We start from the raw sequence: 44724 nt of genomic DNA, 5'->3' as shown, positions 1-44724 counted from the left end.
AGCAGCACCATGGGCACGATCTGGGTGTAGTTGAAGGGCGCCAGGATCGGCGCCGGCGCCAGGCGGTGCGCCGATATCAACAGCCAGTGCCCGATGCCGCCGAGGGCGCCTAGCAGCAGCATCAGCGCCCAGCCCATCAGGTCCGGCGACTGCCAGACGAAGGGCACGAAGGGGGTGATCACCAGGGTGCCGATCAGCGCGGTGTAGAACTGCGTGACCGCCGCCGGGTCGACCCCCGCCAGCTTGCGCGTGGTGATCTGGTAGAGGGCGGCGGCGGTGGCGCTGGCCAGGGAGAAGGCGGCCGCCCAGTGGATCAGCCCGACATCGGGCCGGATCACGATCATCACCCCGAAGAAGCCGACGAAGATCGCCGTCCAGCGCCGCGGGCCGATTCTCTCGCCCAGAATGGGTACCGAGAAGAGGGCCACGATCAGCGGCGTGGAGAAAAAGATCGCCGCGGTCTCGGCCAGTTGCAGGTAACGCACGGCGATGAAATTGCAGGAGGTGGCGCCGAACAGCAGCAGCGAGCGCAGGATCTGTGTGCCCAGGCTCCGGCTGCGCAGGATACGCGTCCCGTTGCGCGGCCAGAAGATGATCAGCGCGAAGATCATGTGCCCGGCATAGCGCGCCCAGATCACCTGTTCGGTGGGATAGATCTGAACCAGGTACTTGGCGGTGGTGTCGAGGCCGGCGAAGGTGGTGAAGGCGACGATCATCAGCGCAATGCCCTGCAGCGGGGCATTTTCCACCGGTTGGATATGAAGGTCCCTGGATGATGGCATGGGCGCTGCTGAACGGGCTCCGGCATGTTGGGGCCGACCCGGCCCGCGGACCACAGGCACCCAGAGCGGCAGTTTATGCTAGCGGCGCCCCAGGCAGGCCGGTAGCGCCATCTGCGCAGGGCTCCCATGCCGATTTGCCGGGCGGTGTGCCCCAGGCTCGTACTCAGTAGGTTGCGCGGCCGCCGGAGACGTCGAAGACGGCGCCGGTGCTGAAGGAGGCTTCGGCGGAGGCCAGCCAGGTCACCAGGGCGGCCACCTCGTCGACCGTCCCGAAGCGCCCCATGGGGATCTTGGACAGCATGTAGTCGATGTGTTCCTGGGTCATCTGCTTGAAGATGTCGGTTTCCACCGCTGCCGGGGTCACGCAGTTCACGGTGACGCCGCTACCCGCGGTTTCCTTGCCGAGGGACTTGGTGAGGCCGATCACCGCGGCCTTGGCGCTGCTGTAGGCGGCGGCGTTGGGGTTGCCCTCCTTGCCGGCGATGGAGGCGACGTTGACGATGCGTCCGTAGCCGCGCGCCAGCATCCCCGGCAGCACCGCGCGGCAGCAGAGAAACACAGCCGTCAGGTCGACATCGATGAGCCGCTGCCAGTCGGCCAGGCTGTAGTCCCAGGTTTTCTGGTTCGGGCCGGTGATGCCGGCGTTGTTCACCAGGATGTCCGGCGGACCGAGTGCTTCCGTGGTTCGGGCCAGGGCAGCCTCGACCGCCGCTTCCTCGGTGATGTCCAGGGTGCAGGGCAGGGCTGACTGCGGGTCGGCAAAGGCGGCCTGCGCCGCATTCAGGGCCTCGGCATCGAGATCCCAGAGCGCGACCCTGGCCCCCTTTGCGGCGAGACGCTGGGCCACGGCCAGGCCGATACCCCGGGCGGCGCCGGTGACGACGGCACTGCGGCCGGCAAAGTCTGCTTCAGACATACTGTCGGTTTTCCCCCTGCTCGGTTGCTGCGCGCAGCTTAGCCTCGGTTCCCGCTGCCTTGAAAGACAGGCGAGGGTGCCGCAGAGCCCTTTGCGCGGTCCGGCGGCCATCGCCCGAAGGAACTTACGGCGGTAGTCGCACTTCGGCGTTCTTGGTTAAGATGTGGGATCGACGCCCGTGAGGCGCCTCACGCCATTGCTCCGCGGGTTCGCCACGAAGATAATGGACGCGGTTACGTATACGATGTATGGTAACCGCTGATAAATAAGGCAAAGGCACAGACAGCGACCTTTGCGGATGGGGAGGCTATATGGCTGACGTCGAGATTTGCGACGTTCGCAAGTCCTTTGGCGCCACTGAGGTTCTGCACGGCGTCAGCATCTCGATTCCCGATGAATCCTTCACCGTGCTCGTCGGCCCCTCGGGCTGCGGGAAGTCGACCCTCCTGCGCATGATCGCCGGCCTCGAGGAGATCACCTCGGGCGACATCGTCATCGACGATGAGATTGTGAACCGGGTGCCGCCGAAGCAGCGCGACATCGCCATGGTGTTCCAGAACTACGCCCTCTATCCGCACATGAAGGTCTTCGACAACATGGCCTTCAGCCTGAAGCTTGCGAAGATCGACCAGGCGGCCATCGACAAGGCGGTGCACGAGGCGGCGGCGATCCTCAATCTGGAGGACTATCTGGACCGCTATCCGCGCCAGCTCTCGGGCGGGCAGCGCCAGAGGGTCGCCATGGGCCGGGCCATCGTGCGCAAGCCGCGGGTTTTCCTTTTCGACGAGCCGCTGTCCAACCTCGATGCCAAGCTCAGGGTGCAGATGCGCACCGAAATCCGCGAGCTGCATCAACGCCTCAAGAGCACCTCGATCTATGTCACCCACGACCAGATCGAGGCCATGACCATGGCCGACCAGATCGTGGTGATGCGCGACGGCTACATTGAGCAGACCGGGGCGCCGCTGGATCTCTACGACTATCCCAACAACGTCTTCGTCGCCGGTTTCATCGGCTCGCCGGCGATGAACTTCATTGCCGGCGAGGTACGCCACTCTGACGGGCGCGCCGAGGTCGTTGCCGGAGATGGCACGGTCCTGGGCGAGGTTGAAGCCAACGGCGCGGCCGCCGGACGCCCGGTTCTCTATGGCATGCGGCCGGAGCACTTCGTCCTCGCCGGGGAGAACGAAGGCCTGCCGATGGATATCTCGGTGGTGGAGCCGACCGGTGCGGAGATTCTCGTCGTCGGCCGTCTCGGCGGCTGTGAGGTGCAGATCGCTTTCAAGGAGCGCCACGATCTGCGCTATGGCCAGCGGATTCATCTGAAGCCGCGGCCCGGCATGGCGCATCTGTTCGATCAGGAAACCGGTGAGGTCCTGCGCTGAGGCAAGGCCGGCCGGCGCCGGCGACGCGGGCATCGCAAGAAGCGGAGAAGGAGTCTGAGAAGCGTATCGCGTGATGAGAGGCGGGACCGCCACCGGGCATCTGCCCAGCCATCTCGCGGGAATGGGTAAAGAAAGTCCATCAAAGGGCAAGAAGCCATCAAAGAGCAAAAAGAACGAAAGCGGAGGAAAAGATGACCAGTTTTACGAGACGTGACGTGTTGAAGGCGAGCGCAGCGGCAACGGTCGGCGCCGTGGCCGCGACCCCGGCCATGCTGCATGCGGCGCGGGCCTGGGCGGCTGACAACCAATGGACGCCGGAGAAGGGCGCCAGCCTGCGCCTGCTGCGCTGGAAGCGCTTCGTGCAGTCCGAGGAAGAGGCTTTTCTCGCAACCATCGATGCCTTCACCAAGGCGACCGGCGTCCAGGTGCGTATCGACAGCGAAGGCTTCGAGGACCTGCGCCCGAAGGCGGCGGTTGCCGCCAACATCGGCAGCGGCCCGGATATCATTTGGGGCATCCACGCCGACGCGCATCTCTACCCCGATGCGATGATGGATGTCAGCGACGTCTGCGAGTATCTCGGCGGCAAGTACGGCGGCTGGTATCCGGCGGCCGAGACATACGGCATTCGCGATGGCAAGTGGATCAACCTGCCGGTGACCATCAGCGGCAACCTGATCAACTATCGCAAGTCGATGGTGCAGAAGGCCGGCTTCGACGGCATCCCCGAGTCCACCGAGGACTTCCTGAAGCTGATGCAGAACCTGAAGGCCAATGGGACGCCCGGTTCCTTCGCCCTCGGCAACGCCAGCGGCGACGGCAATGCCTGGACCCACTGGATCGTCTGGTCCCACGGCGGCCAGGTCGTCGACAAGGACAACAACGTCGTCCTCAACAGCCCTGAAACCGTCGCCGGTCTCGAATACGTCAAGCAGTTGGGCGAGACCTTCGCCCCCGGCGCCGCCTCGTGGCTGGACGGCCACAACAACAAGGCTTTCCTGCAGGGCGACTGCTCGGTGACCAACAACGGCATCTCCATCTATGCCGCCGCTGTGCGCGAGGGCATGACCGACATCGCCGAGGACATGGACCACGCCTTCTATCCCGTGGGCCCGGCCGGCAAGCCGACGGAACTGCACGTCTGCTTCCCGATGATGCCCTACAAGCACACCAAGTATCCCAACGCGGTCAAGGCCCTGCTGACCTTCCTGATGGAAAAGGACCAGTACGATGCCTTCCTGCAGGGTTCGGTCGGCTATCTCAGCCACCCGCTGCGGGCCTTCAAGGACCATCCGGTCTGGACGGAAGATCCCAAGCGCACGGTCTTCCGCGACGTCGCCGAACGGACGCTCACCTTCTCCGGCGACGGCTCGCTCGGTTATGCCGCTTCCAGCGTGTTCGCCGACTTCATCGTCGTGAACATGGTGGCCGAGGCGGCGACCGGCGCGAAGTCGCCCAAGGATGCCGCCGCCGATGCGCATCGCCGCGCGGAGCGTTACTATAACGTCTAGCAAGACGGGGCAGGCCGCCCCGGGCCGTCGCAACGCGCGCCCGGGGCGGATTTCCTTTTCCGAAGCAGGAAGGCGGTTAGGCCGTGGCGGCTGCTAGCGATCTCACACGTACCGAAGTCGGCCTGTTCGAGCGCCTGCGCAACAACCGGAATTTCCTCGGGCTGCTGTTCATGCTGCCGGCGGGCGTCCTGCTGCTGGTGTTTCTGACCTATCCCCTGTTTCTGGGGGTCTGGCTGGGCCTGACCGACGTCAAGGTCGGCCGGCCCGGGCGCTTCATCGGGCTGGAAAACTACTTCTGGCTCTTCGAGGACTCGGTGTTCTGGCTCTCGGTCTTCAACACCTTCCTCTATACCGTGGTCGCCAGCATCATCAAGTTCGTGCTCGGGCTCTGGCTAGCGATGATCCTGAACAACCACATCCCCTTCAAGGCCTTCATCCGCGCCATCGTGTTGATGCCCTTCATCGTGCCGACGGTGCTCTCGGCGCTGGCCTTTTGGTGGATCTACGATTCGCAGGATTCGGTCATAAGCTGGATCCTCATCGAGATGGGCCTGATCGACACCACCATCGATTTCCTGGGACAGCCGAATTCGGCCCGCGCCTCGGTGATCGCCGCCAACATCTGGCGCGGCATTCCCTTTGTCGCCATCACGCTCCTGGCCGGGCTGCAGACTATCCCGCCATCGCTGCACGAAGCCGCGACCATCGACGGCGCAACCGATTGGCAGCGCTTCCGGCATATCACTTTTCCGTTGCTGACGCCGATCATCGCCGTGGTCATGACGTTCTCGGTGCTCTTCACCTTCACCGACTTCCAGCTCATCTGGGTGATGACCCGCGGCGGACCGATCAACGCAACCCACCTGATGGCGACGTTGTCCTACCAGCGCGCCATCGTCGGCGGCTCGCTGGGCGAGGGGGCGGCTATCGCCACCGCGATGATCCCCTTCCTGCTGTCGGCGATTCTGTTCAGCTACTTCGGCCTGCAGAGGCGCAAGTGGCAGCAAGGAGGGCGTGATGACTGACTCCGTCACCAAGAACGCAACCGCCAAGAACGCGGCCACCAGGAACCCAGCCAAGGACAAGACGGCGGTCGCCAGCGAAGGCGGCATGGATTATCTGCAGTCGATCCCCCACAAGGTGGTGGTGATCTACATCCCGCTGCTGATCTTCCTCTTCGTTCTGCTGTTTCCCTTCTACTGGATGACGGTCACCAGCTTTAAGACCAACGAAGAGCTGCACGCCTATCGCGGGCTGGCGGCGCTCTGGGTCTTCGAGCCGACCTTCGAGAACATCCGCTTCCTGCTGTTCGAGACCGAATACCCGCGCTGGGTCTGGAACACCATGTTCGTCACCGTCACGGCGACCTTTCTTTCGATCTTCTGCGCCGTCTGCGCGGCCTATGCCATCGAGCGGCTGCGCTACAAGGGCGCGCGCACCATCGGCATGCTGATCTTCCTCGCCTACCTGGTGCCGCCGAGTATTCTGTTCATCCCCTTGGCGATCATGGTCTTCGCGCTGGGCATCTTCGATTCCAACTGGGCCCTGGTCCTGACCTATCCGACGGTGCTGATCCCCTTCTGCACCTGGCTGCTGATGGGCTACTTCCGCTCCATTCCCTACGAGCTGGAGGAATGCGCGCTGATCGACGGAGCGACCCGTCTGCAGATTTTGGTCAAGATCGTCCTGCCGCTCTCGGTGCCTGGGTTGATTTCCGCCGGGATCTTTGCCTTCACGCTGTCCTGGAACGAGTACATCTATGCCCTGACCTTCATCGCCTCGGCGGAGAACAAGACCGTGCCGGTGGGCGTGCTGACCGAACTGATCAGCTTCGATGTCTACAACTGGGGCGGTCTCATGGCTGGGGCCATGCTGGGTTCGCTGCCGGTGGCGATCCTCTACTCCTTCTTCGTCGAGCACTATGTCTCCTCGATGACCGGGGCGGTGAAGGAGTAGCGCTGCGGAAAGGGCCTGCCTGTCTCCCGCTTCGGTCTTGCTTTTCCGACATCGAGGGCCGATTTTTCTGGTCCCGATCCAAGAGATGCAAAAGGTCTCGCCGTGCTCATCAGGGAAACTTCGGACTCCGACCTGCCGGTCCTGCTGGACATCCACCGCCGTGCCTTCGGCCAGGACGTGGAGGCGGAGCTCACCAGAGATATTCTGAACGACCCCAGCGCAGAGCCGGTCCTGTCCCTCATGGCGCTGGACGGCGAGGAGCCGCTGGGCCATGTCCTGTTCTCGCGGACGCGCCTGACGGAGCCGGATCGCGACCGGTCCTCCGCGATCCTGGCGCCGCTGGCCGTGGTGCCGGAAGCCCAGCGCCAGGGAGTCGGCGGGGCGCTGGTCGAGGGCGGGCTGGCACGGCTGGCACAATCCGGGTCCGGGTTGGTCTTCGTGCTCGGAGACCCCGGATATTACGGCCGCTTCGGATTTGAGGCGGCCCGCCCCTTTGGGCTGGCCACACCCTTTCCCATTCCCGAAGCCTATGCAGAAGCCTGGATGGTCCGCGCTCTGGATGACGGCGGGCTCAACGGTCCCGGAGGACGGGTCGTTTGCTGCGATGCCCTGTCCAAGCCGGAGTATTGGAGCGAGTAGGGCAAGAAAAGCGACCTCCCGGCTTGCCCGCCACCGGCGGATCATGAAAGCTATGCCCCGTCGAAATCTGCCGGACCGGAGCCAAGGGATGCCTTCTGATACCTCTGAGAGCCTGCTGCGCTGCATCGCGCCCCGCGGGGCGCCGGTGCCGGTGGTCTTCGACAGCCCCCACAGCGGCATGCGCTATCCCGAGGATTTCGGCAGCATCGCGCCGCTTTCCGTCCTGCGGCGCTCCGAGGACGCCTTCGTCGACGAGCTTTACAGCGCCGCCCCCGATCACGGCGCGCCCCTGATCGCCGCGGACTTCCCGCGCATCTACATCGATCCCAACCGCGCCCTGATCGACCTCGACCCGGCGATGCTGGACGGTCCCTGGCCCGACCCGCTGGTGGCCAGCCGCAAGACCGAACTGGGGGTCGGCCTGATCTGGCGGGTGATGCCGCCGGACTCCCAGATCTACGACCGCCTGCTCAGCGTCGCCGAGGTGCGCCGCCGCATCGAGACCTTTTGGAAGCCCTACCACGCTGCCGTGGCCAAGGCGATCGACGACACCCATGCGCGCTTCGGTCAGGTCTGGCACATCAATTGCCACTCCATGCCGGAGATGGGCAACAGCGGCACCGAGGACGGCCCGGTGGCCCGTGCCGAGTTCGTTCTCGGCGACCGTGACGGCACCACCTGCGCGCCCGCCTTCACCGCCTTCGTCGCCGAGCAGTTGGACTCGCTCGGCTACGAGGTGAAGCTCAACGAGCCATACAAGGGGGTCGAGCTGGTGCGCCGCTACTCCGACCCCGAAAACGGCCGCCACAGCCTGCAGGTCGAGATCAACCGCAAGCTCTATATGGACGAGGAGCGGATCGAAAAGAACGGCGGTTTCGATGCGCTGAAGGCCAACATCGACCGCCTGATCGCCGCCATCTGCGCCTACGCCCGCGAAACGGTCGCCTGACCCCGCAGGTGCCGGCCTGTCCGGACCGGTGACCTCCCTTCAGCGGGTTTCCCGGTCGAGCACGGCGATGGCTTCGTCGTAGAGGCGGCGGGCGCGTTCCGGTGTCTCGGCGACGCAGACCATGCCCAGCTTGCCGTACTGCGAGAGGGCGCCGATCATGTGGAACACCACCCCTTCCTGGGTGGTTCCGTGGAAGTGCAGGCCGTTCAGCACCGCGATGTCGATCAGGTCATCCGGCGTCAGGCCGCGGTAGCGCTCGTTCTGGATGTTGTCCGAGGCGTAGTAGAAACAGGGGCGCCCGCCGGGCGAGCGGTAGAGCCCCGTCGCCGGGTCGTAGTGGCCGTCTGTCAGGAACTGCAGCATCAGATAGGGATGGGTGGTCCCGCCCTTGCGCAGGTTCACCTCGATTGCGTAGTGGGCCCAGCCGTCCGGGCCGGGAACGGAGATGAAGTCGACGCCGAAGCGGCCGATCACGCCGCGGTCGCGCAGGATCCGCGCGGCCTTCAGCCCCTCTTCCTGAATCGCCAGCCGATAGGCTTCGTCTGCGGGGAAGCGGCAGCCGAGGAAAATCTGGCTTGCCGAGCCGCCGAGCACCTGGTCGTGGGTGGATATGGTTTCCAGCTCTCCCGTCGGGTCGACCCGGTACTGCGAGGAGGGCGAGCGCTTGCGCGCACCTTCGATGAAGGTTTCGACGATGGCCTCCATGGCCTCGATCTTGGATTCGAACAGGTCCCAGGTCATGCCCGCAGCCTCGAATCCCATGTGGCCGAGGCGCGACCTGATCCATGGCTTGAGGTCGGCCCCCTGCGGCGCGCCCTCGAAGGAAAAGACGGCATTGCCTTCGCCGGAGAAGCCTTCGTTCAGCTTCACCACCGCGCGCTTCAGCTCCGGTTTCGCGGCCTTCAGTTCGACCAGCGCCTCGGTCAGCTGCTGTGCGTCGGAAAGATCTTCGAAGCCGTCGGGGATCAGCATGCCCGCGTCCCGGAACAGCGCCCGCGCGCCGCTCTTGGAACCGAGGTGCAGCAGGTCCGGGTCGCAGCCGTAGATGGGCACGCCGAGCCGTACCGCCAGACGCCGTTCCTCGTCGGAGACATTGAAACAGGTCATGTGGGCGGCCGCCCTGTCGGGAATGGCCGCCAGAATGCGATCGACCAGGCGCGGGCGCTCCAGGATCTTGGTGCTGAGCGGTTTCGGCGAGGTGTCGTGACAGGAGATGAGGGTCAGCCGCCGCCGGGCATGGCGCACCGGCACCCCCGGCAGCAGGTGCAGGTAGTAATCCACCACCGACTCGGAGATTGGATCGCTGGAGACGTAGATGACGTTGGTGCGCGGCAGGCGCAGCAGCAGGAGCAGGCAGAGCATCCGCTCCTCGTAGTGCTGGACCCCCAGGATCTTCGCCATGACGTCGGCGTCCAGGCTGAAGCTCGGCAGCACGACGACACTGCGCGGAACGTCGTCGTCGGAGAAGACCGCACGGTACATCACTTGAAGCCGCGCCTGAAGCCGCCGAAAGGCGTCGCGCTCGCCGTTTGCGTCGAGGTTTGCGACTGGGCCCGGGGCCGGATCGCCGGCGCTCATGGGTCGGCGGTCACGGCCTACCTGCTGCGCTTTCGTTGGGTCGCGGGGGCCTGCTTCATGGCGAAGCGGTGGCCTTCGACGAGCCTCAGCAGGTCGAAGGAGCTGATGATACCGACGACCTTCTTCTCGTGGGTCACCACGACGTGATGGATCTTGTGCTTGCGCATGATTCGCGCGGCCTTGCTGACGTCGTTGTAGGCGGGTACGCAGAATACGCGTTCCGACATGATGCGCTTGACCGGGGATTCTCCCTTGAGCTTGCGCGCCGCATCGGCTGTCGTGACGATGCCCTCGGCCTCGCCGTCCGGTCCGACGATGGGCACGGCGTGAATCCGGTTGCGCTCCATGATCCCACGAATGTGATCGACGCTGTGATGGGGCTGGGCCGTGATCACCCGCTTGGCCATGAGGTCGGCGATCTTGACGTTCATGCTGGCTCCCTGATCTCTCGTTGTTCTTCTGCCCGGTGGGTGCCGCTGTAAGTGGCGAACCCCCGGGGCCGACCCACCATCATCGCCTGCCCGGCGCTTATGGCCCTTGCGATAGGTCAATTCGGGGCGGGCCGGGCGTCCTTGCACTGGGGCCGGTCCGGCGGTGCCGGGACATGAACGAAAGTTAATGATCCGGACAGGCATCGGTAATGCCGGGGCACCATCTGAACGGTGTTTCTTCGGACCTGCTGAGGAGGTAGCACCGTGGTCTCTGTCCTTGCCCCCAATCCGAGGCTTCCCGAGAGCGATGAAGCCTCCGTTTCCCTGCGCCGCCGCCCCGGCGTGCGGACTGTTCTCGCCGCCGCAGGCCTCTCCATTGTCCTGACAGCCGGTTTGTTGGCACCGGCAGCCGCCCGGCCGGCCCCGGAGAGCTTCGCTGATCTGGTCGAGGAGGTGGCGCCCGCCGTGGTCAACATTTCGGTGGTCCATCGGGCTGTCGCGCGCGAAGGCACCGGGCCGGAGGCAGCGCCGGAGGGTTCTCCCTTTCGCGGCGACCCGAACTTCCGGGAGTTCTTCGAGCGTTTCTTTGGCCGTGAGTTTCCCGGTACCCGCCCCGGTAAGCGCCCCGGTGAGCGTCCGGACGAAGGTCTTCAGCCGCGGCCCGGCCGGGGCGCCGGTTCGGGTTTCGTGATCGATCCCGAGGGTTACGTTGTGACCAACAACCATGTGATCGACGGCGCCGAGGAGATCACGGTCACCCTGCGGGATGGCCGGGCCTATGAGGCGAGCCTGATCGGCGCCGATGCCCGCACCGACCTGGCACTGCTGAAGGTCGAAGCCGAAGAGCCTCTGCCTTCTGTCGCCTTTGGCGAGTCCGAGGGCCTGCGCCCCGGTGACTGGGTGGTGGCCGTCGGCAATCCCTTCGGCCTGGGCGGCTCGGTCACCGCCGGTATCGTCTCGGCCCGTGGCCGCGATCTGCCCGGCGGCACCCTGATCGACTTCATCCAGATCGACGCGCCGATCAACCGCGGCAACTCCGGCGGCCCGACCTTCAACACCGAGGGCGAGGTGATCGGCGTCAACACGGCGATCTATTCGCCCAACGGCGGCAGCGTCGGTATCGGCTTTGCCATTCCCTCCGATCTCGCCAGCCGGATCGTCGACGATCTGCGCGACGACGGCAAAGTGGAGCGCGGCTGGCTGGGCGTGCGTATCCAGGGCGTGACCCCGGACATGGCCGAGGGGCTCGGGCTGCAAGAAGCCAAGGGCGCGCTGGTCTCCAGCGTTGAGCCGGGGAGTCCGGCCGCCGCCGCGGGGATTGAGGCCGGCGATGTGGTGCTGGAGTGGGACGGCTCCGCGGTTGCGCGGGTCAAGGATCTCAGCCGCCTGGTGGCGCGGACCGCCATCGACAAGCCCGCGACGATCCTTATCTGGCGCGACCGCGAAGAGCGGACGCTTTCAGTGGTGACCGGGGCCTTTCCCGCTGAAGAGCAGGTATCTGCGGTGACTCCGCCGCAGGGCGAAGAGCAGCGCCCGGCGGACCGGATGGCACTGGGCGAGACCGGCGTCACCGTGGCCGACCTGGACGACGGTATCCGCGGCGATCTGGGGCTCGCCGAGTCCGACAACGGTGTCGTGATCGTGGAGATCGAACCGGGCAGTGCGGCCGCCCGCAGCGGCCTGAGGCCCGGCGACGTGATCCGCAGCATCACCTCCCAGCCGGTGGGCACCGCCGAAGAGGCGGCGGCCCGCGTTGCCGAGCTGGAAGACAGCGGCGAGACCGTCGTCACGGTCAAGGCGGCGCGGGGCGGCAGCGAGAGCTTCTTCGCCCTGCGTCTGAAATCCGCCTGAGGCCGCGGAAGAGGCGGTCGTCTGACGAGGGGTGTCCCCTGGGCTTGGTCCAGGGGCACCCTCTTCGTCGTTTGGAGGTTTGCACCGAGGCTTGCGGGCCCGAGCCGAAAGGCCTAACCCTTGATGCCGCCTTAGATGAGCTCAGTCCTGGTGAGGGAATGCCGCGAAAGGCCGGGCGCGATGCGTGTGCTGATTGTCGAAGACGACGGGGAGACCGCCGGATACATCGCCAAGGGTCTGGGCGAGGCGGGCTATGCCGTGGAGGTTGCCGCCGACGGCCGGGACGGCCTGCTGCGCGCCGCCAGCGAGGACTTCGACCTGGCCATCGTCGACCGCATGCTCCCCCATCTCGACGGGCTTTCGCTGGTGGAGACCCTGCGGGGTACCGGTAAGGACCTGCCGGTCCTCTTTCTTTCTGCCATGGGTGGCGTCGACGACCGGGTGAAGGGTCTGCGTGCCGGCGGCGACGACTATCTGGTGAAGCCCTTTGCATTCTCCGAGCTGTTGGCCAGGGTGGAGGCCTTGCTGCGGCGTCCGGCGGCGGGCCAGGTCGATACCAGCCTCAGGGTCGCCGATCTGGAAATGGACTTGCTGTCCCGCAGCGTGCGGCGCGGCGGCCGGTCCATCGAGTTGCAGCCGCGGGAGTTCAAGATCCTGGAGTACCTGATGCGCCATGCCGGTCAGGTGGTCACCCGGACCATGCTGTTGGAGCATGTCTGGAACTATCACTTCGATCCTCAGACCAACGTGGTCGACGTTCACATCTCGCGCCTGAGACAGAAGATCGACAAGGACTTCGAACAATCGCTGCTGCACACCGTGCGGGGTGCGGGGTATTCCCTTCGTGAGACCAGCTAACCTCCTGCGGTCCAGCATCTTCCGGCTGACGCTGGTCTACCTGGTTTTCTTCAGCCTGGCAGCCGCCGTGCTCGCCGGCGCCGTCTTCTGGATCACCGCCAACGTCGTCTCCCGCCAGATCGACAGTACCATCGATGCGGAGATCCGCGGCTTGGCCGAGCAGTTCTCGCAGCGCGGAACCCCCGGCCTGATCACCGCCATTCAGCGCCGCGCCGTTGCTGCGGAGCGGACCCGCGGGCTCTATCTGGTGACCGACGCCGCCGGCCGCCGGCTGGCCGGCAACCTCAGCCGTTGGCCCGACGAGCCGGCGGACGAGGCCGGCTGGCTGACCTTTCGCCTGGAGTTTCCCGAGGCTGAGAACGGCGGTGTCAACTTCGGCCGCGCCCGCACCTTCGAACTGCCGGGCGGCTTTCGCCTGCTGGTCGGCCACGACGTGCGGGAGCGCGACCGGGTCGCCGGACTGATCCGCGAGATCCTCGCTTGGAGCCTGCTTGCGATCCTGGGTATCTCCCTCTTGGGCGGGCTGCTCATGAGCCGGGTCCTGTTGGGACGGATCGAGGCGATCAACCGCACCAGCCGCGAGATCATGGCCGGCAACCTGTCGCGCCGGGTTCCGCTCAGCCGCCGCGACGACGAGTTCGATCAACTAGCCGGCAACCTCAACGCCATGCTGGACCAGATCGAACGTCTGCTGGAGGGAATGCGCCAGGTCAGCGACAACATCGCCCACGACCTGCGCAGCCCGCTGGCACGTCTGCGCGGCGGGCTCGAACTCGCCTTGATGGAAGACCCGAAGTCCGAGGGGTACCGCGATGCCATCGCCAAGGCGATCGCCGAGGCGGACAGCATCCTGAAGACCTTCGCGGCCCTTCTGAGCATCGCCCAGGCGGAAGCGGGAACACCGCGCGAGCGCTTTACCGGTGTCGACCTGAAGGGGCTGGTCGAGGACGTCGTCGAGCTTTATGCGCCCCTGACCGAGGATCTCGGCATGGACCTCGCCGTGGGTCCGCTGGAGGATATTCGGCTGACCGGCGACCGCGACATGTTGTTCCAGGCCCTGGTCAACCTGCTGGACAATGCCATCAAGTTCTCCGGTAAGGGCGGGCGGATCGACATCGCGGCGAGGCGGCGGGGGCAGACGGCTGTGCTGAGCGTAGGCGATCGCGGCCCGGGCATCCCCGAGGACAAGCGCGAAGAGGTCCTGAAGCGATTCGTCCGCCTGGAACGCAGCCGCAGCACCGCCGGCAGCGGACTTGGCCTCAGCCTGGTCCAGGCGGTGGCCCGCCTGCATGACGGCAGGCTGATCCTCAGTGATCACGCGCCGGGGCTCTGCGCCGCGTTGGAACTGCCGCTTGCCCAAGGCACCCCGCCGGGGCGATAGTCAGCCGGCGCGGCGCGGAAGACAGCTTGTCGCATCGATGCGCTGAGGAAGCCGGCGAGACAGAGGGGGACCGCCGATTGGTTGAGGCGACCAGCCTGGAGCGCGAACGCGAGGAACAGGCGCGTTGGCGGCCGCTGCCACAGGGGCCGCGCTTTCCCATCTTCGAACAGCTCGTGGAGAACGAGTTCCAACCTCCGGAGGTGCTGCTGGCGCAGCAGGGGGCCGACCTGCGAAAGCTGGTCGCCTTTGCGGTGCAGCGGGTGCCCTACTACCGCGATCTTTTCGAGCGCCTGAAGCTCACGCCTGCCGACGTCGTGTCCGCCGCGGACCTGCTCAAGCTGCCGCTGCTGTCCAAGCGCCTCATTCTCGAGAACGAACGGCGCCTGCAGCCGGACCGCCTGCCGGCGGGCGAGAAGTTCTATGGCGTCTTCGCATCTTCGGGCACCACCGGCCGGCCGACCCAGGTCGCCCACACCCACAACAGCAACCTGATGTTCACGGTGATGGGTCAGCGCCACGTGCGCTGGTGCCGCTGGGACCCCATGGACAAGGTGGCGGAGATCCGCCTGCCGCACCAACTGCCGGTCAAGCCGGACGGCAGCGCCTTTGCGCCCGGCGAAACCTGCCGAAGGCCGGGCTGGCGCTATCTGGGTGGGCTTTTCCAGACCGGCCCCTATGCCGGGCTGAACGTCTTCACGCCCATGGAGGAGCGGATCGACTGGGTCTATCGGGAGCGGCCGGCGCACCTCACCGGCGCCTCGGAGATTCTGGAGCAGATGGCTTTCGCCTGTCAGGACCGCGCGCCGCCGCCGGGCCTGCTCTCGACGCGCGCGATTTCCGAGCAGCTCACCGAGCCGATGCGCCGGCGCATCGAGGACACCTTCAAGGTTCCGGTGCATCAGAACTATGGCCTGAACGAAGTAGGCATCATCGCCGGCCTTTGCCCGGCCGGGCGCTATCACATCAACAGCGAGCACTGCATCGTCGAGATCCTCGACGAGGATCTCCAACCCTGCCCGCCAGGCACCGCCGGACGCCTGGTGGTCACGGCGCTGAAGAACCCGGCCATGCCGCTGCTGCGCTACGACACCGACGATCTGGCCACCGCGGTCGACGGGCTTTGCCCCTGCGGGCGGACGCTGCCGGCCTTCGACGACATCGTCGGCCGCTACAGCCGCATCGCCTTCCTGCCGCCCGGCACCCTGGTCCACGTCGAGGCCTTGCGCGACGAACTGCAGGCCATGCCGCAGGAGTTGATGCGCAATCTGCGCCAGTTCCAGGTGCACCAGTTCCGCGACGGGCGCTTTGAGATGCGCCTTTGCACGGTCGGACCTCTGCCCGACGCCTTTGGCGCCCGCCTGCATGAGGCCTGGCAGGGCTCTATTGGCGAGGAGGCCCTGTCGCTGGAGCTGATCGAGGTGGAGGAAATCGCGCGCCCGCCCAGCGGCAAGTACCAGGACTTCACCTCCGACTTCTTTCCCTCCGCCGGCAGCGATGCGCGGCCGGACCCGACGGTCACGCGGCGCCCTTGACGGAACCGCTGACCATGGCTTCGGCACCCATCGCCACCAGTCTGGAGCGCGAGCGCGAGGAACAGCGCCATTGGCGACTGCTCCCGGACTTCCGGCAGATGACGCAGTTTGAGGCCCTGCTGACCAACGAGTTTCGCGATCCGGAGGAGATTGGCCGTCAGCAGGATCAGGAGCTGGCGCGGGTTCTGCGCTTTGCCGCAGCGCGCGTGCCCTTCTATCAGGGGCGCTTTGCCGAAGCCGGATTGATCCCCGATGACACCACCGGGTCGAGGGATCTGCAGCGGTTGCCTTTGCTGACCAAGGCCGAGGTTCAGGAGAACGGCAAAACGCTCCGCGCGACCGCCCTGCCGAAAGGGGAGAAGGCCTTTGGCTGGTTCGGATCGTCGGGAACCACGGGGCGCGCGACGAGGGTGCTGCACTCCAACACCAGCAACTGGATGTTCACCTTTCTTGAGCAGCGCCAGCTTCGCTGGTTCCGCTGGAATCCGAAGGGCCTGCGTGCCGATATCCGTGTTTCCACACAGTTTCCGCCGACCGCGGAGGGGCAGCGGCGCCCACTGGGATCGAGTTTCAAACAGGATCGCTGGCGCTATGTCGGCCGGCTGTTCGAGACCGGCGGCTACGCCGGGATCTGTGTGACCGCTCCGCTGGAGCGCCAGATCGCCTGGTTGCGCGAGACGAGTCCCGACTACCTCATGGCCTATCCCTCGACACTGGAACGCCTCGCCTTCGATCTCGGCCCTGCGGCGGCGGAAATCGGTGTTCGGGGGGTTTATGCCATCTCCGAGCAGATGACCGCCGCCATGCGGCATCGGACGGAAGGGAACTTCGGGATCGCCGTCGACGAGAACTATGGCCTGAACGAGATCGGCCGGGTGGCGCAGCGCTGCCGGGCCGGCCGCTACCATGTGAACGCCGAGCACTGCTTTGTGGAAATCGTCGATGACGAGGGCCGGCCTTGCCGGCCCGGCAAGATCGGCCGCCTGGTGGTCACGGCTTTGAGGAACCTGGCGATGCCGCTGATTCGCTACGAAACCGGCGATCTGGCGATGGCGGTGGAGGGGCCCTGTCCCTGCGGCCGGACGCTGCCGGCATTCGGCACGATCCATGGCCGCTATCGCCGAATGGCCTATACGCCCGATGGCACCTCGCTGCAGGTCCACTGCCTGAAGGTTGCGCTGGAATCCATGCCCCGCGACCTCAATGCCAACCTCCGCCAGTATCAGATCCGTCAGCAGCGCGACGGATCCTATGTCATTCAGGTAACGGTGGCCGAACCCTTGCCGCCGGGCTTCGAGGCCTGGCTGCGCCAGCGCTGGGAGGCGGAGATCGCAGAGCCGCGCCCGGACTTGGCTTTGCAGAGGGTCGACACGATTCCTCTCAGCCCGAGCGGCAAGACCGAAGACTTCGTGTCGGAATGCGCCCCGCCGGCGGAGGCGCTGCCACAGCGATAGGGGATCGGCCGATCACCAGCTGTTGCGCAGCTCGCGCAGCTTCAGGAAGACCTCCTTGGGGCCCGGGGTCTCCGGCAGATTGGGAAAGGCCTCGCGCAGGCGGGCGATGACTGTGGGATTTTGCAGGCGAAAGAAGGTGTTGATCTTCTTCTCCAAGGCCAGGGTGGAGACCAGGGCCCGGTCCGTATCCTGATCCTCCACATTGCCCAGCAGGGTCTCGGCGTCCCGGTTGTCGGGCTCGCGGTCCAGGGTGAAGCGCAGGTTGTTGGCGATGTAGTCGTGGCCCGGATAGATCAGGGTCTCGTCGGGGAGTCGGGAGAGCTGCTCGGCGAAGGTGTGGTAGAGCTCGTTGGGATGGCCGCCGTTGTGGCAGTTGCCGGCCCCCGCGTTGAACAGGGTGTCGCCGCAGAACAGCGCCGGCTGGTCGGTGCGGGACAAGAGGCAGACGTGGCTCATGGTGTGGCCCGGCGTGTCCAGCACCTCCAGGTCCACCGACTTGCCAACTTTCACCACGTCGCCGGCATCCAGGCCTTGGTCCATGCCGGGGATGCGGTCCTTGGCGTTGCGGTGCGCCAGAATGCGCGCGCCGGTCGCCGCCACCATGGCCTTGTTACCGCCGGTGTGGTCGCCGTGCTCGTGGGTGTTGAGGATCTGCGTGACTTCCCAGCCGCGGTCCCGTGCGGCGGCCAGGCACTTCTTGTGGTCGAGCGGATCGATCGCCAGCGCCTCGCCGCTCTCCGGACAGGCGATCAGGTAGTTGAAATTGCGGTAGGCATTCGCGGTCCAGATCTGCTCGACAATCATCGCTCTCTCCTTGTGCATCCGGCTAACGTCGGCAACTGTGGCCCGCCGGAGATCTCCTCGCAGGAGCATAGGCCAAGGCACGGCGGCGCACCATGGCACAAGGTTGCGGGGCGGCTAGCGGATGAGTTTCAGCAGGGCCCGGAAGTCGTCGCTGTCGGCGCGTTCCAGCCATTCGAAGACCACCATCTCCGTCGTCACCGCGGTGACGCTATCCCTAGCGAGCGAGTCCGGGTCCGGCCGGCTGTCGGCGGGCAGGCAGTCGAGCACGAGGAAACGCCGGCCGGCGGCCGGCAGCACTCTCGGCAGCGGCTCGGCGATCACCAGTTGATCGCGGCCCGCGCAGTCGGCGGCCACCCCCGGCGCGCAGCAGGGCACCTGCAGACGCTCCGCCGCGGCTGTCAGCAGGGCACGGTTGGCGGAAACCTCGGCCGGCGCCTCCGACCCATAACCCGGCGCGGCGCCGATCACCAGGATCGAACGCCTTGCGGAGAGCAGCAGCCCGGCGGGGGTGTTTGACACTCTGTCGGCTGGATCAGACACGCTCTGCGCCGACGGCGGACTCAGACCGAGTTTCGCTGAGCGCGCCGGGGGTCACTTGGCCGCGACGGCGGGCGCCAGCTCTGGCAGGGTGAAGACCTCCATATCCTCGGCCACCCCGCGCAGGCGGAAGCGCCCCAATGAGACAAGGGAGCCGGTCACGACCTGTTCGAAGTCCTCGGAGACCAACAGCGGGATGCCGAGCTCTTTGGTGAGGTTGTCGAGCCGCGCCGCCTCGTTGGTGGCGGGGCCGATGACCGTGAAATCGAGCCGGCTCGGCGCCCCGATGTTGCCATAAGTCACGTCGCCCATGTGCAGGGCCATGCCGAAGCGCAGGGGCGCGCGCCCGTCCTCCGCCAGGGCATGGTTGACCTCTTCCATGCGGGCCAGCGCTTCGCGCGCTGCTTTCAGCGCCTCGCGGCCGGCATGGCGCCCGCAGTACATCTCCTTGCCCTTATCGAACTTGCCGGTCTTTTCCATGGGGAAGATCGCCAGCAGGCCGTCGCCGATGAACTTCAGCACCTCGCCGCCGCCGTCGAGCACGGCGCCGCCCATGGCCTCGAAGAAACGATTGATGAGATCCAGGTAGTCCTCACGGGACACGCTGTCCGCAAGGGCGGTGGAGCCGCGCAGGTCGCAGTACCAGATCACCGCCGGAATGTTGGCGCCGTCACCGCGCTTGATGAGGCCGTTGAGCACGCGCTGGCCGGTGTAGGCGCCGAGGTAGGTATCCAGCAGGGAGCGGGACATGCGGTGCATGGCGTGCACCTCCAGCAGCCGGCTCAGCATGGGCAAGATCTCGTGGATCTGTCCCAGATGCTCGGTGGTGAAGCCGCCGGGCTTGTCGCAGGCCAGAGTCAGGCCGTTGATCTTGCCGTTCGAAAAGCGCATCGGCATGGCGACGTAGTCGGTGGCGCCCAGTTCGACCAGGTCCTTCAGGATCGGGAAGTCGAGGACCGGGTTGGGCCCCTCGAGGCGGCGACGAATACCGCCGGCCCCTTCGAAGATCCGGACGACGGGGCTGCTCAGATAGGCTTCGGACTGCAGGCCGTAGTGCGGCATGTCGCGCTCGTCGACCACGGCTTCGCCGCGCCGCCAGACGAAGGCGTTGCTGGCCATCTGGGGGTGGAGGGTCGGAATGATCACGTTCATGCGTGAAACCCCGAAGCCGGCCTCCACCAATTGGCGGCCCAGACGGTCGACCAGCTCGGCGGAGGAGGTGGCCTCCCAGCCTTCGCGCAGCATCCAGGCGGCCAGCGGGTTGGCGTATTCCGTCAGGCTGTCGCCGGGATCGATCTCGACCTCCTGGTCCTCCTCGAACCAGGTGTCCATCTTGTTCCAGTAGAAGGCGATATGGCCGCGGATGCCGAGCGCCTCCTCGATCGGGTCCTCGTAGCTCCAGGCGGCGTTCTCGGCCAGCTTGTCGCCCACATCCACGCTCCAGTAGCTGGCGGTGCCCTTGAAGGGGCAATAGGTGGTGTGGTCGCTCGCCTTGAGAAACTCCATCGCGACATCTTCACGGGGCAGGTAGTAGACCGCCGGAAGGCGGGTCTCGTGAAGGATCAGGGCACGGCGGCTGTCGGCCACCACCTGGCCGTTGAAGACGACTTTCACGCGCTTGCCGCTGGGCTCGATCTCAATGCTGTAGTCGGCGGAATCCAGGGTTTCCGGCTGTTTCGGGGCGAGGGGTGCGACCTCTTGCATGGGCGGAAGAACCTTTGACGCGATCACTGGCGCCGGGAAATCCACTGCGGCGCCGTGTCTGAGAAGTGGCTGATTGCGTTGAATATAGGCACATCCGACCCGCCTTTCACGCCCTCAGATCCTCCGACCCCGGAATTGCCGCATGGTAGAAGGGCTTCCCCTCCCGCTCTCCCTCTAAGAGGCCGGTGGGGGTTCAGAATTTTCGGTTCCGAAAATCTGCCGTCCGTTCTATCATGATCCGAGTCAGGAGTGAGGCATGAGCGATCCGGCCAGCACGACAGCAGCAGTCGATCCGCGGGGTGGCCGCAGTGGGCTGAACCCGCGCCAGGAGCGGATCATCGACCTGGTCCGCGAGCGGGGATTCGTCGCCATCGAAGCCCTGGCGGAGCATTTCGAGGTCACGCCCCAGACCATCCGGCGCGACATCAACCAACTCTGCGAACGCGGCCTGATGCGCCGCTACCACGGTGGCGCGGGACTGCCGTCGTCGGTGGAAAACCTCGCCTATCAGACACGCCAGGTCCTGAACCGTGGCGAAAAGGCCCGAATTGCCAAGGTCGTGGCGGCGGAGGTGCCCGACAACGCCTCGCTGTTCATCAACATCGGGACCACCACCGAAGAGGTCGCGAAGGCCCTGGTCGATCATCACGGGCTCCGGGTAATTACCAATAATCTCAATGTTGCCAATATGTTAGCGGAAAAGCGCGACTTCGAGGTGATCGTCGCCGGCGGCCTTGTGCGCAGCCGCGACCGCGGCATCGTCGGCGAGGCGACGCTGGATACCATCCGCCAGTTCAAGGTCGATATCGGCATCATCGGCATCTCCGGCATCGACGACGACGGCTCTCTGCTGGATTTCGATTACCGCGAGGTGCGGGTGTCGCAGGCCATCATCGTCAATTCGCGCCGCGTCTTCCTCGCCACCGACCACACCAAGTTCGGACGCAATGCCTTGGTTCGCTTGGGACATGTGCGTGAAATCGATGCTCTTTTCACCGACCGCCGGCCCTCCAAGGCGATGCAGCAGATCTTGAAGGAGTCCGAGGTGGATTTGCACATCGCCGGCGCCGATTAGCCACCGACATGCCGCCCCGCTTCCGACGGGGGTGTTCGGATTGGGTTCGGAAATTTTCGTTTTCGAATAAAATCGATTGTCAAACGGCGGCGAGCCGGCCTATGATGCCCCGAATGCAATCAAGCGTGGCCCGCTCGGGCCGCGACATCTCCCAGCAAAGGGAGAGTCATTGGGGAGGGCTCTTCGCCGGTCATGACCGAGGCGGTCGACATCCTTGTTGTCGGTGGTGGTATCAATGGGGCGGGTATCGCCCGCGATGCCGCGGGCCGTGGCCTTTCGGTCCTGCTCTGCGAGAAGCAGGATCTCGCCAGCGCGACCTCCTCGGCCAGCACCAAGCTGATCCACGGCGGCCTGCGCTATCTCGAATACTATGAGTTCCGGCTGGTGCGCGAGGCGCTCATCGAGCGCGAAGTGCTGCTGCGCTCGGCGCCGCACATCATCTGGCCGCTGCGCTTCGTGTTGCCACACAACAAAGGGCTGCGGCCGGCCTGGCTGATCCGCCTGGGTCTGTTCCTCTACGACCATCTCGGCGGGCGCAAGCAGCTGCCGGGCTCCAAGGGCGTCAACCTGCGCCACCATCCGGCCGGCGAACCGCTGGTGCCGGAGCTGCGCAAGGGCTTTATCTATTCCGACTGCTGGGTTCAGGACTCCCGCCTGGTCGCGCTGAACGCGCTGGACGCGCGCGAACGCGGCGCCGAGGTGGTAACCCGGGTCGAGTGCATCTCGGCGCGCCGCGCCGACGACCGCTGGCATGTGGTGCTGCGCGACCTGCGCGACGGCAGCAAGCGCGAGGTAACCGCAAAGGCGCTGGTCAATGCGGCAGGCCCCTGGACGGCGGAGTTCATCGAGCAGCGCGCCGGCCTCAACAAGGCCCAGTCGCTGCGCCTGGTGAAGGGCTCTCACATCGTCGTGCCGAAGATGTTCGATCACGACTATCCCTACATCTTCCAGAATCCAGATGGGCGCATCGTCTTCGCCATTCCCTACGAGCAGACCTACACCCTTATCGGCACCACCGATGTGGACTTCACCGGCGATGCCGGTGCGGTGGCGATCTCGCCGGAGGAGACCGAATATCTCTGTTCGGCCGTCAACGCCTACTTCAAGCGCAAGATCAAGCCGGAGGACGTGGTCTGGTCCTACTCCGGTGTGCGTCCGCTTTACGACGACGCCGCCGACACGGCCTCTGCGGCCACCCGCGACTATGTCCTGGAAATGGACTACGGACCCCGGCGCGCCCCGTTGCTCTCCGTCTTCGGCGGCAAGATCACCACCTTCCGCAGACTCTCCGAACACGCCCTGGCGAAACTGGCGGAAGCCATGGGGCCGCTGGGCGATCCCTGGACGGCCGGCGCGGCCCTGCCCGGCGGGAACATCGCTGACGCCGATTTCGATGGTTACCTCGCCCGCTTCCGCAAGCAATGGCCCTGGCTACCGGAGGCGCTGGCCTGGCGCTATGTGCGCAACTACGGCACCCGTGCCGAGCGCATCGTCGCCGGCGCCCGCTCCCTGGAAGACCTGGGGGAAGACCTGGGCGACGGGCTGCACGCGGCGGAGATGAATTATCTCTGCGAGAACGAGTGGGCGGAAAGCGCCGACGACATCCTCTGGCGGCGCTCGAAGATGGGGCTGCATGTGTCCGAGCAGGCCAAGCAGAAGCTCGAGGCCTGGCTCGCGCAGCGCGACGGTACGTCTTCACGGCAGGAGTCGGCCTGATGACTTTGACGCTGCAAAATGTCAGCAAGCGTGTCGGCGTGGAGATGCACATCCGCGACGTCAGCCTCACCCTCGACAGCGGCTCGCTGAATGTCCTGCTGGGGCCCACCCTCTCCGGCAAGACCTCGCTGATGCGCCTGATGGCGGGGCTCGACAGGCCCACCGAGGGCGACATACTCGTCGACGGCCAGTCGGTGGTGGGCATGCCCGTGCAGAAGCGCAACGTGGCCATGGTCTATCAGCAGTTCATCAACTATCCGACCCTGTCGGTCTACGAAAACATCGCCTCGCCCATGCGGGTCTCCGGGATCGACAAGGCTACCCTGGACCGCAAGGTGCGGGAAGCCGCGGACCTGCTGAAACTGGGCGAGCTGCTGCAGCGCACGCCGCTGGAGCTCTCCGGCGGGCAGCAGCAGCGCACGGCGCTCGCCCGGGCCCTGGTGAAGGGGGCCGACCTGGTGCTGCTGGACGAACCGCTGGCCAACCTCGACTACAAGCTTCGCGAGGAATTGCGGGTCGAACTGCCGCGCATCTTCGCCGAGACCGGCGCCGTTTTCGTCTATGCGACCACCGAACCGCACGAGGCCCTGCTGCTGGGCGGCAAGACGGCGACCCTCTCGGAAGGGCGTGTCACCCAGTTCGGGCCGACCATCGAGGTCTACAACAACCCCGCGGACCTGATCACCGCGCGGACCTTCTCCGACCCGCCCATGAACCTGCTGCCCATGGTCAAGGCCGACGGGCAGATGAGTTTCGGCGGCCGTTCGGTTGCCGCACCTGCTTCGGCGCAGGGGCTGGCCGACGGGCCCTACAAGGTCGGCGTGCGGCCGCACCACTTGCTCCTGCATCCGCCGCAGGGCGCGTGCCTGGAAGTGGAGGCCGCCGTGTCGACGACGGAGATCACCGGCTCCGAAAGCTTCGTGCACGTCGAGAGCCAGGGGGAGCGCTGGGTGGCGCTGACCCACGGCGTCCACCGCGTTGAGGTGGGGGACACCATTCCGGTCTATTTCGATCCGGCCTCTTTCTTCGTATTCGACGAAGCGGACCGGCTGGTCGCCGCACCGGCGGCCAACGGCGCAGGGTGAGGAGACGGCCATGGCGCAGATCACGCTCGACCAGCTTGCCCATTCCTACATGCCCAATCCGCGCAGCGAAGCGGACTTTGCGCTGAAGCAGATCGACCATGTCTGGGAGGATGGCGGTGCCTATGCCCTGCTGGGGCCCTCCGGCTGCGGCAAGACCACCCTGCTGAACATCATCTCCGGGCTTCTGGTGCCGTCGCGCGGGCGCATTCTCTTTGACGATCAGGACGTGACGGCTCTGGCGCCGGAACAGCGCAACATCGCCCAGGTGTTCCAGTTTCCGGTGATCTACGACACCATGACGGTGGCCGAGAACCTCGCTTTCCCGCTGGCCAACCGCAAGGTGCCCAAAGACGAGATCGAAAAGCGGGTGAAAGACACCATCGCCATGCTCGATCTCGGCGACAAGGCCAGGCGGCGCGCCAAGGGCCTGACCGCCGACGAGAAGCAGAAGATCTCATTGGGCCGCGGGCTGGTGCGCTACGACGTCAACGCGATCCTCTTCGACGAGCCCCTGACGGTCATCGACCCGCACATGAAGTGGCAACTGCGCACGCAGTTGAAGGAGCTGCACCACAAGTTCGGCCACACCATGATTTATGTGACTCACGACCAGACCGAGGCGCTGACCTTCGCCGACAAGGTGGTGGTGATGTACGAGGGCGAGGTGGTGCAGATCGGCACGCCGGAGGAACTCTTCGACGAACCGGCCCACACCTTCGTCGGCTACTTCATCGGCTCGCCGGGCATGAACGTGCTGCCCTGCCAGGTCGAGGGCGACCGCCTGCGCCTCGGTGCCCAGGAACTCGTTCTCCAGCGCCGCTATCCGCAGCTCGAAGGCACGGTGGAGATGGGGGTCAGGCCGGAGTTCGTCGGCCTCTCCGCCAACGGCGACGGCCTGCCGATCACGGTCTCCGCGGTCGAAGACATCGGCCGCTTCAAGATCGTCCGGGCGCGGATCGAAGGCCGCAACTTCGATGCCGTCCTGCCGGAGGGCACGGAGGTGCCCGCCAACGCCACCGCGGTGATCGATCCGCGGCGCATCAACATCTACCAGGATTCCCACCTCGTGCGGGGAGAGGCCTGAGCCATGGAAAAAATCCAGAACAACAAAGCCTGGTTCATGGTCCTGCCGGTGCTGCTGATCGTGGCGCTGAACGCCGTGGTGCCGCTGATGACCGTGGTCAACTACTCGGTGCAGGACACCTTCGGCAACAACGTCTTCTTCTTCGAGGGGACGCGCTGGTTCAACGAGGTGCTTGCGTCGGACCGCTTTCACGGTGCGCTGATGCGCCAGTTCTTCTTCACCTTCACGATCCTGGCGATTGAGATTCCGCTCGGCGTCGCCATCGCGCTGGCAATGCCGCGCTCCGGCTTCTGGGCCTCGGTCTGTCTGGTGCTGATGGCCTTGCCGCTGCTGATCCCCTGGAATGTCGTCGGCGCGATGTGGAACATCTATGCGCTGCCCGACATCGGTCTTCTGGGCTTCGGGCTGAACTGGCTCGGCATTCCCTTCGACTATACCCAGCAGCCGGTCTCCGCCTGGTTCACGGTGATCATGATGGATGTCTGGCACTGGACCTCCCTGGTGGTGCTGCTGGCCTATGCCGGCCTGCAGTCCATCGACGAGAACTACTATCGCGCGGCGCAGATCGACGGCGCCTCGCGCTGGGCGGTGTTCCGCTACATCCAACTGCCGAAGATGAAGCACGTGCTGACCATCGCGATCCTGCTGCGCTTCATGGACAGCTTCATGATCTACACCGAGCCTTTCGTGCTGACCGGCGGCGGCCCGGGCAACACCACGACGGTGCTCTCCATCGATCTGGTGAAGGCGGCGCTGGGCGAGTTCAATCTCGGGATCGCCTCGGCGATGAGCATCATCTACTTCCTGATGACCCTGCTCGTCTGCTGGCTCTTCTACACCATCACCATGCAGGGAGAGAAGCAGTGACCCGTCTTCGCTGGCTGGTGCCGACGCTCTACATCCTCTTCCTGATGCTGCCGATCTATTGGCTTCTGAACATGTCGTTCAAGACCACGAACGAGATCCTGGGCGGCTTCTCCTGGTTCCCGGCGGAGTTCACCGTCGACAGCTATATCGACATCTTCACCGACCCCACCTGGTACAGCGGCTACATCAACTCGATCATCTACGTCGGCCTGAACACGGTGATCTCGGTCTCCTTCGCTCTGCCGGCGGCCTATGCCTTCTCGCGCTACCGCTTTCTCGGCGACAAGCACCTGTTCTTCTGGCTGCTGACCAACAGGATGGCGCCGCCCGCGGTCTTCGCGCTGCCTTTCCTGCAGCTCTATTCCTCGCTGGGGCTGTTCGACACCCACATCGCCGTCGCCCTGGCCCACTGCCTGTTCAACATTCCGCTGGCGGTCTGGATCCTCGAAGGCTTCATGTCCGGCGTGCCGAAGGAGATCGACGAGACGGCCTACCTCGACGGCTATTCCTTCCCGCGCTTCTTCACCAAGATCTTCATGCCGCTGATCGGCAGCGGCATCGGTGTCACGGCCTTTTTCTGCTTCATGTTCTCCTGGGTGGAGATGCTGCTCGCCAAGTCGCTGACCTCGGTGGAGGCGAAACCGATCGCCGCCGTCATGACCCGTACCGCCAGTACCTCCGGCTATGAACTGGGCCTGCTGGCGGCGGCCGGCGTGCTGACCATCATCCCGGGGGCCATCGTCATTTACTTCGTGCGCAACTACATCGCGAAGGGCTTCGCGATGGGGAGGGTCTGAGCATGGGTCTCTCATGGATGGCCTGGACCTGGCAGACCGCGATCTTCTTCGGGGTCATCGCCCTCTTGCTTATCTGCATGAGCCTTTGGGAGATGAAGCGGCCCGGCGGCAATCCGCGCCGTGGTGTGCTCGGCCTCGATACGACGCGCGGCGACCGCCTTTTCATCTCGCTGCTCGGCAGTGCCTACATCAATCTGGCCTGGCTGGCGGTTGTGGGACCGCCGCTGTGGATAGCTCTGTTGCTTTGCGTGGCCTATGCGGTCCTGGTCTTCCGCTATGTCTAGGGAGTTTCGCAAGGCTTTGTGAGAGTGCTGCGGCGGCCATCGGAGACAGCGCCGTCGCGGAGGTTCAACGAAGGTAACTTTTGGGAGGACGACGAATGAGACGACAGTTACTGGCAACCGCGACAGGCCTTGCCCTGGCGCTCGCCGGCGGGGCCGCGTATGCGGACAGCCACGGCGGGGCCATGGATGCGGCCAAGAAGTGGATCGACGAGGAGTTCCAGCCCTCGGTGCTCTCCAAGGACGAGCAGATGGCCGAGATGGAGTGGTTCATCAAGGCGGCCGAGCCCTTCCGGGGCATGGAGATCAACGTGCTGTCGGAGACGATCCCGACGCACACCTATGAGTCCGAGGTGCTGACCAAAGCCTTCGAGGAGATCACCGGCATCAAGGTGAACCACCAGCTCCTCGGTGAGGGCGAGGTCGTGCAGGCGGTGCAGGCCCAGATGCAGACGCGCCGCAATCTCTACGACGCCTACATCAACGACTCCGACCTGATCGGCACCCACTCGCGTCTGCAGCTTGCCTACAACCTCTCCGACTTCATGGCCGGCGATGGCAAGGACGTGACCAACCCGATGCTCGACATCGACGACTTCATGGGCAAGTCCTTCACCACGGGCCCGGACGGCAAGCTCTATCAGCTTCCCGACCAGCAGTTCGCGAACCTCTATTGGTTCCGCAAGGACTGGTTCGACAAGCCCGAGCTGCAGGCCAAGTTCAAGGAGATCTACGGTTACGATCTCGGCGTGCCGGTGAACTGGTCGGCCTATGAGGACATCGCCGAGTTCTTCAGCGTCCACGTCAAGGAAATCGACGGTGTGCGCGTCTATGGCCACATGGACTACGGCAAGCGCGCGCCTGACCTCGGCTGGCGCATGACCGACGCCTGGCTGTCGATGGCCGGTGCCGGTTCGACCGGCCTGCCCAACGGTGTTCCCATCGACGAGTGGGGCATCCGCATGGAAGCCGGCTCCTGCAACCCGCAGGGCGCTTCGGTGTCCCGTGGCGGTGGCGCCAACGGTCCTGCTGCCGTCTACGCCATCCGCAAGTGGGATGAGTGGCTGCGCCAGTATGCGCCTCCGGGGGCGGCCAGCTACGACTTCTATCAGTCGCTGCCGGCGCTGAGCCAGGGTAACGTGGCCCAGCAGATCTTCTGGTACACGGCTTTCACCGCTTCCATGGTGGCGCCGAAGTCGGAAGGCAACAACACCGTCGACGACAACGGTGCGCCGCTCTGGCGGATGGCGCCGAGCCCGCACGGCCCCTACTGGCAGGAAGGACAGAAGCTCGGCTATCAGGACGCCGGTTCCTGGACCATCCTGCAGTCGACGCCGATGGAGCGTGCCAAGGCGGCCTGGCTCTATGCCCAGTTCGTCGTTTCCAAGACCGTGGACACGCGCAAGAGCCACGTCGGCCTCACCTTCATCCGCGACTCCACCGTGCGGCATGAGAGCTTCTCCGAGCGGGCGCCGAAGCTGGGTGGCCTGGTCGAGTTCTACCGCTCGCCGGACCGTGTTCTGTGGTCGCCGACCGGCGTCAACGTTCCCGACTATCCGAAGCTGGCCCAGCTCTGGTGGCAGCAGATCGGTGACGTGAACTCCGGCGCCTTCTCGCCGCAGGAGGCCATGGATCGGCTGGCTGCCGAGATGGACCAGGTCATGGCCCGTATGCAGGCGGCCGACGAGCAGGCCAATGTCTACGGCGGCTGCGGCCCGCGCCTGAACGACGAGCAGGACGCTTCGGCCTGGCTCGGCAAGGCGGACGGCCCCAAGGCCAAGCTGGCCAACGAAAAGCCGAAGGGTGAGACCATCGCTTATGAGGAAATCATCAAGCGCTGGCAGTAAGCCCTGTCCGTGATCCCCAGGCCGGGGCCGTCGACGACGGCGCAATGAGCAAGAAAACCGGCACGTGATGGGATCAGTTTAGAGTTCCCACTGTGGGGGCGGCCTCCGGTCGCCCCTCTTTTTTTGCTTGGGCCGCTCCTCGCTCGGCTCAGCGTGTCGTGCTGGACCGGGCCGCCTGCAGCAGGGCAGCCAGCAACGCGATGTCGACCGGACCGCGCCCGGCAAGGCCCTGATCGCTGCGGAAGCGGTTTGCGGCCTGGCCCAGATCCTGATCCGCCGCATAGCCGAGACCCTGCAAGAGGTCGGCGGCGGACACGCTGGGGATGCGGCGGACCGGGCTGTTGGCGCTGGGTGGGACAGCCTGGCCCAGGCGGTCGCCGCGCTGCGGCAGTGCGGCGAGTCGGGCGAGAGCGCTGCCCTGCGCGGCGGTGCGCAGGTAGTGGTCGGCAACGACCCGCAACTCCCCGTCGCTGAGCACGAAGGGGGGCAGGGCCCTTTCGGTGGGCGTGGCCTGACAGAGGTCGGCCGGCCCCCCCGACGCGCTCGCGCAGCCGAAGTAGAGCGAAATCGCGTGCGGCCAGTCGGCACGATAGCCGGCGCGCAGCACCACCGCGCTCTCGCCCGCCTCCTGTGCGCTCAGCGCCGCATCGTTCCATTGCAGGCCAAGCCAGCCGGTCTTCAGGCCGATGGGATCCCGCAGTTCGAGGACCGCCCAGTTGTTGGTCAGGTTCACCAGGGTGGCGCCGGCCGCCGGATTGTAGCCGGGGGCGGCGGTGAAGCCGGCGATCTTGGAGTCGGCGAGATAGTTGTCCTTTTGATAGGCGGCCAGGAAATGCAGCTCGCCCGGCTGCCACCAGCGCCCCTCACGCCTGGCATAGAGGCACTGGGCCTGGGTCAGTACCTGCCGGGGGCCGATGAGGATTCCGTTGCAGAACCCCAGTCCCGCCCGATTGACGCGCCCCAGGGCGCTCCAGGGGTACTCATGGGCATCGGCGAAGAAGCGCCCTTCGAAGGAGCGGACCTCGGGGGCGGCAACGGGCGGCGGTGCCGGTGGCGGGGCCGGTTCGGCCTGGGGCGGCGGTGTCTCCTGCCGGGCGGCGCAGGCCTGGAGAATCAGCAGGAGCCCGGCGGCCAGCACGGCGGCACGGCCGCCGCCGGCCCGCCGCGGCATGGAGGCGGTCACAGAGTCGTTTTTCGTCAAGAGGCACTCCCAGGTCTGTGCTGCCGTCCGCCGAAGGCGCGGCTGCCGTCGATGGTTTATAGCGGGCAATCCTTATAGCGCAGTTGGGCGAAGCTTGTGCCTTCGAGTGCCAGACAGTGGTCGGCCTCCGGCCGCCGTGGCATACTCCGCGCCGGTCGCTTGCCTGCAATCCCTTCGGAGGTTTCCCCCATGACGTCGTTGCCCGCCCGTCTCGCGACGGCTGCCTGTCTGTTGGTCTTGTTCGTCTCCCCAGCCGCGGCGCAAAGCGAATCGCCGGCGCCTGCGGAGCCGACCGGCGCGCCCCTGGCCGGGGCCACGGTGATGCAGTTGAGCGTTGCGCCGCTGAGTGCCGAATCCCAGCGCTGCGGCCTTCAGGCCGACCTCATTCGGGACTCCTTTCAGCAACCGCTGGCCGCCGAGGGCATCGGCATCCAGACCTCGGCCCATGTGCGTATCGTCGTCAAGGCGACGACCGTCGTCTACCAGGAGACGGTCTGCATCTCCAATATCGAGGCCACCGCCCTGCAGACGACCCGCTACTTCGACCGCAAGACCCAGGCCGAACGTGCCGGCCAGGTGCTGCTGTGGTCCGGCTCCAGCCTCTACGTCTCGGGCGAGCGCGACCATGTGGTGCTGACCAACATCGGCTACCGCGATCTGGCCCGGTCCTTCCTGCGCAAGTGGAAGACCAATCAATAAGGGATGACACCATTACGCAGAAATTCAATCTCAATTGCAACCTAAGGATTGTATTGCGCGAGCGGTCGCGCTAAGATCGCCCGTGGAGCAGCATAGAGCCTGCTTTTCAGTGCTCTCTTCCCCAAAAGAAAGCTTCCCTTCGCCTGCCCCCGCCGACCTCCCCGGTGGGGGCACTTCCTTTCTGCGGGCAGGGGCCCCGCTCAAACGCTGGCCTTCGAACCCCGGCCCCAAACCCCCGAATAGGCCTTGCGGCGCGGCGGGACTGCGATAGCCTGATCCTGGAGTTCCGGGGACCAGAGAAAGACTCTCATCAATGGACAATCCGACACAGGGCGGGCCGCAAAGGGCCTATCGCAATCCCGACTTTCTTGAGAGCGCATCGGCGCGCGCCTTGCGCATCCTCTCCGAGTACATCGAGCCCAACAGCCGCTTCGCCCACTACAAGATCGACGACACGATCATCTTCTTCGGATCGGCCCGTATCCTGCCCCGCGAGGAGGCTGCGGCGCGCCTGGAGACGGCGAAGGCCGAAGGCGGTGACCTCAAGGTCGCCGAGCGGAACCTGGAAATGTCACGCTACTACGAGGACACGCGGGAGCTGGCGCGGCGCCTGACCGAGTGGTCGAAAAGCCTGCAGGACGACGACCGCCGCTTCGTGGTCTGCAGCGGCGGCGGGCCCGGGATCATGGAGGCCGCCAACCGCGGCGCCTCCGAGGCCAAGGGCCTGAACGTCGGCCTCAACATCTCCCTGCCCATGGAGCAGATCGACAACCCCTATATCAGCCGCGAACTGAACTTCGAGTTCCACTACTTCTTCATGCGCAAGTTCTGGTTCGCCTATCTGGCCAAGGCCGTGGTTGTGATGCCCGGCGGCTTCGGCACCCTGGACGAACTCTTCGAACTGCTGACCCTGGTCCAGACCGGCAAGATCCGCAAGCAGATGCCCGTGGTGCTCTTCGGCAGCCGCTATTGGTCCGAGGTGATCAATCTGGAAGCGCTGGAACGCTACGGCACCATCAGCCCGGAGGATCTGGAACTGTTCTTCCGCACCGATTCGGTGGAAGAGGCCTACGACTTCATCACCGAACAGCTCCAGTCCTACGCGCTGGACATCCCGGGCCCGAGACTCTAGTAGGGATTTCCCGTTCCTTCACGCAGAGATGCAGCCCGGCGGAGAGAAGGCCGAGCAGGATCGAGGCGTACCAGATCGCATCGTAGTCCCCGAAGCTGTCGAAGTAGGCGCCGCCGATCCACACACCGGCGAAGCCGCCGAGTTGGTGGCTGAGGAAGACGATGCCGAAGAGGGTGCCCATGGCGCGCGGGCCGAACATCACCAGCACCAGCGCGCTGGTGAGCGGCACGGTCGAGAGCCAGAGAATGCCCATGGCCATGGCGAAGACCATCACCGAAAGGGGCGTCACGGGCTGTGAGATGAAAAGGATGAGGACGACGGAGCGCAGGCCGTAGATCGCCGCGAGCACATAGGGTTTCGGAAAGACTGTGCCCAGGTGCGAGGCCAGGAGTGTGCCGGCGATGTTGGCCAGGCCGACCAGCGCCAGCGCGCGCAGGCCGAAGGCGCGCAGTTCCTCCGGCGACATGGTGGTTCCGACGCAGAAGTGCTCGACGAAGTTCGGCAAGTGCGCGGTGATGAAGGCGAGATGAAAGCCGCAGACGAAAAAGCCGAGGCCGAGCAGCAGATAGCTTGGCTGGGTGAGAGCGTGGCACAGGGTCTGAGAGAGCGAGACCGACGCCCCCGCAGCCGGCGGCACTGCCGCCGTGCGCAGGCGCGGGATGCAAAGCGCCATTGGCGCCAGCATGCTGGCGACGATGATCATGACGATGCGCCAGTCGAACCATTCGACAAGCTGTGAGACCACAAGCGGCAGGATGACCTGCCCGACCGACCCCAAGGCGGACGTCAGGCCCAGATAGGCGCTGCGCTTGTCCGGCGGTGCGGCCCGCCCGACCACGGCGAGAACGACGCCGAAGGCGGTGCCCGAGATTCCCATGCCGACGAGCAGGCCGGTGCCGAGGTGCTGGGCGAGGGGGGTGGTGCCGGTGACGCAGACGGCGAGACCAAGGGCATAGCAGCCAAGCCCCAGCCAGAGCGCCAGCCGGTCTCCCCATTTGTCGGCAACGGCACCGAAGGCCGGCTGCGCCAGCCCCCACACGAGGTTCTGGATCGCGATCGCCAGGGAGAAGACCTCGATCCGGCCGCCGAAGAGATCCCGGGAGACCGGCTCGACAATGCCGCCGAAGACCGAGCGCACCCCGAAGGACAGCGCCACGACAATACCGCCGGCAATCACGATGGTCATCGCGTCGCTGGTTTCCCGGTCCTTCGCCATGATGCCGAGGGTCATCTGCGTTCTGCCCTGAAGTTGTCTATGGGGCGGGGATGCGCCCGGATTGACCGAGAGGGTAGCGGCGGCCTATAGTTTTGAATAACGAAAATATATAAAGAGTAAATTCAGGAATATTGAAGTGAAAGCGAACTTCGATATCGATGCACTGCGCGCCATCGTGATGGGAACGGACCTGCGCAGTTTTGCCAGCGCCGCCGTGCAGCTCGGGCGCTCCCAGTCGGCCATCAGCATGCAGTTGAAGAAGCTCGAGCAACAGGCGGGCACACAGCTCTTTGTGCGCAAGGGCCGCGGGCTGGTGCCGACTGAGGCCGGTGAGGCCCTGATCGCCTACGCCCGCCGGATCGTGACCCTGAACGACGAGGCGGCGGCGATGCTCGGCGCCGCGGTGAACACCGCGACGGTCCGCTTGGGTTTGCCACAGGACTTCTTCGACGACGTGATGCCCGCGACCCTGACGGCTTTCTCGCGGGATCATCGCGATGTGCATGTCGAGGTGCGGGCGGGCCCCAATCATATCCTCGGGGAGGAGATTGCCGCCGGCCGTCTCGACGTGGCGATTGCCCTCTACAAGCCGCGGGCGGCTGCGGAAGGCGAAGTGCTCTGTGATCTGCCGATGCGCTGGATCGCGCAGCGCAACGCTGCAAAGCTCGCCGAGCGAAGCCCGCTTCCCCTGGTGCTCTTCACCCATCCCTGCCACTTCCGCGAAGCGGCCTTGACGGCGCTCGACCGCAGCAAGCGGCGCTGGCGTGCGGCCGTCACGACGCCCAGCTTGCCCGGGATCTGGGCGTCCCTGCGATCCAAGCTCGGCATTGCCGTCCGCACGGCGCACGGGCTGCCGAAGGACATGGTCTGCCTGCGGCGCAATGCCGGCCTGCCGGAGCTGCCGCGCATCGAACTGCGGATGCTCCAGGCACCGGAGGCCTCGGCGGCTGCGCGCAGTCTCGCCGCAATCCTGAAGCGGGAGACCATCGCGCGGGTCGGCGGCGGATGACCGGGGATGCCACCTGATCAACGCCGCCCGCGCTAATGCATCTCTGGTACTGCACTTCCTTGCAGCGGACTATTCAGCTCCCTCCATCAGCCGTAGACCGCCAGCGAATGGTGGTGCTCGACGCCTTCTGCAGGGTCGTCCGAATCCATCTCCATCACCGCGAAGTAGGCCTGGCAGGCCGGTGATCCGGCCGCCTTTTCCATGATCGCGGCGGCGTCCTCCATGCTGCGCCAGTGGACGACGTCGGCATAGTCGCCGGTCTGGAGGCGCAGCAGCTCGCGGCGGACAAAGCCCGGTTGCCGATCAAGGAATTCGCTTTGGAAGGTGTTGGAGGCGGTCAGCAGGTCCGCTTCGGTCTTGCCCTTGGCCAGGCGGATGGATGCCCATTCGATGGTATAGCCGCTCACTTCGGTCTCCCTCGTTCTGAGTGCTGGATCGAAGCGCCGAGCGTATCGACATAGATGACAGTTTGTGTCACCTTTTATCGATGCAGCGTGCATCCACCCTGACCCGCCTGCAGCGGCTGGAGTTCATCACCAGTCGGTTGAAGTCGGACGAGCCCTTGACGGTCCGCGCCATTGCCGAGGAACTCGGCATCTCCGAACGCACGCTCTACCGGGACGTGGCGCTGCTGCGGGAGAGGGGACTTCCCATCGAGGCGGACCGGGGGCGCGGTGGCGGTATTCGCCTGCACCGCACCTGGGGCGTCGGCCGCATGCAGCTGGACTATCGCGAGGCCATCGACCTGCTGATCAGCCTGGCCATTGCCGAGCGCATGGACTCGCCGATCTTCCTGGCCAACCTGACTCCGGTCCGCCGCAAACTCATGGCATCCTTCTCACCGGCGATGAAGGACCGGCTGCGGAGCATCAACAAGCGCGTCCTGATCGGACAGACGGCCTCGGCCGCCGTGCTGTCCAAACACGAAAGGGGCCGCAGTGGCGTGATCGGCAGCCTGAACGAGGCCTTCTTGATGATGCGGCGACTGCGGATCGACTACCGCAACGAAGAGGGCCTCGGAACCCGGCGGGTCATCGAGCCGCACTATCTGATGCTCAACTACCCCGTCTGGTATGTTCTCGCCTGGGACACGCTGCGCGCGGACATCCGGACGTTCCGCTGCGACCGCCTGGAAAGCGCGCGAATCCTGGATCAGGACTTCCAACTCAGTCCCCTGTCACGCTTTCAAAAGGCCCTGGAGGGGGTGGACGCGGTCTCCCCCTGACACCGTTGCGGAATCGAGGGTGCTGCGGCCCGGCCGTTGATCTATGATCGCGCTTCGGGGGGTGAGCGGCGAAGGAAGGAGACAGCCATGGCCATCTCAAAGGGCTTCAAAGACCTGCTTGCGGAAGCCAACGCGGTGATCGACATCGTTTCGGTCCAAGACGCCCGGGACATGCTGGAGGACGCGGACGTCGCCTTCATCGACCTGCGCGAGCCCGCGGAGTTGGCGCAGGGGACCATCCCGGGATCGGCCCACGTGCCGCGGGGCCTTCTGGAGTTCATCGCCGACCCGGAAAGCCCGATGCACAATCCGGCCTTCGATCCGGACAAGCAACTGGTGCTCTTCTGTGCCTCCGGTGGCCGCTCGGCCCTGGCCACGAAGACGCTGCGGGACATGGGCTTTCCGCGGGTGGTCAATCTGGTCGGCGGCTTTCAGGCCTGGGTCGAGGCTCAGGCGCCAGTGGACAGCGCGCCCGGCAGCTAAGAGGCATTCGTCAGGACGGGCCGTGATGGCGCAACGCCATTTCCTCGCCCAGGCCCGCAACAACGCCTGGGCCAATCATCGCCTGCTGACCGCTTGCAGCGCCCTGACCCAGGAGGATTTCGCGGCGCCGCGCGGCGGCTTCTTCGGCTCGCTCCGCGCTACCCTCAATCACATCCTCATTGTCGACTGGTATTACGTCGATGCCCTGGAGGGCGGCTCCCTGGGCCCGGCGGCCTGGCGCGATGAGGAACCCTGCAAGACCGTGGCCGATCTGCAGCGCGAACAGGCTGCCGTCGACCGCCGTCTGATAGAGGTCTGCGCCGCGCTGGACGAGGCTGCTTTGGAGGCGCCCATGCGGCTGATCCGGGCCGCCGGCGACAAGGTCGAGCGGACCGAGCGGGTGCTGCTGCACCTCTTCCAGCATCAGGTCCACCATCGCGGCCAAGCCCACGGTCTGCTGTCCACCACTTCGGTGGCCCCGCCGCAGCTCGATGAATTCTTCCTTCAGCAGGACGCAGAGCTGCGGAAAGAGGAGTTGGCAGTGCTCGGTTGGGCCGAAGAGGCGCTCTGGCCGGATTAGCCCGCTGCCTGCCTTTTCACCGTTTCGTAGCCTGCCAGTGCGCGCTGGCGCGCCGCCTTGTGATCGACGATGGGGCGCGGATAGCGCGCGCCGAGGGTGACGCCCGCCGCTTCCAGCACCTCCGGCGGCGCTTCCCAGGGCTTGTGCAGGACGGCATCGGGCAGGGCCGCGAGCTCCGGCAGCCAGCGGCGGATGTAGGCACCCTCGGGGTCGAACTTCTCGCCCTGGGTCACCGGATTGAAAATGCGGAAGTAGGGGGCGGCGTCGGCGCCCGAACCGGCAACCCACTGCCAGCCCGCCGCATTGTTGGCGAGGTCGGCATCCACCAGGGTGTCCCAGAACCAGGCCTCGCCGCGCTGCCAGGGGATCAGCAGATCCTTGATCAGGAAGGAGGCCGTGATCATCCGCACGCGGTTGTGCATCCAGCCGCTGTGCCAGAGTTCGCGCATGCCGGCGTCGACGATGGGATAGCCGGTGCGCCCACGACACCAGGCGGTGAAGGCCGCCTCGTCCTCGCGCCAGGGAAAGGCGTCGAACTCGTGGCGCCAGGACTGTTCCGGGAAGTCCGGCCAGTGGTAGAGCAGGACATGGGAGAAATCGCGCCAGCCCAGTTGACGCAGAAAGGCCATGACGCCGCGCTCGCTGTGGGTGCCGGCGGCGATGGCTCGCTGACCCGCATGCCAGACCTGGCGCGGCGATATCTCGCCCCAATGGAGATGGGGGGAGAGGCGGGAGGTGCCGCGGCGGTCCGGCCGGTCGCGCTGGTCCGGATAGCCTTCGGCGGCCTGGTCCAGAAAGGTGTCGAGGCAGGCGGCGGCGCCCTCTTCCCCCGGCGTCCAGGTCTCGCGCAGGCCGCCGGCCCAGTCCGGCGTTGTCGGCAGCAGCGCCCAATCGTCCAGGCGCTCGCTCGCCACTTCCTGCAGGCCGTCGATGCGCTGCGGTGCCGCCTCAGGGGCGGGCGGCGGGGGTGCGGCGAGCAGGGCTTTCCAGAACGGCGTGAAGACCTTGTAGGGGCCGCCCTGGCCGGTGGTGATCGCCCAGGGCTCATGGAGCAGGGCGCCGTTGAAACTCTCGACCGTCAGGCCGGCGTCGCGGAGCTGTGCCTTCAGGACTTTATCGCGCGCAATGGCCCAGGGTTCGTAGCAGCGGTTCCAGAACACGGCTCCGGCACCGATTTCGGCAGTCAGGGCCGGCAGGATCTCGGTGGCCCTGCCACGCCGCAGGCAGAGCTTTGCGCCGAGCCGCTGCAGGTCCCGGTCGAGGGCGGTCAGCGAATGATGCAGCCACCAGCGCGCCGCGCCGCCGGCCCGCCATGCACCGGCGGTCTCGTCATCGAGGATGTAGAGCGCGAGAACCGCTTCGCCGCGCGCGCGGGCCGCACGCAGCGCCGGGTTGTCGGCGATGCGCAGGTCCTGGCGAAACCAGAGAAGACTTGGCGAAGGGCTCATCAATGCTCAGTCATGCAGGTCCTGAGGCCATCGCGCAACGCCCCTTGTGACTTTCCTGTGGCCGGACTGTGGATGGGCGCGCGTCCCTCCCGAAGATTTCTTATACGCAATGCCACAGCTTCGCGATCACCCCGGGTGAATAATTTTTTCTTTTTTCGATCAACGGCTTGACGCAGTTGACCGGTGCCCTACTTCGGCAACCAAGCGGAGGCCGAGAAGATCGCGGCAAGGATCCGGTTGACCCAACGACCGCCGCCTTCGTTCCAGCATGACACCATAACTTTGGAGGAGATTTTTCCATGAAATCGCTTTCGCGTGCGCTTCTCGCTGCAGTCGTCGCGGCGCCTCTCGCCCTTTCCGCCGTCGCTGCCAAGGCCGCCGATATCGTCGACACTGCCGTGTCCGCCGGGCAGTTCGAAACCCTGGTGGCGGCGGTGAAGGCCGCGGGCCTGGTCGACACGCTGAAGGGCGACGGACCCTTCACCGTTTTCGCGCCGACCGATGAAGCCTTCGCCAAGCTGCCTGCCGGCACTGTCGAAAACCTGCTGAAGCCGGAGAACAAGGATCAGCTCGTGGCGGTGCTGACCTATCACGTGGTGCCCGGCAAGGTCATGTCCGGCGACATCCTGAACAAGCAGCTCAAGGCCGGCACGGTCCAGGGCAACAAGCTCAGCATCAACACCTTGAACGGCGGCGTTTCCGTCGACAACGCCAAGGTGATCCAGGCCGACATCGAGACCTCCAACGGCGTCATCCACGTCATCGATACTGTGGTCCTGCCGCAGTAGCCATCGACGGCGTTCACATCCCGCAGCCGACCCGTTCCCCAACGTGGCTGCGGCAGAAAGCGGCCGTCTCCCTCACTGGAGGCGGCCGCTTCGATTTGCGCGACCGGGTCAGCCGGTGAGGGCGCCGCTTGGAAACGTGAAGACCTGTTTGCGGCCCAGCAGGGTCACCTGAAAGCGGCGCGCGAAGAGCCCGGCGATGGCCGGGTCGAGGACGTTGAGGCCGCCGGTATAGGCGCCGAAGGCCGGCAGGATCAGGCGCCGCCCGTCTGTGACGAAGCAGGGGGCCGAGAGCCGCCGGTTGCGCACGCGCACGGCGGCCTTGGGGTGGAAGTGGCCGGAGACCTCGCCGGCCGAGGCCCGGGGCTCGGCTTCGTGGCGGAAGGTGAGGGCGCCTTCAGTCCAGTCCCCGGCGATTTGGCCACCGAGATCCTCCGGCGGCGCCGGATCATGGTTGCCGGCGATCCAGATCCAGTCGTGGCGGGCGGTGAGGCTCCGCAACCGTTCGGCAACCGATGTTGGAAGGCGGTCCGCCGCGCGCTGGTCGTGAAAGGAATCGCCCAGGCAGATCAGCTTCTCGACCCGGTGCCGCATCAGCACCGCCTCCAGCTTGTCGAGGGTCGCCGCCGTGTCGTAGGGCGGCAGCAACTGCCCGCGCTCGGCAAAGGCCGAGCCCTTCTCGAAATGCAGGTCGGCGACGACGGCGAGGCGCCGCGCCGGCCAGAGGAGAGCGCCGGAGAGATCGGCGGTCAGCTCGACGCCGTTGACCACCAGGCGGTCGGCGGGGCTGTCGTTGCGTCGGACGGCGTCGCTCACAGCGGCAGCTCCGCCTGACCGACCCCGACATCCATGCCCTCGGTGGCTTCCTCGATCAGCGCCTGGGCGCCTTCGTCCAGCAACTCGTCGAGGCCGCTGCCGTAGACCTGCTCGCGGCCAATGTCCAGCAGCACCGGCACGGCCAAGGGCGAGATCTTCTCCAGCCGGCGGTGTTCGATGCGCCCCTGCACGCGCTTCAGCATCTCCGCCAGGCGGCCGATGTCGGTGAGGCCGCCGGCCGCATCGGCGCGGGTCGCCTGCAGCAGGATGTGGTCGGGTTCGTGGCGGCGCAGCACGTCATAGATCAGATCGGCGTTGAAGGTGACCTGGCGGCCGGACTTCTCCTGGCCGGGCGAGCGCGCCTCGATGAGCCCGGCGATCACCGCCACCTTGCGGAAGGTGCGCCGGAGCATGGAGGACTCGGCCATCCATTCCTCCAGGTCGTCGCCCAGCATGTCCTGGTCGAAGAGGGCGGCCATGTCTTCGGCGGGCTTCAGGCTCCAGACCGCGATGACGTAGTCGGTGGCGACGAAGCCGAGGGGGGAGAGGCCGGCCCGCTCCATGCGCCGGGTCAGCAGCATGCCGAGGGTCTGGTGGGCGTTGCGCCCCTCGAAGCAGTAGGCGACGAGGAACTCCTTCTCGCCGCGCGGGAAGGTCTCCACCAGCAGCCCGGCGGTGTCCGGCAGCACCGAGCGCCAGCGCTGCAGGCGCAGCCATTCGGCGACCGCCGGCGGCAGGTCGTGCCAGCGCTCCGGGTTCTCCAGGATGCCGCGCACCCGCTCGGCCAGATGGGTGGAGAGCGGCAGCCGCCCGCCGGCATAGACCGGCACCCGGGGCTCGCCGCCCTTGCCGCGGCTCACCAGCACCGTGTTGTCGCGCATGCCCTCGAAGCAGAGCAGTTGGCCGGCGAAGAAGAAGGTGTCGCCGGGGACCAGCCCGTTGACGAAATACTCTTCCACTTCGCCCAGTACGCGCCCGTTCCTCATGCGGATTTTCAACACCGGGGCCTCGACGATGGTGCCGACGTTCATGCGGTAGCGCTTCACATGGGCGATGTGCGCAACCCGGTAAAGGCCATGGGCATCAAGGCCCAGGCGGCGGTAGCGCTCATAGGTCTTGAGGGCGTAGCCGCCTGTCGCGACGAAATCTAGAGTGCGGTCGAAATCCTTTCTGGTCAGCGACTTATAGGGATAGGCTCGGGTGATTTCTCGGTAGAGGTCGTCGGCGGCGAAGGGTCCGGCGCAGGCGGTTCCCAGGATGTGTTGAGACAACACATCAAGTCCGCCGGGGCGCGGCGGGTCGCCGTCCAGGCTGCGCGCGGCCACCGCCTCCAGGGCGGCGCGGCACTCCAACACCTCGAAGCGGTTGGCCGGCACCAACAATGCCCGGCTCGGCTGGTCGAGCTGGTGGTTGGCGCGGCCGATGCGCTGCAGCAGCCGGGCAGAGCCCTTGGGCGCGCCGACCTGCACCACCAGGTCGACGGCGGCCCAGTCGATGCCCAGGTCGAGGGAGGAGGTGGCGACCACCGCGCGCAGCCGGCCCGCCGCCATGGCGGCCTCAACCTTGCGGCGTTGCTCGACGGCGAGGCTGCCGTGGTGCAGGGCGATGGCAAGGCCGTCGTCGTTCAGCCGCCAGAGCTCCTGGAACACCAATTCCGCCTGGGCGCGGGTGTTGACGAAGACCAGGGTGGTGCCGGCGGTCTTGATCTTCTCATAGACCTCGGCGACGGCGTGCATGCCCATGCGGCCGGACCAGGGCAGATACTCCTTGGTGGTGAGGATCTCCACGACCGGCTCGGCGCCGTCGCGGCCGAGGATGCGGCGCACGCCGGTGGGATCGGCCGTGGGGGAGAGCCAGGCCGCCAGCCAGTCAGGATCGTGCACCGTCGCCGAGAGGCCGACCCGGCGGCAGCCGGGGCTGAGGGTCTGCAGCCGCGCCAGGCCGAGCGCCAGCAGATCCCCGCGTTTGGTGCCGGCCAGGGCGTGCAGCTCGTCGATCACCACGCACTTCAAGCCGGCGAAGACCTGCGGCGCGTCGTAGTAGGACAGCAGCAGGGCGAGGGACTCCGGCGTGGTCATCAGGATTGCCGGCGGCCGGCGCCGCTGACGCTGGCGTTTGGACTGCGGCGTGTCGCCGGTGCGGGTCTCGCAGGGGATCGCCAATCCCATCTCCTCGATGGGCCGGGTCAGGTTGCGGTGGATGTCCACCGCCAGGGCCTTCAAGGGGGAGATGTAGAGCGTGTGCAGCCCCGTGTGCTGCCCTCCGGCGAGGTCCACGAGACTGGGCAGGAAGCCGGCCAGGGTCTTGCCGCCGCCGGTGGGGGCGATGAGCAGCGCCGACTCCCCGGCCTCCGCCGCTCGCAGCATCTGCAGCTGGTGCGGATGCGGCTGCCAGCCGCGCGCCGCGAACCAGTCCGCGAAGACCGGCGGCAGGGCGGAGAGGTTCGACTCGCTGAGAAGGGCTGGCTGGCTCACAGGGCCTAAGATAGACCGCGGTCCGGAACGGGGGAAGGCGTGCTTCGCCCAGCCGGATTGCTGCTGCAACGTTGCTGCCAATGGCGCACTCCGTGACGGCCGCCTGACCCCGGTGCGGTCGCACCACGCTGCGGTAAGCAATCGGCGGCAACTTGACTCAAAGTTGATGGAGTTTGCGCGCAACCTGCCGCGTTTTCCGAGCGTTTCTGCGCATTCCTGTTTCAGGACCGCACACGGCTTCGACCCTGAAATTCGCCCGAGTCTTAACGGACTATTGACCCTGAATCGCTACCCTGGACCTCTTGCGAAATGGACTTCCGGGGAGACCCCCGCGATGCGCACAATAATCAAAAGCGTACAAGGGACGTGGGCGCGCTTTCGGCGCGATGCCCGCGGCAATGCCAGTATCTTTTTCACCATCGGCACGCTCGCCGTCGTCGGCGGGGTCGGCGTCGCCGTGGATACCTCCGTGGCATACAACGTGCGCTCCCAGTTGGCGGCGGCGGTGGATGCCGCGGCTCTGGCGGGTGCGCGCAACTATGCCAGCCCGACCCGCGATGCGGACATCCAGAGGTTCTTCGACGCCAACTTCCAGTCCGACTACATGGGCGCGGTGCTGGAGCCGCTGCAGATCACGCCGGACGACGAGAACCGCACGATCACGGTGACGGCGAAGGCGACCATTCCAACCTTCTTCATGAGCGCCCTGGGGACCGACTACACCGACGTCGCGGCCACCGCGGAGGCAACACTCTCCTCCCGCGACGTGGAGGTTTCCCTGGTGCTGGACGTGACGGGCTCCATGGCCGGCCAGCGCATCACCGACTTGAGGGCGGCCGCCAACGAGCTGGTGGACATCGTGGTCCAGGACATCCAGGACCCCTTCTATTCGAAGGTAGCCATCGTGCCCTATTCGATGGGCGTCAACGTCGGGGCCTATGCCGACCAGGTGCGCGGCACCTTTACCAACGACACCTGCACCTATCCGGCCGAGCCGACCTGCCGCTACTTCGAATTCCGCCGGGCCAGCGACAACGCCTGGACGACCCACGAGATCAGCACCTGCGTGACCGAACGCACCGGCGCGAACCTCTCCACCGATGCCGCGCCGAACGTGGCGCCGCTGGGCCGGAACTTCCCGCCGCCGGGCACCTACAACCCCTGCCTCACGCCGACCATCGTGCCGCTGACCAGCAACAAGACGACGCTGCACAACAGCATCAACGCCCTCGCCGCCGCGGGATCCACGGCCGGGCAGATCGGCGTGGCCTGGGGCTGGTACATGGTCTCGCCGAACTTCGGCTACCTCTGGCCCGCCGCCAGCCGGCCGTCGGCCTATGGTGCCGTCACCCTCGGCCAGGAGGTGCTGAAGGTCGTCATCGTCATGACCGACGGCGTCTTCAACAGCATCTATTTCGACGGTGTGATCGCCCAGAACTCGACCAGCGGCAGCGGCAGCAGCAACTACAAGATCAACCAGGATTCGCCCAACGGCAACGGCCATGACCAGGCTCTGGCGCTCTGCACCAACATGAAGACCGCCGGGATCAAGGTTTACACCGTGGGCTTCGACGTCGATGAATCCGCTTCGGCCACGTCCTTCGTGAACAACTGCGCGACCGACGCCGAGCACGTCTACCTGCCGGAGACCGGAACCGAGCTGAAGCAGGCCTTCCGCGACATCGCCCGCCAGGTCTCCAACCTCCGGATTTCGATGTAGGCGCCTGCCCGCTGGGCTTGGCTTCCGTGGGGCAATCTCCAGGCTGACGCTCGGAGAGAAATCGCTTGGTCAGGAGAGCGGATGCGTCCGCACCACAACCGCGCTCCGAAACCCATCCGCCGGGATGCACAGATGAACTGTCATCTCACCTGTCATGCTCGGGCTTGTCCCGAGCATCCATTGCACGGCTAGACTCGGAACCCCGACGAAGCTCATCTCGTCAGCCATCCTGCGACTGAGGAATGGACCCTCGTGACAAGCACGAGGGTGACGGGAGTGGGATCGGAAACCTAGGGAGCAGTGAAGACATCAACGACTTCTGATCCCTCAAAGTCTCCGTTTTCGTCAATATACACATAGATCGATACGGCTTGGTCCAGCACAGCATCACCAGATACGTCGCGGATGACGGCCTGGTATCGATCGTCGAACTCGTCATAGGAATAGAGGATCCCATGGCGTTCGAAGAAGGCCTCGATGGCCTCCGAGGATGCGCCGACATAGAGTTCCTCTGCGATCAGCCTCTCGATCTCATCCGATTTCTCTGTATTGACCTGGCACGGCAGCCACCAGATCTCGTGGGGACAAGGCGGTTTCGAGTCCTGCGTTGTGTCTGCCCAGACTGTCGGGGTTGCGGCAGACAGCATCAGCAGCATTGTCGTAACAACCCGTTTCACCACAGGTCTGCAGTACCGGCTTTTGATTCCCCGTCGGTAGCGACGTCCACTTAATCCGTCCCTCTCACGGTCATCCGTTTGACCGCGTAGTCGCCGCCGCGGTTGGCGATGAGGACGCCGGCGAAGGGGTCGCGGAAGCTTTGGTCGCGGGCCTCGAACAGCGCCTGCTCGCCCAGGGCGGCTGCCATCATCCCGTCCGGCTTGCGCGAAAGGGTGACGGTCAGCGGCTTGTCGTCGGT

At 65.8% G+C, this 44724-nt stretch carries 42 protein-coding genes; 27 read left to right on the top strand and 15 right to left on the bottom strand.

What is annotated here, in order from left to right; genetic code table 11:
• Both Q0996_RS15560 and Q0996_RS15555 read right to left on the bottom strand, forming a co-directional pair.
• Positions 1–749, bottom strand: a 749-nt coding sequence (locus Q0996_RS15560) for a DMT family transporter (protein ID WP_299621608.1), incomplete at its 3' end; no start/stop codon positions are given.
• A gap of 196 nt (positions 750–945) precedes the next feature.
• On the bottom strand, positions 946–1698 hold the full coding sequence (locus Q0996_RS15555; protein ID WP_299621606.1) for an SDR family NAD(P)-dependent oxidoreductase: 753 nt from the start codon (positions 1696–1698) through the stop codon (positions 946–948).
• A 311-nt stretch (positions 1699–2009) separates the two neighbouring features.
• On the opposite strand from Q0996_RS15555, the gene Q0996_RS15550 reads away from it, so the two are divergent.
• The 6 genes from Q0996_RS15550 (at position 2010) to Q0996_RS15525 (ending at position 8138) form a co-directional block, all read left to right on the top strand.
• Positions 2010–3083 carry an ABC transporter ATP-binding protein gene (locus tag Q0996_RS15550; protein WP_299621603.1) on the top strand — a complete coding sequence of 358 codons (1074 nt, stop codon included), beginning with the start codon at positions 2010–2012 and terminating at the stop codon, positions 3081–3083.
• 191 nt (positions 3084–3274) lie between these two features.
• On the top strand, positions 3275–4594 hold the full coding sequence (locus tag Q0996_RS15545) for an ABC transporter substrate-binding protein (RefSeq protein WP_299621601.1): 1320 nt from the start codon (positions 3275–3277) through the stop codon (positions 4592–4594).
• A gap of 83 nt (positions 4595–4677) precedes the next feature.
• Positions 4678–5619: a sugar ABC transporter permease gene (locus Q0996_RS15540; protein WP_322096723.1), complete on the top strand. Its 942-nt coding sequence runs from the start codon at positions 4678–4680 to the stop codon at positions 5617–5619.
• Entirely contained in the window at positions 5612–6550 is a 939-nt protein-coding gene (locus Q0996_RS15535) for a carbohydrate ABC transporter permease (protein ID WP_322096722.1), read from the top strand. Before Q0996_RS15540 ends, Q0996_RS15535 begins: the two co-directional genes overlap by 8 nt.
• A 102-nt stretch (positions 6551–6652) precedes the next feature.
• Positions 6653–7189, top strand: coding sequence for a GNAT family N-acetyltransferase (locus Q0996_RS15530; RefSeq protein WP_299621598.1), 537 nt, complete (start codon positions 6653–6655; stop codon positions 7187–7189).
• 88 nt (positions 7190–7277) lie between these two features.
• On the top strand, positions 7278–8138 hold the full coding sequence (locus Q0996_RS15525; RefSeq protein WP_299621595.1) for an N-formylglutamate amidohydrolase: 861 nt from the start codon (positions 7278–7280) through the stop codon (positions 8136–8138).
• Between the two features lie 39 nt (positions 8139–8177).
• Here Q0996_RS15525 and Q0996_RS15520 read toward each other — a convergent pair whose 3' ends face one another.
• Together Q0996_RS15520 and Q0996_RS15515 are read right to left on the bottom strand one after the other, a co-directional pair.
• Positions 8178–9716 (bottom strand): peptide ligase PGM1-related protein, encoded by a 1539-nt coding sequence (locus tag Q0996_RS15520; protein ID WP_299621592.1) that lies wholly within the window; start codon positions 9714–9716, stop codon positions 8178–8180.
• Positions 9717–9733: 17 nt separating this feature from the next.
• Positions 9734–10147, bottom strand: a complete 414-nt coding sequence (locus tag Q0996_RS15515; protein WP_299621589.1) for an HPP family protein — start codon at positions 10145–10147, stop codon at positions 9734–9736.
• Positions 10148–10411: 264 nt separating this feature from the next.
• Between Q0996_RS15515 and Q0996_RS15510 the strand changes: the two genes are divergently transcribed.
• The 5 genes from Q0996_RS15510 to Q0996_RS15490 all read left to right on the top strand — a co-directional run bounded on the left by Q0996_RS15510 (position 10412) and on the right by Q0996_RS15490 (position 17223).
• The gene (locus Q0996_RS15510) at positions 10412–11998 is read left to right on the top strand and encodes a Do family serine endopeptidase (RefSeq protein WP_299621586.1); all 1587 of its coding nucleotides are present in this window, start codon (positions 10412–10414) and stop codon (positions 11996–11998) included.
• 180 nt (positions 11999–12178) lie between these two features.
• Positions 12179–12856 carry a response regulator transcription factor gene (locus Q0996_RS15505; RefSeq protein WP_299621583.1) on the top strand — a complete coding sequence of 226 codons (678 nt, stop codon included), beginning with the start codon at positions 12179–12181 and terminating at the stop codon, positions 12854–12856.
• Positions 12843–14237: a HAMP domain-containing sensor histidine kinase gene (locus Q0996_RS15500; protein ID WP_299621581.1), complete on the top strand. Its 1395-nt coding sequence runs from the start codon at positions 12843–12845 to the stop codon at positions 14235–14237. Before Q0996_RS15505 ends, Q0996_RS15500 begins: the two co-directional genes overlap by 14 nt.
• 77 nt (positions 14238–14314) lie before the next feature.
• Positions 14315–15769 carry a phenylacetate--CoA ligase family protein gene (locus Q0996_RS15495; protein WP_299621578.1) on the top strand — a complete coding sequence of 485 codons (1455 nt, stop codon included), beginning with the start codon at positions 14315–14317 and terminating at the stop codon, positions 15767–15769.
• Between the two features lie 14 nt (positions 15770–15783).
• Complete coding sequence (locus Q0996_RS15490) at positions 15784–17223, top strand: phenylacetate--CoA ligase family protein (protein ID WP_299621576.1); 1440 nt, start codon at positions 15784–15786, stop codon at positions 17221–17223.
• 12 nt (positions 17224–17235) lie between these two features.
• On the opposite strand, the gene Q0996_RS15485 is transcribed toward Q0996_RS15490, so the two are convergent.
• The 3 genes from Q0996_RS15485 to Q0996_RS15475 all read right to left on the bottom strand — a co-directional run bounded on the left by Q0996_RS15485 (position 17236) and on the right by Q0996_RS15475 (position 20268).
• Positions 17236–18027 (bottom strand): hydroxyacylglutathione hydrolase, encoded by a 792-nt coding sequence (locus tag Q0996_RS15485; RefSeq protein ID WP_299621573.1) that lies wholly within the window; start codon positions 18025–18027, stop codon positions 17236–17238.
• Positions 18028–18141: 114 nt separating this feature from the next.
• Positions 18142–18546 (bottom strand): hypothetical protein, encoded by a 405-nt coding sequence (locus tag Q0996_RS15480; RefSeq protein ID WP_299621570.1) that lies wholly within the window; start codon positions 18544–18546, stop codon positions 18142–18144.
• Positions 18547–18618: 72 nt separating this feature from the next.
• Entirely contained in the window at positions 18619–20268 is a 1650-nt protein-coding gene (locus tag Q0996_RS15475; RefSeq protein ID WP_299621567.1) for a DUF427 domain-containing protein, read from the bottom strand.
• Between the two features lie 256 nt (positions 20269–20524).
• Here Q0996_RS15475 and Q0996_RS15470 point away from each other — a divergent pair, with 256 nt between their 5' ends.
• The 8 genes from Q0996_RS15470 (at position 20525) to Q0996_RS15435 (ending at position 29020) form a co-directional block, all read left to right on the top strand.
• On the top strand, positions 20525–21343 hold the full coding sequence (locus Q0996_RS15470) for a DeoR/GlpR family transcriptional regulator (RefSeq protein WP_299621564.1): 819 nt from the start codon (positions 20525–20527) through the stop codon (positions 21341–21343).
• Between the two features lie 192 nt (positions 21344–21535).
• Positions 21536–23059 carry a glycerol-3-phosphate dehydrogenase gene (glpD, locus tag Q0996_RS15465; RefSeq protein ID WP_299621561.1) on the top strand — a complete coding sequence of 508 codons (1524 nt, stop codon included), beginning with the start codon at positions 21536–21538 and terminating at the stop codon, positions 23057–23059.
• Positions 23059–24144, top strand: a complete 1086-nt coding sequence (locus Q0996_RS15460) for an ABC transporter ATP-binding protein (protein ID WP_299621558.1) — start codon at positions 23059–23061, stop codon at positions 24142–24144. The genes glpD and Q0996_RS15460 overlap by 1 nt, the downstream gene beginning before the upstream one ends.
• 10 nt (positions 24145–24154) lie before the next feature.
• The gene (locus Q0996_RS15455) at positions 24155–25228 is read left to right on the top strand and encodes an ABC transporter ATP-binding protein (protein WP_299621555.1); all 1074 of its coding nucleotides are present in this window, start codon (positions 24155–24157) and stop codon (positions 25226–25228) included.
• A 3-nt stretch (positions 25229–25231) separates the two neighbouring features.
• Positions 25232–26095 (top strand): carbohydrate ABC transporter permease, encoded by an 864-nt coding sequence (locus Q0996_RS15450; protein ID WP_299621552.1) that lies wholly within the window; start codon positions 25232–25234, stop codon positions 26093–26095.
• 44 nt (positions 26096–26139) lie between these two features.
• Positions 26140–26892, top strand: coding sequence for a carbohydrate ABC transporter permease (locus tag Q0996_RS15445; RefSeq protein WP_299621614.1), 753 nt, complete (start codon positions 26140–26142; stop codon positions 26890–26892).
• A 2-nt stretch (positions 26893–26894) separates the two neighbouring features.
• Positions 26895–27176, top strand: coding sequence for a DUF2160 domain-containing protein (locus Q0996_RS15440; protein ID WP_299621549.1), 282 nt, complete (start codon positions 26895–26897; stop codon positions 27174–27176).
• A 95-nt stretch (positions 27177–27271) separates the two neighbouring features.
• Entirely contained in the window at positions 27272–29020 is a 1749-nt protein-coding gene (locus Q0996_RS15435) for an ABC transporter substrate-binding protein (RefSeq protein WP_299621546.1), read from the top strand.
• Positions 29021–29168: 148 nt separating this feature from the next.
• Here the strand turns inward: Q0996_RS15435 and Q0996_RS15430 are convergent, their stop codons facing one another.
• Positions 29169–30221 carry a serine protease gene (locus Q0996_RS15430; RefSeq protein ID WP_299621543.1) on the bottom strand — a complete coding sequence of 351 codons (1053 nt, stop codon included), beginning with the start codon at positions 30219–30221 and terminating at the stop codon, positions 29169–29171.
• Positions 30222–30410: 189 nt separating this feature from the next.
• Between Q0996_RS15430 and Q0996_RS15425 the strand changes: the two genes are divergently transcribed.
• Both Q0996_RS15425 and Q0996_RS15420 read left to right on the top strand, forming a co-directional pair.
• Positions 30411–30920, top strand: coding sequence for a hypothetical protein (locus Q0996_RS15425; RefSeq protein ID WP_299621541.1), 510 nt, complete (start codon positions 30411–30413; stop codon positions 30918–30920).
• A 313-nt stretch (positions 30921–31233) separates the two neighbouring features.
• A complete protein-coding gene (locus Q0996_RS15420) occupies positions 31234–32052 on the top strand; it encodes an LOG family protein (RefSeq protein WP_299621538.1) in 819 nt (272 codons plus the stop codon).
• Here the strand turns inward: Q0996_RS15420 and Q0996_RS15415 are convergent.
• On the bottom strand, positions 32000–33283 hold the full coding sequence (locus Q0996_RS15415) for an MFS transporter (RefSeq protein WP_299621535.1): 1284 nt from the start codon (positions 33281–33283) through the stop codon (positions 32000–32002). The two genes, Q0996_RS15420 and Q0996_RS15415, sit on opposite strands and share 53 nt — an antisense overlap.
• A 121-nt stretch (positions 33284–33404) precedes the next feature.
• On the opposite strand from Q0996_RS15415, the gene Q0996_RS15410 reads away from it, so the two are divergent.
• The gene (locus Q0996_RS15410; protein ID WP_299621532.1) at positions 33405–34277 is read left to right on the top strand and encodes a LysR family transcriptional regulator; all 873 of its coding nucleotides are present in this window, start codon (positions 33405–33407) and stop codon (positions 34275–34277) included.
• A gap of 86 nt (positions 34278–34363) precedes the next feature.
• On the opposite strand, the gene Q0996_RS15405 is transcribed toward Q0996_RS15410, so the two are convergent.
• Positions 34364–34684, bottom strand: a complete 321-nt coding sequence (locus tag Q0996_RS15405) for an antibiotic biosynthesis monooxygenase (protein WP_299621529.1) — start codon at positions 34682–34684, stop codon at positions 34364–34366.
• Between the two features lie 80 nt (positions 34685–34764).
• Here Q0996_RS15405 and Q0996_RS15400 point away from each other — a divergent pair, with 80 nt between their 5' ends.
• The 3 genes from Q0996_RS15400 (at position 34765) to Q0996_RS15390 (ending at position 36565) form a co-directional block, all read left to right on the top strand.
• On the top strand, positions 34765–35502 hold the full coding sequence (locus tag Q0996_RS15400; RefSeq protein WP_299621526.1) for a YafY family protein: 738 nt from the start codon (positions 34765–34767) through the stop codon (positions 35500–35502).
• Between the two features lie 87 nt (positions 35503–35589).
• A complete protein-coding gene (locus tag Q0996_RS15395) occupies positions 35590–35985 on the top strand; it encodes a rhodanese-like domain-containing protein (RefSeq protein ID WP_322096721.1) in 396 nt (131 codons plus the stop codon).
• 25 nt (positions 35986–36010) lie between these two features.
• Positions 36011–36565, top strand: a complete 555-nt coding sequence (locus Q0996_RS15390) for a DinB family protein (RefSeq protein WP_299621523.1) — start codon at positions 36011–36013, stop codon at positions 36563–36565.
• On the opposite strand, the gene Q0996_RS15385 is transcribed toward Q0996_RS15390, so the two are convergent.
• The gene (locus tag Q0996_RS15385) at positions 36562–38013 is read right to left on the bottom strand and encodes a deoxyribodipyrimidine photo-lyase (protein ID WP_299621520.1); all 1452 of its coding nucleotides are present in this window, start codon (positions 38011–38013) and stop codon (positions 36562–36564) included. The genes Q0996_RS15390 and Q0996_RS15385 overlap by 4 nt on opposite strands.
• A gap of 299 nt (positions 38014–38312) precedes the next feature.
• On the opposite strand from Q0996_RS15385, the gene Q0996_RS15380 reads away from it, so the two are divergent.
• Positions 38313–38801: a fasciclin domain-containing protein gene (locus Q0996_RS15380; RefSeq protein WP_299621517.1), complete on the top strand. Its 489-nt coding sequence runs from the start codon at positions 38313–38315 to the stop codon at positions 38799–38801.
• Between the two features lie 108 nt (positions 38802–38909).
• On the opposite strand, the gene pdeM is transcribed toward Q0996_RS15380, so the two are convergent.
• Both pdeM and Q0996_RS15370 read right to left on the bottom strand, forming a co-directional pair.
• Complete coding sequence (gene pdeM, locus Q0996_RS15375; protein WP_299621514.1) at positions 38910–39614, bottom strand: ligase-associated DNA damage response endonuclease PdeM; 705 nt, start codon at positions 39612–39614, stop codon at positions 38910–38912.
• Entirely contained in the window at positions 39611–42088 is a 2478-nt protein-coding gene (locus tag Q0996_RS15370; protein WP_299621511.1) for a ligase-associated DNA damage response DEXH box helicase, read from the bottom strand. The genes pdeM and Q0996_RS15370 overlap by 4 nt, the downstream gene beginning before the upstream one ends.
• 334 nt (positions 42089–42422) lie before the next feature.
• Between Q0996_RS15370 and Q0996_RS15365 the strand changes: the two genes are divergently transcribed.
• Positions 42423–43808 (top strand): pilus assembly protein TadG-related protein, encoded by a 1386-nt coding sequence (locus tag Q0996_RS15365; RefSeq protein ID WP_299621508.1) that lies wholly within the window; start codon positions 42423–42425, stop codon positions 43806–43808.
• 290 nt (positions 43809–44098) lie between these two features.
• On the opposite strand, the gene Q0996_RS15360 is transcribed toward Q0996_RS15365, so the two are convergent.
• Positions 44099–44464: a hypothetical protein gene (locus tag Q0996_RS15360; RefSeq protein ID WP_299621505.1), complete on the bottom strand. Its 366-nt coding sequence runs from the start codon at positions 44462–44464 to the stop codon at positions 44099–44101.
• A 71-nt stretch (positions 44465–44535) separates the two neighbouring features.
• Positions 44536–44724, bottom strand: a 189-nt coding sequence (locus Q0996_RS15355) for a hypothetical protein (RefSeq protein WP_299621502.1), incomplete at its 5' end; no start/stop codon positions are given.

The sequence above is a fragment of the Pelagibius sp. genome, from assembly GCF_028289705.1.
Classification (GTDB): domain Bacteria; phylum Pseudomonadota; class Alphaproteobacteria; order Kiloniellales; family Kiloniellaceae; genus Pelagibius.
The sequence above is the reverse complement of the archived record's forward strand: the minus strand, read 5'-3'. Positions and strand labels throughout refer to the sequence as shown.

Bases quoted from the DNA above. Each gene is read 5' to 3' on its own strand.
- Q0996_RS15555 (WP_299621606.1), bottom strand. From the start codon at position 1,698: ATGTCTGAAGCAGACTTTGCCGGCCGCAGTGCCGTCGTCACCGGCGCC.
- Q0996_RS15550 (WP_299621603.1), top strand. From the start codon at position 2,010: ATGGCTGACGTCGAGATTTGCGACGTTCGCAAGTCCTTTGGCGCCACT.
- Q0996_RS15545 (WP_299621601.1), top strand. From the start codon at position 3,275: ATGACCAGTTTTACGAGACGTGACGTGTTGAAGGCGAGCGCAGCGGCA.
- Q0996_RS15535 (WP_322096722.1), top strand. From the start codon at position 5,612: ATGACTGACTCCGTCACCAAGAACGCAACCGCCAAGAACGCGGCCACC.
- Q0996_RS15525 (WP_299621595.1), top strand. From the start codon at position 7,278: ATGCCTTCTGATACCTCTGAGAGCCTGCTGCGCTGCATCGCGCCCCGC.
- Q0996_RS15520 (WP_299621592.1), bottom strand. From the start codon at position 9,716: ATGAGCGCCGGCGATCCGGCCCCGGGCCCAGTCGCAAACCTCGACGCA.
- Q0996_RS15515 (WP_299621589.1), bottom strand. From the start codon at position 10,147: ATGAACGTCAAGATCGCCGACCTCATGGCCAAGCGGGTGATCACGGCC.
- Q0996_RS15505 (WP_299621583.1), top strand. From the start codon at position 12,179: ATGCGTGTGCTGATTGTCGAAGACGACGGGGAGACCGCCGGATACATC.
- Q0996_RS15490 (WP_299621576.1), top strand. From the start codon at position 15,784: ATGGCTTCGGCACCCATCGCCACCAGTCTGGAGCGCGAGCGCGAGGAA.
- Q0996_RS15485 (WP_299621573.1), bottom strand. From the start codon at position 18,027: ATGATTGTCGAGCAGATCTGGACCGCGAATGCCTACCGCAATTTCAAC.
- Q0996_RS15475 (WP_299621567.1), bottom strand. From the start codon at position 20,268: ATGCAAGAGGTCGCACCCCTCGCCCCGAAACAGCCGGAAACCCTGGAT.
- Q0996_RS15470 (WP_299621564.1), top strand. From the start codon at position 20,525: ATGAGCGATCCGGCCAGCACGACAGCAGCAGTCGATCCGCGGGGTGGC.
- glpD (WP_299621561.1), top strand. From the start codon at position 21,536: ATGACCGAGGCGGTCGACATCCTTGTTGTCGGTGGTGGTATCAATGGG.
- Q0996_RS15460 (WP_299621558.1), top strand. From the start codon at position 23,059: ATGACTTTGACGCTGCAAAATGTCAGCAAGCGTGTCGGCGTGGAGATG.
- Q0996_RS15455 (WP_299621555.1), top strand. From the start codon at position 24,155: ATGGCGCAGATCACGCTCGACCAGCTTGCCCATTCCTACATGCCCAAT.
- Q0996_RS15450 (WP_299621552.1), top strand. From the start codon at position 25,232: ATGGAAAAAATCCAGAACAACAAAGCCTGGTTCATGGTCCTGCCGGTG.
- Q0996_RS15445 (WP_299621614.1), top strand. From the start codon at position 26,140: ATGCTGCCGATCTATTGGCTTCTGAACATGTCGTTCAAGACCACGAAC.
- Q0996_RS15440 (WP_299621549.1), top strand. From the start codon at position 26,895: ATGGGTCTCTCATGGATGGCCTGGACCTGGCAGACCGCGATCTTCTTC.
- Q0996_RS15435 (WP_299621546.1), top strand. From the start codon at position 27,272: ATGAGACGACAGTTACTGGCAACCGCGACAGGCCTTGCCCTGGCGCTC.
- Q0996_RS15425 (WP_299621541.1), top strand. From the start codon at position 30,411: ATGACGTCGTTGCCCGCCCGTCTCGCGACGGCTGCCTGTCTGTTGGTC.
- Q0996_RS15420 (WP_299621538.1), top strand. From the start codon at position 31,234: ATGGACAATCCGACACAGGGCGGGCCGCAAAGGGCCTATCGCAATCCC.
- Q0996_RS15415 (WP_299621535.1), bottom strand. From the start codon at position 33,283: ATGACCCTCGGCATCATGGCGAAGGACCGGGAAACCAGCGACGCGATG.
- Q0996_RS15400 (WP_299621526.1), top strand. From the start codon at position 34,765: ATGCAGCGTGCATCCACCCTGACCCGCCTGCAGCGGCTGGAGTTCATC.
- Q0996_RS15395 (WP_322096721.1), top strand. From the start codon at position 35,590: ATGGCCATCTCAAAGGGCTTCAAAGACCTGCTTGCGGAAGCCAACGCG.
- Q0996_RS15390 (WP_299621523.1), top strand. From the start codon at position 36,011: ATGGCGCAACGCCATTTCCTCGCCCAGGCCCGCAACAACGCCTGGGCC.
- Q0996_RS15385 (WP_299621520.1), bottom strand. From the start codon at position 38,013: ATGAGCCCTTCGCCAAGTCTTCTCTGGTTTCGCCAGGACCTGCGCATC.
- Q0996_RS15380 (WP_299621517.1), top strand. From the start codon at position 38,313: ATGAAATCGCTTTCGCGTGCGCTTCTCGCTGCAGTCGTCGCGGCGCCT.
- Q0996_RS15365 (WP_299621508.1), top strand. From the start codon at position 42,423: ATGCGCACAATAATCAAAAGCGTACAAGGGACGTGGGCGCGCTTTCGG.
- Q0996_RS15360 (WP_299621505.1), bottom strand. From the start codon at position 44,464: ATGCTGCTGATGCTGTCTGCCGCAACCCCGACAGTCTGGGCAGACACA.